At 66.3% G+C, this 57671-nt stretch carries 46 protein-coding genes (2 of these 46 only partly in view); 19 read left to right on the forward strand and 27 right to left on the reverse strand.

The genetic code is table 11. The annotated features are described in order from the left end of the window. From QRN34_RS12185 to QRN34_RS12225, 9 genes are all read right to left on the reverse strand, one after another. A protein-coding gene (locus tag QRN34_RS12185; protein ID WP_285404754.1) for a type IV pilin protein crosses the window boundary here: on the reverse strand, positions 1–382 show its 5' portion. The gene continues 53 nt to the left of window position 1, outside the view; only the first 382 of its 435 coding nucleotides appear in the window; the start codon lies at positions 380–382; its stop codon lies beyond the left edge, outside the window. Position 383: 1 nt separating this feature from the next. Continuing rightward, a complete protein-coding gene (locus tag QRN34_RS12190; protein WP_285404756.1) occupies positions 384–4289 on the reverse strand; it encodes a PilC/PilY family type IV pilus protein in 3906 nt (1301 codons plus the stop codon). An 8-nt stretch (positions 4290–4297) separates the two neighbouring features. Next, positions 4298–4882 (reverse strand): PilX N-terminal domain-containing pilus assembly protein, encoded by a 585-nt coding sequence (locus QRN34_RS12195; protein ID WP_036141499.1) that lies wholly within the window; start codon positions 4880–4882, stop codon positions 4298–4300. Further along, positions 4879–6171, reverse strand: coding sequence for a PilW family protein (locus tag QRN34_RS12200; protein WP_285404758.1), 1293 nt, complete (start codon positions 6169–6171; stop codon positions 4879–4881). Before QRN34_RS12200 ends, QRN34_RS12195 begins: the two co-directional genes overlap by 4 nt. Beyond that, positions 6168–6686 carry a type IV pilus modification protein PilV gene (gene pilV, locus QRN34_RS12205; protein ID WP_285404760.1) on the reverse strand — a complete coding sequence of 173 codons (519 nt, stop codon included), beginning with the start codon at positions 6684–6686 and terminating at the stop codon, positions 6168–6170. Before pilV ends, QRN34_RS12200 begins: the two co-directional genes overlap by 4 nt. 115 nt (positions 6687–6801) lie before the next feature. Continuing rightward, positions 6802–8673: a hypothetical protein gene (locus QRN34_RS12210; RefSeq protein WP_285404762.1), complete on the reverse strand. Its 1872-nt coding sequence runs from the start codon at positions 8671–8673 to the stop codon at positions 6802–6804. Between the two features lie 105 nt (positions 8674–8778). Beyond that, positions 8779–10569, reverse strand: a complete 1791-nt coding sequence (locus tag QRN34_RS12215; protein ID WP_285404764.1) for a peptide-N4-asparagine amidase — start codon at positions 10567–10569, stop codon at positions 8779–8781. Positions 10570–10836: 267 nt separating this feature from the next. After that, on the reverse strand, positions 10837–11676 hold the full coding sequence (locus tag QRN34_RS12220) for a tetratricopeptide repeat protein (protein ID WP_285404766.1): 840 nt from the start codon (positions 11674–11676) through the stop codon (positions 10837–10839). A gap of 118 nt (positions 11677–11794) precedes the next feature. Beyond that, positions 11795–12781, reverse strand: a complete 987-nt coding sequence (locus QRN34_RS12225) for a LysR family transcriptional regulator (RefSeq protein ID WP_285404767.1) — start codon at positions 12779–12781, stop codon at positions 11795–11797. A 102-nt stretch (positions 12782–12883) separates the two neighbouring features. Here QRN34_RS12225 and QRN34_RS12230 point away from each other — a divergent pair, with 102 nt between their 5' ends. From QRN34_RS12230 to QRN34_RS12250, 5 genes are all read left to right on the forward strand, one after another. Further along, on the forward strand, positions 12884–13987 hold the full coding sequence (locus QRN34_RS12230; RefSeq protein ID WP_285404769.1) for an alkene reductase: 1104 nt from the start codon (positions 12884–12886) through the stop codon (positions 13985–13987). Positions 13988–14032: 45 nt separating this feature from the next. After that, a complete protein-coding gene (locus tag QRN34_RS12235) occupies positions 14033–14416 on the forward strand; it encodes a nuclear transport factor 2 family protein (RefSeq protein WP_285404771.1) in 384 nt (127 codons plus the stop codon). Positions 14417–14467: 51 nt separating this feature from the next. Then, on the forward strand, positions 14468–14854 hold the full coding sequence (locus QRN34_RS12240; RefSeq protein WP_285404773.1) for a nuclear transport factor 2 family protein: 387 nt from the start codon (positions 14468–14470) through the stop codon (positions 14852–14854). 167 nt (positions 14855–15021) lie between these two features. Beyond that, positions 15022–15897 carry an alpha/beta hydrolase gene (locus QRN34_RS12245; protein ID WP_285404987.1) on the forward strand — a complete coding sequence of 292 codons (876 nt, stop codon included), beginning with the start codon at positions 15022–15024 and terminating at the stop codon, positions 15895–15897. 307 nt (positions 15898–16204) lie between these two features. After that, positions 16205–17839 (forward strand): Na/Pi cotransporter family protein, encoded by a 1635-nt coding sequence (locus QRN34_RS12250; RefSeq protein ID WP_285404775.1) that lies wholly within the window; start codon positions 16205–16207, stop codon positions 17837–17839. Here the strand turns inward: QRN34_RS12250 and QRN34_RS12255 are convergent. The 5 genes from QRN34_RS12255 to QRN34_RS12275 all read right to left on the reverse strand — a co-directional run bounded on the left by QRN34_RS12255 (position 17818) and on the right by QRN34_RS12275 (position 25183). Continuing rightward, positions 17818–19077, reverse strand: a complete 1260-nt coding sequence (locus tag QRN34_RS12255) for a histidine-type phosphatase (protein WP_285404777.1) — start codon at positions 19075–19077, stop codon at positions 17818–17820. The genes QRN34_RS12250 and QRN34_RS12255 overlap by 22 nt on opposite strands. A 14-nt stretch (positions 19078–19091) precedes the next feature. Beyond that, positions 19092–21692 (reverse strand): TonB-dependent receptor, encoded by a 2601-nt coding sequence (locus QRN34_RS12260; RefSeq protein WP_285404988.1) that lies wholly within the window; start codon positions 21690–21692, stop codon positions 19092–19094. Positions 21693–21898: 206 nt separating this feature from the next. Continuing rightward, positions 21899–23035: a phosphatidylinositol-specific phospholipase C1-like protein gene (locus QRN34_RS12265; protein WP_285404778.1), complete on the reverse strand. Its 1137-nt coding sequence runs from the start codon at positions 23033–23035 to the stop codon at positions 21899–21901. Positions 23036–23198: 163 nt separating this feature from the next. Beyond that, entirely contained in the window at positions 23199–23912 is a 714-nt protein-coding gene (locus tag QRN34_RS12270; protein ID WP_285404780.1) for a hypothetical protein, read from the reverse strand. After that, positions 23909–25183: an MFS transporter gene (locus QRN34_RS12275; protein ID WP_285404989.1), complete on the reverse strand. Its 1275-nt coding sequence runs from the start codon at positions 25181–25183 to the stop codon at positions 23909–23911. Before QRN34_RS12275 ends, QRN34_RS12270 begins: the two co-directional genes overlap by 4 nt. Before the next feature lie 342 nt (positions 25184–25525). Between QRN34_RS12275 and QRN34_RS12280 the strand changes: the two genes are divergently transcribed. Then, entirely contained in the window at positions 25526–25828 is a 303-nt protein-coding gene (locus tag QRN34_RS12280; RefSeq protein WP_285404781.1) for a hypothetical protein, read from the forward strand. Positions 25829–25839: 11 nt separating this feature from the next. Here QRN34_RS12280 and QRN34_RS12285 read toward each other — a convergent pair whose 3' ends face one another. Continuing rightward, positions 25840–27303, reverse strand: coding sequence for a neprosin family prolyl endopeptidase (locus tag QRN34_RS12285; RefSeq protein ID WP_285404783.1), 1464 nt, complete (start codon positions 27301–27303; stop codon positions 25840–25842). A gap of 454 nt (positions 27304–27757) precedes the next feature. On the opposite strand from QRN34_RS12285, the gene QRN34_RS12290 reads away from it, so the two are divergent. Both QRN34_RS12290 and QRN34_RS12295 read left to right on the forward strand, forming a co-directional pair. Beyond that, positions 27758–27928 (forward strand): hypothetical protein, encoded by a 171-nt coding sequence (locus QRN34_RS12290; protein WP_185754379.1) that lies wholly within the window; start codon positions 27758–27760, stop codon positions 27926–27928. A 92-nt stretch (positions 27929–28020) separates the two neighbouring features. Next, a complete protein-coding gene (locus QRN34_RS12295; RefSeq protein ID WP_285404786.1) occupies positions 28021–29598 on the forward strand; it encodes a hypothetical protein in 1578 nt (525 codons plus the stop codon). 16 nt (positions 29599–29614) lie between these two features. Here the strand turns inward: QRN34_RS12295 and QRN34_RS12300 are convergent, their stop codons facing one another. After that, positions 29615–30514: a LysR family transcriptional regulator gene (locus QRN34_RS12300; RefSeq protein ID WP_285404788.1), complete on the reverse strand. Its 900-nt coding sequence runs from the start codon at positions 30512–30514 to the stop codon at positions 29615–29617. A 104-nt stretch (positions 30515–30618) separates the two neighbouring features. On the opposite strand from QRN34_RS12300, the gene QRN34_RS12305 reads away from it, so the two are divergent. Further along, the gene (locus tag QRN34_RS12305) at positions 30619–31668 is read left to right on the forward strand and encodes an SDR family oxidoreductase (protein WP_285404789.1); all 1050 of its coding nucleotides are present in this window, start codon (positions 30619–30621) and stop codon (positions 31666–31668) included. Between the two features lie 496 nt (positions 31669–32164). Here the strand turns inward: QRN34_RS12305 and QRN34_RS12310 are convergent, their stop codons facing one another. Beyond that, complete coding sequence (locus QRN34_RS12310; protein ID WP_285404791.1) at positions 32165–33259, reverse strand: phosphotransferase; 1095 nt, start codon at positions 33257–33259, stop codon at positions 32165–32167. A gap of 14 nt (positions 33260–33273) precedes the next feature. Here QRN34_RS12310 and QRN34_RS12315 point away from each other — a divergent pair, with 14 nt between their 5' ends. After that, positions 33274–33963 carry a CmcI family methyltransferase gene (locus QRN34_RS12315; RefSeq protein ID WP_285404793.1) on the forward strand — a complete coding sequence of 230 codons (690 nt, stop codon included), beginning with the start codon at positions 33274–33276 and terminating at the stop codon, positions 33961–33963. Here QRN34_RS12315 and QRN34_RS12320 read toward each other — a convergent pair. Genes QRN34_RS12320 through QRN34_RS12345 form a run of 6 tightly spaced genes read right to left on the reverse strand, consistent with a single transcriptional unit; the run spans position 33920 to position 40521 of the window. Further along, a complete protein-coding gene (locus QRN34_RS12320; RefSeq protein ID WP_285404795.1) occupies positions 33920–35125 on the reverse strand; it encodes a nucleotide disphospho-sugar-binding domain-containing protein in 1206 nt (401 codons plus the stop codon). The two genes, QRN34_RS12315 and QRN34_RS12320, sit on opposite strands and share 44 nt — an antisense overlap. Further along, the gene (asnB, locus tag QRN34_RS12325; RefSeq protein ID WP_285404797.1) at positions 35122–36948 is read right to left on the reverse strand and encodes an asparagine synthase (glutamine-hydrolyzing); all 1827 of its coding nucleotides are present in this window, start codon (positions 36946–36948) and stop codon (positions 35122–35124) included. The genes QRN34_RS12320 and asnB overlap by 4 nt, the downstream gene beginning before the upstream one ends. Then, a complete protein-coding gene (locus QRN34_RS12330; protein WP_285404799.1) occupies positions 36900–37940 on the reverse strand; it encodes an asparagine synthetase B family protein in 1041 nt (346 codons plus the stop codon). Before QRN34_RS12330 ends, asnB begins: the two co-directional genes overlap by 49 nt. Beyond that, complete coding sequence (locus QRN34_RS12335) at positions 37937–38779, reverse strand: radical SAM protein (protein ID WP_285404801.1); 843 nt, start codon at positions 38777–38779, stop codon at positions 37937–37939. Before QRN34_RS12335 ends, QRN34_RS12330 begins: the two co-directional genes overlap by 4 nt. Continuing rightward, complete coding sequence (locus QRN34_RS12340) at positions 38779–39771, reverse strand: phosphotransferase (RefSeq protein ID WP_285404803.1); 993 nt, start codon at positions 39769–39771, stop codon at positions 38779–38781. Before QRN34_RS12340 ends, QRN34_RS12335 begins: the two co-directional genes overlap by 1 nt. Beyond that, on the reverse strand, positions 39772–40521 hold the full coding sequence (locus tag QRN34_RS12345; protein ID WP_285404804.1) for a hypothetical protein: 750 nt from the start codon (positions 40519–40521) through the stop codon (positions 39772–39774). A 91-nt stretch (positions 40522–40612) separates the two neighbouring features. Between QRN34_RS12345 and QRN34_RS12350 the strand changes: the two genes are divergently transcribed. Beyond that, a complete protein-coding gene (locus QRN34_RS12350; protein WP_285404806.1) occupies positions 40613–41263 on the forward strand; it encodes a DsbA family oxidoreductase in 651 nt (216 codons plus the stop codon). Here the strand turns inward: QRN34_RS12350 and QRN34_RS12355 are convergent, their stop codons facing one another. Together QRN34_RS12355 and QRN34_RS12360 are read right to left on the reverse strand one after the other, a co-directional pair. After that, positions 41264–42541, reverse strand: a complete 1278-nt coding sequence (locus tag QRN34_RS12355; RefSeq protein WP_285404807.1) for a glycosyltransferase — start codon at positions 42539–42541, stop codon at positions 41264–41266. A 12-nt stretch (positions 42542–42553) separates the two neighbouring features. Further along, on the reverse strand, positions 42554–46510 hold the full coding sequence (locus QRN34_RS12360; protein WP_285404808.1) for an amino acid adenylation domain-containing protein: 3957 nt from the start codon (positions 46508–46510) through the stop codon (positions 42554–42556). Between the two features lie 325 nt (positions 46511–46835). Here QRN34_RS12360 and QRN34_RS12365 point away from each other — a divergent pair, with 325 nt between their 5' ends. The 4 genes from QRN34_RS12365 to QRN34_RS12380 all read left to right on the forward strand — a co-directional run bounded on the left by QRN34_RS12365 (position 46836) and on the right by QRN34_RS12380 (position 50276). Continuing rightward, positions 46836–48416 carry an SDR family oxidoreductase gene (locus QRN34_RS12365; RefSeq protein ID WP_285404810.1) on the forward strand — a complete coding sequence of 527 codons (1581 nt, stop codon included), beginning with the start codon at positions 46836–46838 and terminating at the stop codon, positions 48414–48416. A 119-nt stretch (positions 48417–48535) separates the two neighbouring features. After that, positions 48536–48709 carry a hypothetical protein gene (locus QRN34_RS12370; RefSeq protein ID WP_185754377.1) on the forward strand — a complete coding sequence of 58 codons (174 nt, stop codon included), beginning with the start codon at positions 48536–48538 and terminating at the stop codon, positions 48707–48709. Between the two features lie 62 nt (positions 48710–48771). Then, on the forward strand, positions 48772–49869 hold the full coding sequence (locus QRN34_RS12375; protein WP_285404812.1) for a hypothetical protein: 1098 nt from the start codon (positions 48772–48774) through the stop codon (positions 49867–49869). A gap of 59 nt (positions 49870–49928) precedes the next feature. Further along, positions 49929–50276 (forward strand): zinc ribbon domain-containing protein YjdM, encoded by a 348-nt coding sequence (locus QRN34_RS12380; protein WP_285404814.1) that lies wholly within the window; start codon positions 49929–49931, stop codon positions 50274–50276. A gap of 4 nt (positions 50277–50280) precedes the next feature. On the opposite strand, the gene QRN34_RS12385 is transcribed toward QRN34_RS12380, so the two are convergent. Continuing rightward, on the reverse strand, positions 50281–52590 hold the full coding sequence (locus QRN34_RS12385) for a TonB-dependent receptor (RefSeq protein WP_285404816.1): 2310 nt from the start codon (positions 52588–52590) through the stop codon (positions 50281–50283). 302 nt (positions 52591–52892) lie between these two features. Between QRN34_RS12385 and QRN34_RS12390 the strand changes: the two genes are divergently transcribed. Both QRN34_RS12390 and QRN34_RS12395 read left to right on the forward strand, forming a co-directional pair. Next, complete coding sequence (locus QRN34_RS12390; RefSeq protein WP_285404818.1) at positions 52893–53342, forward strand: DUF4440 domain-containing protein; 450 nt, start codon at positions 52893–52895, stop codon at positions 53340–53342. Positions 53343–53344: 2 nt separating this feature from the next. Continuing rightward, positions 53345–53923, forward strand: a complete 579-nt coding sequence (locus QRN34_RS12395; protein WP_036141387.1) for a cupin domain-containing protein — start codon at positions 53345–53347, stop codon at positions 53921–53923. A 26-nt stretch (positions 53924–53949) separates the two neighbouring features. Here the strand turns inward: QRN34_RS12395 and QRN34_RS12400 are convergent, their stop codons facing one another. Continuing rightward, on the reverse strand, positions 53950–55173 hold the full coding sequence (locus QRN34_RS12400; RefSeq protein ID WP_285404821.1) for a PQQ-dependent sugar dehydrogenase: 1224 nt from the start codon (positions 55171–55173) through the stop codon (positions 53950–53952). Positions 55174–55291: 118 nt separating this feature from the next. On the opposite strand from QRN34_RS12400, the gene QRN34_RS12405 reads away from it, so the two are divergent. Both QRN34_RS12405 and QRN34_RS12410 read left to right on the forward strand, forming a co-directional pair. Beyond that, complete coding sequence (locus QRN34_RS12405; protein ID WP_285404823.1) at positions 55292–56377, forward strand: acyltransferase; 1086 nt, start codon at positions 55292–55294, stop codon at positions 56375–56377. 345 nt (positions 56378–56722) lie between these two features. Further along, on the forward strand, positions 56723–57671 hold the 5' portion of the coding sequence (locus tag QRN34_RS12410; RefSeq protein WP_285404825.1) for a hypothetical protein. Its footprint extends 131 nt past the window's final position; the window shows 949 of its 1080 coding nt (coding positions 1–949); the start codon lies at positions 56723–56725; its stop codon lies beyond the right edge, outside the window.

Consider the following 57671-nt stretch of genomic DNA (forward strand, 5'->3'; position numbering starts at 1 on the left):
TTGTCAGGGACAGCGCGCCGCAGACATCGCGCGCCTGCGCGCCTTGGGGAACGGGCGTGGCGGTAGCGGTATAAGCCTGGGCATCCAGCGATGCCACTGCCGTCACGGTGACCGATGCCGTGTAATAGCCCGCTTCGGAATTCGCCGTGGTGGATGCCGCATAACCGATCGTCGCCAGGTCCGCGTACGCGTTGTGCAGGGCGTAATAGCGCTCCTGCGCGTTGGCGATGCTCATCAGCAGCTTCTGCCCGTCGCTGCGTCGTGCCCGGTAGCCGTATTTGGTGTATGAGGGCACGGCGATGGCCGCGAGGATCGCCATCACGACCAGCACGATCATCAGTTCCAGCAGGGTGAAGCCGCGGCGATGTCGGAACGTGTGCATATCAGTTACCGCTGTTGAGTACGCGCCACGAGCGGCGACGCGCGGTGGGAATGCTGGTGCCTGCCGTCGCCCCGGACGCGGTGACCTGGCCGGGCAGGTACGAGGTGCCACCACTGAGGCTGGCCGCCGTGTACAAGGCACCGGAACTGGCGGCCCCGCTGACCTGCGCGCCGGCCAGCGTGTAGCCCTGGCCGAAAGTCACCGCGGTGCCGATCGACACGCCGAACGCGGCGCCACCGGTGGTGCCGTCCAGAGCGATGACCGAGCCCGAGCTCGATGTCGTGCAGGGGTCGCTGGCGGTGGGAATCAGTGTGCTGAAGGTCACCGTGTTATTGCTGGAATCCAGTGCCGGCGTGACCACGACGCGTTCACCGGCCACGCTGGACAGCGGCAGGTACCAGCCCGACTTGCCCGCGGGCACGGCGTTGCCGGTGACCCCGATCGCGCCGCTGGTCTTGTCCAGGGTCATCGACTGCATCACCAGGTTGCCCGCGGCGACGGTGATCGGTGTGCCGACCGTCGTGCCCGGCTCGCGCAGGCCGTAGAAAGCCTGCTGCGTCGTATCGGCGGTGTCGGCGGTGCTCAGGTAGCGCCCGGTACCGAACACCACCAGGAAATTCGACGAGGTGGGATCGGCCAGCAGGCGCGGCGACGTGGTTACCGATTGCGCGTTGGCCACGGCGGGTTTGAACAGCAGGCTGACGCCTTGTGACCCGGCGGTCGCGCCCAGCGTCGCCGCCGAGAGATCGATCCGCCAGATATTGCCGTCGAGGTCACCGGCGAAAGCCACGTCGGCTACCTGGTCACCGTCGTAATCGCCCACGGCGGGGGTGGTGAGTCCGTGGCTGGCGGTGCTGCCGCTGCCCGAGGGCGTGCGGATCTCCTTCAGCAGCGTGCCGGTCTGGGCGTCGAGGACGAACAGGGAGCTATAGGTGTTGCCGGCCGCCGCGGCCGTGCTGCCATCCGGAAAATAGCCGCCCGGCACCAGCACCACCCAACGACCCACCGACTTGTCGGTGTTGGTGAAGGCGACGCGCGTGATCACGGGTGTGCCGAACGTATATCCCAGGTTGGCCGGCGTGCCGACGGTGGAGATGCTGTCGCTGTTGAATTCCCAGAGGATTTTCGACGCCACGGCGCTGGTGGTGCCCAGTGTCGACGCCGAAGGATCGGTAATGTCCACGCCGAACACGCCGCGACCGCCGAAGCGCAGCGAACCGACCAGAAGGGTGTGCCAGCCCGCCGTGGATTTGCTCTGGGTGTCGGCACCGTTGAAGAACACGTCGCCGGTGACCGGGCTGCCGTCGACGGTGGGCGTGAAGGTGAAGTTGCTCAGCCGGCTCTGTGCGGGAAGGTTTGGGTAGACGCTGGCCGGAATGTACGCCCACAGTTCCCGGCCGGGCTGGGCGCCGCTGGTGCCGGCGATACGTGCATCGAAGGCATGCAGCATGCCGTCGTTCGCGCCGACATAGACGGCGGCGGGACGCGTCGCCCATCGGCTGAGGAAAGCCGAATAGCTGGTCGTTCCGTCGGCGGCCAATGCCTTGGCCTCGGGCGAGCCGGCAGGGAAGGTATCGCTATAGCCACTGTCGGGTGCGCCGACGTAGGCCGGCTGCGAGCCGAAGATCGCGCCCAGCAGCGTCGTGCGCGTGCGAAAGGTGCTGCCTTCCAGGGTGCGTACGCCGCTGAGCCAGTCCACGCGCCGCGAGCCCAGGCCGTCCGCCGTCGCTATCGATCCACTACCGTCGTAGGAGTCGAGTATGGCCTTCTGCGCCGTCGTCATCGTCGTATAGGCCAGGGCCTGCGCGGTGCCCGTGCCCGGACCCGTGGCGGTGACGATCAGCCGCGGATCGCTGCCGACGATACGCGCGGTCAGCAGGTCGCCCGCCGACCACAGCGTGTCGCCCACGGCGCCGTTCGAGCGGATGGCCCGGGCCAGCAACGAACCGCTCCAGTCGGTGGTGTTGTAGCCGGCGTAATAGGCGATCGCGTTGGTGGTCAGCACGTTGGTGCTCAGCGCCAGCGTGAGCGAGCTCGAACTGCTGGCGATGACCGAGGACAGGATCGTCGTGAGGCTGTTGACCAGCGAGGTGGGATCGGCCGCGCTGAAGTAGCCGCCGCGGCTGTTGATCGCCGCATGCCACGTGTCGTCGATGTTGGTCGCGCCGCCATTGGTATCCGGCGTCGGCCACTGCTTCGAGCCCTTGCGCAGCGCGAGGTAGTCGTCGGGATAGCTCAGGCTGCCCGAGATGCCCATGGTCACCATATACTGCGACATGTGCTGCCAGTTGGCCGGATCGTTGGCGGGATTGAAGTACACCTCGGTGTTGCTGCCCGGCGTGGTGGAGCTCACGGTGGTCGACGGCCCGGTGATGCCGGTGGTGAGGTCGGCATAATACGGGGGCACGTTGTTGCGCAGGTCCGGTCTCAGATCGTTCGCCCAGTAGGAGAACGCAATGTCGGCGAGCGAAGGGTCGGTGGTGCCCGTCTGGTTCCAGTACACCGTGGACGGCGTACCGGAGGTGGCATAGGTGGTGCCGTCCGGCAGGGTGAGCGATACGTTGTCGCTGGGCGTGGCCTTGGCCGGGCTGTCGCCGTTCCAGAAGCCGTCGGTCACCAGCATGTTGAAGTTCTTCCGGCAGGTCAGCTCGCCGGGGGTGCTGGTGCTGCCGTTCCAGTACGGGTCCTGCGCCGCGGGCGAGGTGGCCAGGCTCCGCTTGTAGAACTCGCCTGCCGTCTGCGTCGCGATGCGCGTGGGCGTGCCACCGCTGGCCGGGGCGCCGTACAGCCAGTTCATGAACTGGCTGCGCCAGCAGGTGTCGGTGGTGCTGGTGGCATTGCAACCGCTGGGAGCGTTGGTCAGCTCCAGGATCTTGCTGGACGAGGCGAGTGGACCATAGGACGCCCCGGTGTAGGCGCCTGAGGCGTTGTAGTTGCCAGCTGGCGACTGCGCCTGAAGAGTCTGCCAGGCCACGCGCACCGAGCCATCGGCCAGGCTGCCGAACACACGTCCCACTGCGGCGCGCGCGTTGAGGTTGCGCGTGCGGTAGTAGCTGTACCAGATGGCGAAGTTCTGCTTTATCGCCGCCGACTCATTGGCAACGAGGTGATAGGTGCAGCTGGATTCGAGGATGGGCGACGTGCAGACGTAATAAAAGCCGCCTGTATCCCCGGTCGTGGTCGCGAGGTTACAGTTGGTCAGACCGAGGAAGCTGGTGCATGTCGCGACAAGGACGCTACCGTCGCTGTTGATCACCGTACGCGTTCCGTTGAGCCCAGAGAATTGACCACACCCTAAGAACGAGCACGTGGTCACACTGACGGTCGGCCCGCGCACGGACACCGGAATGTCCAGCTGCTGGCAGCCGGTACGCCCGCCGGTGGTGTACCAGGTGATGGTCTCGTTGGCGTTGCGCGAGCAGGGCGAATTGCCAGCCAGCGTGTTGGCGAGAAAGCCCGCGTAGAAGGCCTTGCTCAGGTCGACGACCACGGGAGCGAGATACGTGCCGGTATTGGGCGACCAGCAGGTCTTCGTCAGCGTGTTGGCGCAGTAACCGTCGCGCCACGCGGCGGTGTAGCTGGGTGTGCCCAGGGGCACGCCGCTGGCATCCGGCGGAACGACGTAGGTCACGTTCGGATCGAAATAGATCGGGTTGCCCGTGGACGAGTAGTAGTACTTCCTGTCGTAGAAGCCGTCCATCGCATCGGGGATGGACGTGGCGTTCATCGAGCCGGAGTCGTCGAAGGTGACCACGATGTTGGGTGCGACCTTCGAGGTGACGCCCGGCGGCGTGCGGCTGACGGTGACCGTGGTCGCGGCGGCCACGCCCGCCAGCAGGCTGCATGCCGCGATCAGGCAGAGCGCGACGAGGCGCAGGCGGCGGGCGAAGTGCGGGCTTGCCGTCATGGGCATCGTCAACTCAGTGTGCACGCGAGGAGGTTGGGGGTGACGAACGTGGTCTCGACCACGCGCAGGGTGTTGGGACTGCCACCGCTGGCACGCGCGGTGATCCGGTAGAGATAGAACTTGGCGGTGGCCGACGCGGACGATCCGGCTTCCTTCGCCGTGCTGGTGCCGGTGTTCGGTGCCAGGTCCTGGCCCAGCAGCTCGACGATGTACCAGGGGTTGCGCGCCAGCACGGCGGTGGACAGCGCGGGATCGGTGCTCTTGGTCGTGTAGTCCACGGCCACGCCGGCACCCTTGTATTCGGTTGCGCCATCCACCAGCCACACCGACGACTGCCGGAACGCCGATACCTTGCCGCTGATCGTCGACGGGTTGCTGGAGTTGTAGCAGGCCACGCCGACGCCGTTGAAGATGTTCCACTCCACGCCGCGCAGGGCGTTCTCGGCCGACCACTCGGCCTGCTGCGCGTTGCGCATCGCCCCGGCCATGCGCTCCTGCAGCAGCGATCGGCCCGACGTGCTGATGGCCACGATGGTGAGCACCAGCAGGAACACCATGGCCAGCACCAGTACCGCGCCACGCTGCCGCCTCATGGGTTGTAGTTCCGTACGGAAATCACGGTGGAGAATTCGCGGCGCAGCACATGGTCGTCGAAGCCTTGCTGGCTGGGCATGACCGCACGGGCGGCGTTGCCCGGGGCGGCGGCGCCCGCCACGGCGGGGTCGCCGTAGTACTGATACTGCAGATCGGTCGGCTTCAGGGAATACAGCGGGATCTGCCCGGTCATGAGCAGGTGGATCTCGATGCTCTGCACCGATCGCCACATGCAGCCCGGGTCGCTACCGGCAATGCTCACCGTCGACGAGGCGCAGGTGGTGGCCCCGTCGATCTGCGCCGCGGTGCGGTAGCTGGTGTTGCCCGCGGCATCCATCACGCCGTAGAGGAAGTCGAGCCGCTCCACGCCCCTGACCACTTCGGCAGCTACGCCGTTGACCCGCTTCATCAGCGCACCGGTGGTGTTGCCGTTGTTGTCGCTCACCACCTGCAGGTAATAGGACACCGTGCGCACGTCGCGGTTGAAGTCGAACAGTTTCGGCGAGACACCGGAAGGCCGCATCACACTGGCAAGGTTGGTCGCCGGCGTGAACGTCTTGCCGGACAGCGTGGCCGAGAACACCTGGGCCGCGTTGCAGTCGGCCAGCATCATCAGGTCGCCGGCCACGTACGAGGTCAACGGCGGCTCGCCGGTCTGCGGCGTGACGGCGATGCTGGCCACCGCGTTGCCGCTCAGGGTCACGGTGCTGTTGATACCGTCCAGCGACCACCCGCGACTGCCGTCGAGGTAGCGCAGGGTGATGGCGGCGCTGCCCGGCACGCGATTGCCGATCGTCGTGCCCTGCGCGGGAAGCCCGGCCACGCTCGGATCGGCGGGCGTGCAGGCACTCACGGTGCAGTCGTAGCCGCGCAGCGCCAGGAAGGCGGGCAGGGTGAAGGCGGCAACCGGTGCCACGGGATAGGTGTTGCTGCCACTGGTGCTGCCCCACTTCGTGCCGTTGTCGGTAAGGGCGGCCTGCAGCGTGGCGCCGGAAACCAGCACCTGCGGTGCGCGCAGGTAGCGATCCAGCGACATCACGCCGTTGGACAGCGGCGAGGACTGTCCGCCGACGTTGGAACAGTACTGGGCGTTGGCCATGCGCAGGTCCGCGGTGAGCGACGCCACGGCGAACCGCCCCTCTTCCTGCAACTTGGCCAGCTGTGTCTGCACGACGCTGCTGGCGGAGGTGGCCAGCACCACGCTGACGATGCCGCCGGCCACGATGAGGCCCAGCGCCATCGCGATCATCAGTTCGACCAGTGAAAACCCTCGCGACACGCGCATCATGGCTGGAAGTTCCAGACGAACGTACGGGTGTCGACCCCTTGGTGGTCGCTGTCGCCGGCGCCGCGCTCGGTCCAGCTGATACGCATGACGCAGTTGCCCGCGTACGGTGGTCTTACCGCCAACTGGGCGGTGTCGGGTGTCGCGCCGTTGGTGCACGCGATGGACGCCGTGCCGTTGGGCAGGAACGCCCGCAACTGGCTGCTCCACAGGTACTGGTCACGCAGCGCCAGCTTGGCGGGCGTGCAGGCGGCAGCGGCCGTGCAGGCCTGGGTGCCGTCGATCGGATAGGAGGACGAGTTATAACCGCCGGCCCAGACACCCAGCGGATTGGCGCGCATGCGGTCGGCCATGCTCGTCGCGATGAACCCCGCCTGGGTGCGCTGGTACCCGACCTGGTTGGAGCGAAACGATACGATGAGCAGGCTGGACAAGCCGACGAGGCCGACCGTAAACACCAGTACCGCCATCAAGACTTCGATCAGAGAGACCCCTCTGACATGTCTCGCCAGAACCATAGACAACCTTGAAAAGCGTAAATGCCTTTCAGGTATAGGCCCTGTATACGGGGCGTTTTACGTAATTTCGGTAAGGCGTATGCGTTAACGGCAGTGATGCACTTTCAGTGAGCTATTACTCAAGACCGATCCAGCGATGCCGTTCCGCCATGTTCAGTGCCAGCGCGGGGCTGCGGCGTGCGACGCGCTCGCGCGTCTCGCGTTCGCGGCGAAGCGTGGGCCACGCTTCGAGGTAGGCCTGCAAGGCGGCGGGATCGCAGTCGTACTTCGCCAGGGCCTCCGGCGTGGCCGAGCGCAGCGCCACCGCGCCGTTGTAGCCACCGAAACCCTGCGTGGCGCAGATGGCGCCCCCGTTGGCGTTGCCTTCCGACGGCTGCGCGTGCAGCTGGAAATGTCCGGCGACATCGGCCAGGTCGGGGTCCAGGCGGCGCAGGGTAGGCACGCCCGGCGCCTTGCGACCGAGCACGAATTGCAGCGCCTGCGAGAGTGCCTTCAGCCCCGTCTCGCCCATGGTGTGGCCGTCACCGACCGCCTTGGGCGTGCCCACCACCAGGCGCGGCAGGTCGCCCTGCATGTCCTGCCGTTGCGCGGCACCGCGCAGCCCGGCCAGCGCCGTCGCCAGGTCGGTCTTCGAATTGGTGCGCGTCCCCGTGGCATGCGCGGCGAGGTACTGGAAATCGTGCACGCCATAGCCGTGGCCCACGAACGCCATGTCCAGGGCCTGCACCAGCGCGTTCTCGCCGCCGAAGCCCACGCCCGCGAAGTGCGCCTTGCCGCCGGCTTCGGCGCTCTGGCCCCAGCCGACGATGATCGAGGTGATATCCAGCTGCTGGTCCAGTGCGAAGGCCAGCGTGGTGACCAGCAAACCGGAGCCCCCATGGCCGACCACCGTGCCGTCGGCGTCCACATCGAACGGGGCGAGCGCGTCGTGGACGCTGCGCACGTTGCCGTCGTCGTGGGCGGCGTTCTTGGCGGCCAGCTTTTCGCCGGTCATCAGCGCGCCGCCCCCGAACGCTTCGAGGATACCGAACCGGGGTTGCAGGGCCGCATCGGCCGCGGTGAGAAGCACCATCTTCGGTTTCTGGAAGCCGGGATAGTCGAACAGCAGCTGCGGGGCGATGTCCGCCAGCGCGACCAGGCTGGACGCGCAGGCGCCCACGGCGGTCATCGGTGCCTGCGGCACGCGCATGAAACCGACCTCGTCCGAACGCAGCGACTCGCGCAGTTCGGGATTCTTCAGCACGCGGCTGATGCTGTAGGCCGGGGCGAGCATGGTGGAGACGAGGGCGGGGCCGTGCGAGCCGAGTGAATGGGCCAGCCGCACGGCGAAGGTGTCCTTGGGGAACCCTTCCTCCGGCAACGGCGCGTCCGGACGCAGCCATTGGCCAAGCGCCTCGTTACCACCGAAGGCCGTGGCCGAGGCGACGCGGAAACCGAAGGGTTCGGGGATCAGTTCCGACAGCGGACGCGGAAGGCCCGCCAGGGCGCCCAGAGCGCCATAGGCGAACAGCTGCGCCTGCAGCGAGGGGCTGAGCAGTGGATCGTCCTGGAACAGGCCGTGCATGTCCTTCAGCTTGGACGCGCGGATATCTTCGTAGCGCAGGCCGGCCAGGCGACGCAGCCCGACGGTTTCCAGGTCGTGCGGCAGCGGTGCGGCGATGTCGGTGACTACACGGGGTGCCAGCTCACGCACGTGCGGCACATGGCGGATGCCGCTGTTGGCGCGCAGCGTGTCGCCATGCAGCCGTTGCAGTTCGTCCAGGGTCACGGGATGCCCGGCTTGTTCGCCATGGGCCCAGCACATGCCGTCGGCGGCATGGGCCGCGTCCGGATCGAGCACCACCAGACCTGCGTCGAAAGCGGCCAGCGGCAGGAATTCATCGGAGTGGGCCACGAGGGCCTGGTAGGTTTCGGTGGAGCCGACGGCCGACAGGGTGCAGGCGGTGCCGACGGTCACGAGGACCTGGTTGCTTTTCAGTCTGGACATGCTCGGGCGGGTACCGATACGGGCTAGACCGACATTATAGGTCCCCTGGCCGGTGACGTGGCCGGCGCGCCACGGAGGACGGGCCGGCCACGCCGTCGGCGTGGATCAGAACAGGCCGGGATCTTCGGTGCGGGAGGTATCCGGCGAGCCGTCCGGGTGGGTGAACCACAGCAGCCGGTTGCGACCGCCGGCGCAGTCGCCGCCATCGGATGCCGCGCTGAGCACGCCCGCCGCGGTGACGATGTCACGTCCGAAGCAGCTGCCGAGGTTGTCCTTGAAGCGGAACACCTGGGTGCTGCGCTGGCCGCTGTGGCCGGTGACCGCGCCGTTGCTGAAGGCGAGGGTGTCGGCGGTATCGATGCTGTTGTCCACGTCGCTGCGATACAGCACCAGGCCACCCACCTTCTTCACGAACGACCGTGAATAACCCTGCGTGACCGAACTGGGCGCACCGGTGACGTTACCTGCGCCGTCGAAGTTCGTGCCGAAGCTGGCCAGCAACGGGTAATCGAAGTGGGCTTCCGTCGTCACGGCGATGCCGAGCGGCCCCTGCCGTGTCTTCGTCGTGCTGTCCACGCTGGTGAGCTGGTCGATGCCTTGCAGGTAATGCGACGGATCGATGGTGAACGACTGCGTGTTGTCGAACGCCACCGCCTGGTTCACTTCCGTGGTGATCCTGCCGTGCGAGGTATCCACGTAGCCAGCGGTGCGGAAACGGCGCAACGCATGCGTGGCGATGGAGCCGCCGATCACGCCCGCGTTATCGGTCAGCCGGTTGTCGACGGTGGCCGTGGCCGGCTGGCCCTGCAGCGTGTTGGCGGTGACGGCACCGGTCAGCACCTTGCGCCGATGGTCCTGGTACACGAACAGGTTGCCGGTCACCGCGAAGTTGCCGTTGGCCCCGGTGACCCCGATGGCCAGCGCATGCGGCTTGCCGTCGTTGAGCAAGGCGGCGAACGGCGTGAGGTCGACGCGGTAAGGCAGGAAATTCAGCGTCTGCACACCGGGCGTCGGTCGCCACAGGTACGGATCGATGCCGCCGGTGAAGATCCACGGATACACCGGCGCCACGCCGGCGGACTGCCCGTCGATCGACACCTGTACCTCGCGGTAGGCGCCGCCGCCGCAGCTTTGCGCTTCATTGGCCTGCGCATCGGGCACGCACGAGTACCAGAACTCGTCGCCACCCTGGCCCTGCGCGAACACGTCGAGGTAGGCACGCTCGATGTTCGTGGGCAGCGTAAGGGTGCGCGAGAGCAGGTCGGCGCCGGTGTTCAGCGCCACGGTGCCGCCGGCGGTACCGTCGGACAGCGGGAACACGGCATCGGGGGCGTCCAGCTTCGGCGCCAGGACGTTGGCGGGATAGAACACCAGCCGTGCCGAACCGCTGATGATGCCGGTGTAGGTGCCGTCGACGACGTTGCCCAGGATCGCCTGGCCCGTCTGCGGATTGCCCAGCAGGCTGGCGAAGTCGCTCACGTCGCGCTCGATGTGCCAGCTGGGCGCCACCGTGGCGGAGGGCTCCTGCGTGGTACCGAAGTAGACGTTGGCGCCGCCCAGCCACAGCGACGCGGTGCGGTCGAACTGACGACCCGCGGTGACCGAGAAATCCGCCTCCAGCACCACCTTCGACCACGACGTACCGCAGCCGGTCGGTGGCGCATAGCTGTAGGCATGGTCGGAGAAATCGCGGAAGGTGAAACCGCTGAAGAGCTGCACCGTGCACGCCTTGCCCGGTGGCCGGGGTACCGGCGGGTCGGCGATCGCGACGTTCGCGGAGCCGACATTGAATCCCGGCGACGTAGCCGATATGGCGCCCGACGCGCCGCAAGCGAACACACAACCGAACAACCCTGCCCACAGGCCGTGACGGCCCGCTCGATAGATGACAGACATCTCTCGCTACTCCCCGGTGTTTCGCCCCCTGCGGGCTAAACCTAGCACAGCGGTTGGCCGGAAAAGTGCCGTGGCGTGTCGGGTTCTACAGCGGGCGCAACACTGGCAGGGGGCGTGACACTGGTCTGTAGGAGCGCACGCATGTGCGCGACATCTTTTGCGTCGACGCATGGGGTTCACGCGCAGCGATGGGAGGCACGGCCTTAAAAGATGTCGCGCACGTGCGTGCGCTCCTACCCCCCGTCACCGGCACTCATGGACTCACCATCACCACTGGTTGTCGTCGCTTCCGCTGTCATCTGAACTGCCCTGGTCCCACGAGCTGTCGTTGTTGCCCATGTCGATGGGCTCGTCGCGCAGGTCGTCGTAGGCTTGCTGCGAGGATGAAGGCGCATTGTTGGCGCCGCCCACGAAGCCCGCGTCGCGGACGGATTCTTCACCGCGGTGGGAGCGGAACGCCTCGTCCAGCAGCGCGCCCGCAGCCAGTCCGCCCACGCCGGCGGCGACGGCGGCGCCGACACCCGACGAGGCCGGCGGGGGCGCGTAGTTGTTGCCATAACCGCCGTACGGCGGCGGAGGCGGCTGCTGCGGGGCGCCGTAAGGTGCGTTGGGATACGGCGGCGCGACGGCGCGACGGCGGCGGGACCACAGGAAGGCGATCAGCGCGATCACGCCGCCGATGACCAGCAGGCCGGTCAGGGGAAACGAACCCGCCCGGGGCGCAGCCTCCACCGGGGCCGGAGCCGCTTCAGTAGCCTGGCGCGAAGCGGCACGCGTAGCCGACGCGGGAGCCAGCGCCTGGTTCAACTTGCTCTGGAACTGCTGGAAGCGGGTCGGATCGGTGAAGCGGATGGACGGATCGAGCGAGGCCGCCTTGCCGGCTTCCGCCTTCGCATCGCCGATGTTGCCCTCGTGTGCGAGCACTTCGGCCAGCACGTAGTGTGCCTTGGCGCTCTGAGGATGCTCGGTGACCGCCTGGCGCAGCATTGCTTCGGCGCCGGTGTAATCGCCGCGGGCGATCAGCGCCTGGACATCCTTCGGCGAATCGGCGGCGGTTGCGGCAAGGGCGACGGAGAACAGCGCAAACGCGAGTAACGTCTTTTTCATGGATGTATCCGCAAGGCAGGATGGCGATTCGATTCGCCACACGAGCGAAAGTTCGGGCGGCTTGCCTGGAAGTGTATCGACGACCGTCGGCAACTTCTTGCGAGTGCGGCAGTGCCGTTCAGCCATGACCGGGTCGCATCGGTTTCGCTTTATGGGCATCGAGCATGAAATCGACAAAAGAGCGAAGCTTTCCTGGCATGTACTTGCGATGCGGATAGTAAAGATGAAACGCGTCGTCCATTCCGTTGTACTGCCTGAGGACCTGCCGCAGTTTCCCACTGGCCAACTCCTGTCTGGCAAATTCCTCGAAGACGTAACCGATGCCATGCCCCTGCACGGCGGCGTCCACTACCGACCTCATCTCGTCGAATAAAAGACGCCCTTGTACGTCGACTTGCACCATCTGACCCTCCGAATCGAACTTCCATTCAAACCATCGGCCTCCCACGGAATAACGTTGTCGAATGCAGTCGTGGTTGAGGAGATCGTCGAGGTTCTTCGGTTCCTTCCGATCTTTGAAATAGTCCGAAGCGGCCACCAGGATCCTTTTCTGCCGCGATCCCAATTGAACGGCAACCATGTCGTTCTGCACTTTCTTGCCCATGCGTATGCCGATGTCGAAACCGCCGCTGACGATATCGCCGAGCAGATTGTCCAGCGATATCTCGACATGGATCAAAGGGAACTTGGCAAGGAAGGCCTCCAGGTAGGGCTCGATCAACATACGGTAAGCCACGTATGACGAATTGACCCGCACCGTACCGGAGGGCTGATCGGTTGCCTGCAGAGCTTCCGACAAGGAGTCCCTGATCAGTGCAAGCGCGGGGGCCATTTTCGAATTCAGTGACGAACCCGCTTCGGTCAGGCTGACGCTGCGCGTCGTCCGGTTGAACAGCCGCACGTTCAATTGCGCTTCCAGGACTTTGATGGTGCGCGACACTGCCGTTGGCGTCACGCCCAGTTCCGCGGCGGCGCGGGCAAAGTTCAAATGCCGCGCCGCCGCCTCGAAGGTCAAAAGCCCCGGAAAATGCAAAGACGGAGAGGCGGCCATTGCGCCTGCGTCGCCGGCATGCTTTTGGCTCTTTATTGTGACATTTTTGTTCATACCATATGCCAGTTTCTGACTATTAAAGTCATTATAGCCGACCGCCATACTTCTGACCGAGGGTAAATCAAGCACGCAACACGGTTGTCGGAAGGAACAAAAATGAAACTCGATAATGCAGCCCACGATCTTTTTTCCCCTGTGACGATGGGAGCCCTGACGCTGGCGAACCGCATCGTCATGGCGCCGTTGACGCGCAGCCGGATGCAGCCCGATGGCGTACCCCATGACATGCATGCGAGCTACTACGCCCAGCGGGCCACCGCAGGCTTGATCATCAGTGAAGCCACCAATATTTCGGCCCAGGGGCGTGGCTATGCGTTGACGCCTGGTATCTGGACGGACGAACAGGTTGCCGGCTGGAGGACGGTCACGGATGCGGTGCACGCAGCCGGTGGATTGATCGTGTGCCAGCTATGGCATGTGGGTCGTTTCTCTCATGTGGACCTGCAGCCGGAAGGAGCGGCGCCGGTAGCGCCTTCGGCGATTCGTGCAGAAGGGCAAACCTACACCGAAAACGGCATGCTGGACGTCTCCACGCCGCGCGCACTGGAAACCTCTGAAATTCCCGGCATCATCCAGCAATACCGGCACGCCGCGGAATGCGCAAAACGCGCCGGTTTCGATGGCGTGGAAGTGCATTCGGCAAACAGTTATCTGCTCGATCAGTTCCTGCGCGATTCGACCAACCGGCGTACTGACGCCTACGGCGGCTCCATCGAGAATCGCAGCCGGCTTACGCTGGAAGTCACTGCGGCGGTGGTCGAGATCTGGGGCCATGACCGCGTCGGCATCCGTCTGTCCCCTGTCACGCCGGACGCAGGCAATACGCCTCTGGACAGCCAGGTCATGCAGACCTATGGCTATCTCATCGAGCAGCTGAATCGGTTCCAGCTGGCCTACATGCACTTTGTCGAGGGTGCCACGGCTACATCGCGTTCCGTGCCCGAAGGGATAGACCTGGACGCATTGCGCGCGATCTTCAAGGGCCCTTACATCGGCAACAACAACTACGACCTTGCCCTGGCCGTGAATCGCCGCAAGGAAGGCAAGGTGGATGCCGTCGCCTTCGGTCGTCCATTCATTGCCAATCCCGATCTGGTGCACCGCTTGAAGGTGGGCGCCGAACTGGCCGTGGCGCCCCGTTCAACCTATTACGGCAATGGCGCCACGGGTTACACCGACTGGCCTGTATTGGCGGACTGAGCCCCAGACTAGCCAACCCGCCCACAAGCCAACCAAGGAAAGACCATGAGCAAATCGACCTACGTGCAGGATTACCAGGCCATTTCCGAGGTGCTGAACAAGTACATCGAGGGATGCAGGCAGGCCAAGAGCAGCATCATGAAATCCGCGTTCAGTCCGCACGCGACGATGTATAGCGTCGGCCCCGATGGCAAGCTGGTCGGCGGCGCGATTTCGATGCTGTTCGACGGAGTCGATAAGGATTTTCGCCCGTCGCCTGATGCCACGGCCGCAATCACCCGTATCGAGATCGTAGGCACGGCGGCCAGCGCACGCATCGACGCCAACGACATGTCGGGCGTTTCGTTCACCGACTTCTTTCATCTGTTGAAAGTCGATGGCAAGTGGACGGTGGTCAGCAAGATCTTCCAGACGCATGCGGCTCCCTGACAGTCATCTGCACAGTCCATCAAAGACCCTACAACTTGTAAGGAAGACATCATGAGCAAGAACGTCAAGTCCGTACCGACCCGCGAATATGACGCCGTCATCGCGGTTGCCCAGAAATACGTCGATGGATTGCGCGTCGGCAGTGCGGAAGCCGTCGCTGAGGCGTTCCATAAGGATGCCGTCATGTACGGTTTCACGAATGGCGAGCTGCTGGGCGGCCCGATTGAAAACCTTTTCGATTTCGTCAGGAAAAACGGCAAGGCACCCGAGATAACCACTCGCCTTGATGCGCTGGCCATTACGCCGACCACCGCTGTCGTCCGCGTCGACATGGAAAAGGACGCCATCGGTGCTGATTACAACGATTACCTCACGCTAATCAAGATCGGCAGTGACTGGAAAGTGATCGCAAAGGTCTATCACCAATTTGAAGGCTGAGGCTTTCCTCTCAAGGCTCTTTTGGAACCATAAACATCATGAACGATCCCTCCCTTCCGGTGGTCAACCTGGAGCTCGGCAATGCCTCTGCGGCCGACCTGACAGGCGTCGAACCCACCGTCGCAGCATTCTTACGCTCCCTTGAAGGCGGGGAGACACTCGACAGCATGACGCCGACAGACGCCCGCGCCGCGCTGGCGGGTGCCCAGGCTGCTGCCCATGTTGTCCTGCCGGCTGCCGATGTCAGCAAGAAAACGATCCACGTCCATGGCAGCGACCTGACGCTTACCATCGTGCGCCCGGCCGGTAGCACGCAAAAAAAGCTGCCCGCGTTCATGTTCTTCCACGGCGGAGGCTGGGTGTTGGGCGACTTCCCGACCCATGAACGGCTGGTGCGTGACCTGGTCGCGGGCTCGGGCGCAGTGGCGGTCTTCGTCGACTATGCCCTGTCGCCTGAGGCTGATTACGGCGTCGCCATCGAGCAAGCCTACGCCGCGACGCAATGGGTGGCCGAGCATGGCCATGAGATCAACGTCGACGGCACACGCCTCGCGGTAGCTGGCAACAGTGCAGGTGGCAACCTGGCCGCCGTGGTGGCCTTGATGGCGAGCGCGAAGGGCACACCTGCGCTGCGTTCGCAGGTACTGCTGTGTCCCGTGACGGATGCCACCTTCGACACGCCGTCGTACAAGGCATTTGCCGACGGTTACTTCCTGACGAAGGATCTGATGGTATGGTTCTGGGACAGCTATACCACTGACAGCGAAACACGCAAGCAGCGCTATGCGTCGCCGCTGCGGGCGACGACCGAACAGCTGAAAAACCTGCCGCCGACGCTGATCCAGACCGCCGAGTTCGATGTCCTGCGAGATGAAGCAGAAGCTTATGCCCGCAAGCTCGACGTTGCGGGTGTGTCTGTGACATCGATACGCTACAACGGCATGATTCACGACTTCGGGCTGTCGAACAGTTTCAGCCATCTGCCGGCGCCCCGCAGCGCGATGGCGCAGGCATCGCAAGAACTCAAGACCCGCCTGGGCTGAGCCAGCCAGTGACGGTTGACGCGGGCCGCCCCAATCAACACAATGCCGACGCCGCGCGTCATCACGCGCGGCTCTCTTGCATACCCAAACCAAGGCCTATGGACGTTTATCCCAGTAGCGTCGTCGGTTTTCGCACCTTGCGGGCATCGGCGGCTCACCACAATCCGCATGCTCCCGGCGATCGCGCCCGGTCGGCTGGCGTTTTCCGCTACTAGGAAACCCGGCCCCTCCGTGCGGCCGCCGCGAGCGCCGTTACCAGGAGATGGGCTGTGAAGCTCCTTACTCGTGTTCCACGCCGGGGTATGCCATGAACGGCATGCTCGGCCTTCTCGATCTTTTCGGCTACGTGGCGCTGCTCCTGTGGGGCACGCACATGGTAACCAGCGGCGTGCTGCGCGGTTACGGCAGCGCGCTGCGCCGCTGGCTGGGTCGCTACCTGGCCTATCGCCCCGCGGCCTTCGCCTTCGGTGTGTGCATCACCGCGCTGCTGCAGAGCAGTACGGCAACCGGCCTGATGGCAACGTCCTTCGCCGCCAGCGGTTTCCTCGGCCTGGCCCCGGGCCTGGCCGTGATGCTCGGCGCCAACGTCGGTACGACGCTGATCGTGCAGGTGATGTCGTTCGACATCTCGGTGGTGGCACCCGTGCTGATCCTGCTGGGCTTCGTCATTCACCGGCGCACCGACGACGCGCGCTACGAGAACCTGGGCCGCGTGGCCATCGGGCTAGGCCTGATGCTGCTGTCGCTGCACCTGTTGGTGGGCGCGCTGGCGCCGGTGGAAAACGCCGCGTTCCTGCGGGCGATCGCGCAGAGCCTCGCCTCGGAGCCGGTGCTGGCCGTGCTGGTGGCGGCGCTGCTGACCTGGCTGTTCCACTCCAGCGTCGCCATGGTGTTGCTGGTCGCGTCGCTGGCCGGGACGGGCGTGGTCGATGCGACCGGTGCCCTGGCGCTGGTGCTCGGCGCCAACCTCGGCGGCACCCTGCCGGCCCTGCTGGAAGCGGACACACCGGTGGCCCGGCGCCTGCCGCTGGGCAACCTGATCGTGCGCGGGATCGGCTGCGTGGTCTGCCTGCCGCTGCTGCATCCGATCGCCCTTGCACTGGCTCCGCTGGGTGGTTCCCCGGCGCGCATGGCGGTGAACTTCCATACCGCGTTCAACCTCGCGCTGGCTGCGGTTTTCCTGCTGCCGGTGGAACGCATGGCGGGCCTGCTCGTGCGCCTGCTGCCGGACCCACCGCGTCCCGACGATCCCGGCGTGCCGCAGTTCCTGGACACCGGTGCGCTGGATTCGGCCAACGTGGCGCTGGCCAATGCCACGCGCGAAGCCATGCGCATGGCCGACATGGTCGAGGGCATGCTGAAGTGGGTGGTCGAGGTGTTCGGCAAGGACGATCGCGTGCGTGCCACCACCATCGGGCAGATGGACCCGTGGCTGGACCGCCTGGGCGTGGCCATTCGCGATTACCTGACCGACCTGGGCAGCGAGGCCCTTAACGAAGAGGACGCCCGCCGCAGCCAGGACATCCTGGCCTTCGTCATCAACGTGGAGCACATCGGCGATATCACCGCCAACAACCTGATGGAGTTCGCCGCCAAGAAGGCGCAGCGGGGACAGGACTTCAGCGCGGACGATATCCAGGACCTGGCGCTCATGCACGGCCAGCTGATGGAGAGCCTGCGCCTGGGCTTCGCCGTCTTCATGCATGGCGACCTGCGGGCGGCGCAGGGTCTGCTGGGACGGAAGGAGACGCTCTGGCGACTGGAGAACGATGCCGCCGACCGGCACCTGCGAGCGTTGCGCGAGCGCCGCGACGCCACTGCCGGTGGGGATGTGTACCTGCGCATCCTGCGCGACCTCAAGCGCATCCACTCGCACGTGGTCGCCTTCGCCTACCTCCCGCTGGAGCGGGCCGGCATGCTTCAGGATCGCCTGGTGCGCTGAAGGGCGGCCACCCGCCGCAGTGTGTCCAGCACCACGCCGATGTCGCACGGTGCCGGCGCACGCGGGCAGGCTGCGGGTACCAGCGGCAGGCTGGCCGGAGGATGCGCGATCGACAACGCCTGGCCCTCGCGCAACTGCGTCGGGGTCTGCGCGTGATAGGTCACGGTGACATAGCGATGGCGTGTGGCGGTCGAGCGCCATACCGCCAGCTCCAGCGCACCGCCCACGGGCGGGTCGTCCTCGGCATAGCCCGGCATCCGGAAGTGGATACCCAGCACGCCGGCAAGGGCGAGGATGTTGTTGTCGCTGCCGACGAACAGGCTGAGCCGTGGCGCATCGGGATGCTCCAGCCGCGTCACGATGCGCCCCGCGAGCACCGCGGCCACGCGGTCGGCCACGTAGGTCGGTCGCGCGTGCACGGCGAAGAGCAAGGCGTGCAGCTGGGACAAGGCGCGGAAGCCCGTTGCATCCACGCGCCCCCAACCCACGCTGGGCATCGGCATGCCTTCGAGGTAGGCCATGATGATGGCCTCGGCGGTGCCGGAGGTCTGCGCGATCGGGCCGTCCAGCGCGATGCCGCGACCGTCGTTTGCCAGTGCGAGCGAGCCCTTCCATGTCGCAGGATGGCAGACGGCCTGGTCGTCACCCGGCATGCATCCCATCACATGGGCGAAGACGTCCATGGCCTCGCGGTATCCGGCGGTGAGCACGTCAGGACCCCCGGTGGCCTGCCGTATCGCATCCAGCGCGGCGCGGCCTTCCCACGACACGGCGTCGGCCGCCACGGGGTTGAAGACCGGGTCGACGCTGCCTTCGGGCAGGTGGCCCACGACCAGCGGGCAGGCCGGCGCGAAACCGTCCGCGAAGGCCTGCGCGCTGGCGATCGTCCGCTGGTCCGTGTTCGCCCACAGGTCGACGCTGCCGGCGACGGGGCAACCCGTCGGCGGAAACAGGCCCTGCGCGGCCAGCCGCTCGCGGTCGAAGCGCGCCATCGCCACGACGCCCTCACGGCCGTGAGGGGTCAGGATCGATGGCGCGACCGGCCAGGCCGGCCACGGTTTGCCGTGCACTTCGTCTATCCGTATCTCGCCCGGCAGCGGCGAGCGTACGCCGTGCCGGTAGACCATGACGACCTGCTCGAGACGCAGGTCGTCGTGCGCCTGGCCGGGCAGGGCGACGAGCAGGGCGGCCAGCACCGCGATGGCACGGCCCGCCCGACGGTACGTACGTGGTGGCATGTGCTTATCCGGGCTCAGAAGGTGTAGCTGAGGTTGACCATGTAGATCCGCCCGGTCTGGACATACGCACCGTCGGCACCCGGATCGTACGCCAGATAGCGGCGCGACTTGCCGGAGGTTTCGTAGAACGTGGCATGGTCGAGCAGGTTCTTCACCGACACGCCGACACCCAGACCATAGGGCAGGTCGTAGTTGGCCGAGAGGTCCAGCGTCTTGACGGGCTGCAGGTAGTAGTCCAGCCCGTTACCGTTGAGGCCGATCAGCTGAAGACCCGTGTAGTTGTAGATCAGGTCCGCATGGAAACGGTCGTCGCGGTAGAACAGGTCGGCGTTGTACATGCGCTCGGGTGCACGCGGCAGCCAGGTTGTTCCGGGGTGATCCTCACGTCCGCTGTGCGCGGTGCTGTGCTGCACGGTCAGGTTGCCGCCCACGCCGAAGTGGCTCCACAGGCCGGGCAGGGTGACGAACTGCTTGCGCAGGGCCATCTCGATGCCGTAGATCTTCGCCGCGCCACCGTTCTCCGGCATGCTGACCGGCACGCCGCCCGTCAGCACCGTACCGGTGGGCACGTTGCCGCCCAGCGTGCTGTCGTTGCCGGTGGACGATTGCGAGGTGAAGATGAAATCGTTCAGGCGCTTGTAATACGCCGAGGCGGTGACCATGCCGCCGGTGGTGTCATAGAACTCCGCCGACAGGTCCAGGTTGTCGGCCGTGGTCGGGCGCAGGTCCGGGTTGGGCTTGGAGATGCCGACCACCTGGCCGCTGATGTCATCGATCGAATAGGTGGTCTGTCCCGAGATGAGGCCGAACGCCGGGCGGCTGAAGCTGCGTCGCAGCGAGGCGCGGTAGACGGTCAGCTCGTCGGGGCGGTAGTTCAGTGCGATACCCGGCAGGATCTCGCCATAGCGCTTGCTCTGGTCGACGAACGCGCCGGTCTTGTCGTCGCCATTGGAGCGCCACGATGTCGCGGAATAATCCGTCAGTTCGTAACGGACCCCGGGCGTGATCGTCAGGTCCTGCACGCGGAAGGTGGCCATGAGGTAGCCAGCCACGATGTTCTCCCGGCTCGAGGTGGTGTTGGCGTTGTAGTCGTTGGCCGTGTACACCCCGCTGCCCTTGGGATCGTCGAGGTACTTGTACGGTACCGCCTGGTCGAGCACCCAGCGTCGGTCGATGAGCTTGAACGGACCGGCGTAGCGCCCCCCGAACGGGTTCGTCACCAGGTCTCCGGGGAGAGCTGCGAGCGAGGGGCCGCCCGGTGCCGCGGATGAATAATTCGGGCCGCCGAAGAAAGGCCCGCCGTAGACGAAATTGTTATCGTCGTGGGTGAAGGGATGATCGTAGGCGTTGCGCCGGGAGGTGTCGCCCGAAAGGCCGAAGGCGACGTTTTCGATCGCGCGGTCGCTGAAGGTGTAGGTGCCATCGACATGCGCGTTGACGCGGTTGTCCCGGCTGCCCGCATCCCCGCCCTGGGTCTTCCAGAAGCTGTCGGTCGCCAGGTTGTAGACGTAGTTGCGCACGGCCGGCGAGTTGCCGGCCAGGTTGGGGAAGGTCGGGTTGCTCAGGTCGAAGGCGAACTGACCGTTGGCGCGCGGGCCATACAGGCTTGCCTCGACGTAGTCGGGCACATTGCGCGAGCCGACGCCGTAGGACGTGCCATAGCCCAGGGTAAGCGCATCGATCGTGCTGCTACCGCCCAGCTGCAGGGTAGCGGTCTTTTCCTTGATGTCGCGCGTGTCGAAGTAACCGCCACGCAGCACCTGCGTGCTGCCCTGGTTACGGGCAGACATCTGATTCTGCTGGCCCTGCACGTCGTACACGCCGTAGAGCGCACGGGCGAACAACGACGTGGTCTCGCCGTTCCAGTCCAGCGACACGTTGCCGCCGTAACGCTTGATCTGGTTGGTGTAGACGCTGTACTTGTACTGCGAGCTCTGCAGCGGACCGGCCGTCGACAGGTCGGGCGCCGAGGCGTTGGCTGTGTTCACCGGCGTGTACTGGGCGTTGGGCGCGACCGCTTCGGCGGCGTTGTCGTATTTGCCGTAGTAGCCGGCCGCGTACAGGCCCAGCTGCTTCGACGGCCCGAATTTGTGTGCGAACTCCTGCTGGAACACGCCGCCCTTGTCCGGCAGCCCGCGGTGGTCGGCCAGGTCGTTCAGTCGTCCCTGCACGGTGGTCTTCGCATAGGTGTCGCGGGCGAAGTCGAAGGCCGTCGGCGTGCGCATGTCGATCGTTCCGCCGATGGCATCGCCGGGCATGTCGCTGGTGGGGGTCTTGGATACCTTCACCGACTGGATGCCGAACGGGGCCAGCATGTCCAGCGAGATGGCGCGCGTCGAGGCATCGGTTTCCGGCAGCGCGAAGCCGTTGAGGGTGTAGGCGTTGTAACTGGAATCCAGGCCGCGGATCGTCACGTACTCGCTTTCGCCGGTGGCCGCCTGACCCAGGTGCATATCGCTGTAGGACGACAGGCCCGGCAGGTGCGACAGCACATCGGCGATGTTGGCTGACGGCACGGCCTCGATCTGCTGCTTGCTCATCACCGTGGTCACACCGGTGCCCAGGCGCTGTTCGTCGACGGTGCCGGCAGCGGCCACCTGGGCATCCACGTTCATGCCCTTCAAGGCCGTGACCTTCGTTTCGCTGGTGTCCGTGGTGCCGTCCACGTCGTTCGCCTGTGCCGGCGCGATGTGAAAGAGGGCGGTGACGATGGCCAGCGTGAGCAGGCAGGGAGAAAGGGACGCGCGCATGGAGACCTCAGGCAGGGAAGGTAAGGGGGCAAACGGAAGGGGGCAGGTAGGAAAAGGCGGGCAGGAACGCGCTAGCGATGTGTCAGGTCCATCCGCGCGCAGCTGTCGAGAAGGCGCAGCGGATTGCAGCGGGCCACCGCGTTGCCGGGGAACGCAACGACGTAGCCGGTGGATGCTGGCTCGTGGGCCGGGAAATCCGTGCTGAGCAGCTGTGCGCCGCTGGCGAGCATCGCATCGCGGCGACGCACGTCGTCGTGGGTTGCTTCGACCAGGTCGGCATCGGTGCGTGTCCGCACGAGGTAGCCCTGGCGGACGCGCGTTGCAATCTCGTCCGCCGGTCCGTCGTTCAGTTCGAGGAAGGCGGCATCGTCTTCCCCTGGCGTGGCGTTGGTGAACATGGCGCGGCCACGCAACGCAGGGTGGCCTTGCAGGTAAGCCTTGCCGACCGAATGCTGGTCGAGGAGGAAGATGACGTGGCCCCGTGCGGCGGCCAGCGTGGGCCATCCGTCGTGACGCACCGCTTCGTCCAGTGTGGCGTGCTGACCGCGTACGTCGTCCGGGGCGATGTAGGACGACCGGGGAAAGACGCGGCGGACTTCGGCGTCGAGCCGGTTCATCGCATCGGCGTCGAACGGCTCGGGCACCACGGGTACGAAGGGCACGGGCAACGGCAACGACTCTTCTTCCGTTTCCAGCAGGATGAACAGAGGAAGATGGCCGGGGTGCGCGAGCGACCAGGCACGCAGTTCGCGGAGGCAGGCCTGCAAGGGCTGGCAGGTGCTGCGTTGGTCGAGGTCCTGCACATGCATGACCTTGAACCCCGGCGCCGCCATGACCTGCGCATCGGCGAACGGCGCATCGGCAGGAAGCCCCGCCGCGGCCACGCGGCCGACGATACCCGGGTGGGCATAGCGTCCGCCGAGGCGGTCGCCATAGACATCCAGTTCCACCTGGCGCACGCCGTCGTCCAGTTGCTTCGACAAGGCGGGGTGAGCGTAGTCGAGCTTCGCGAACAGTGAAGGATCGAGTTGCTTCCAGACGGCAGCCTCGCCCGGGGCGAGGCCGGCATGGTAGCTGTTGTGGCTGCCGATGTACTGCACGTCGTTGACGCGGGTCGGCGCTTCCGCGCTCGCCGCGCAGGGGAGCAGGGCCAGCAGGACGCCGACGAGCGAAAGCATCCGCACGGGGTGGTGATACGGAACGTTCATGACGGAGCTGCCCCAGGGCCAAGGAGAGTCGCTGTCGGAACCTGTCGGCGGGGATCGACGGTTCGCAGCAGTCAGTCATGCACGTTATCGGCGCATTGTTACTCCAGCACGAAGGTATCGTGACAATGGACATCCATACGGCCGTGTATGCCGGCGGTGCATGTCAGAAATCACGACTGACCGTCGCTACCCACGGCGCCACACGATAATCGTGCAGCGGACGATGGAAGTTGCTGGCGATGCGCTGCACCGCTACATGCCAGGCCATCCGGTTCCAGTCGAGACCGACGTGACCATAGGCGAACCACCGCGGTCTCTGGTTGTTCGCATACCAGTGGCGAGGAGCAAGATATTGCGCCTCGCCCACCGCCGTATCCAGCGAAAGATACGCCGTCAGCGGCCAGTGGAACGCCGCATCGACTTCCGCATGCGGGCGCGGCGAGCCGTGTGCCAGCGACACGCTCCACAGGCTCAGGCTGAACACGTCGCGATAGATCGCTGTCGCACCCATTTGTGTCTGGTCGAGCGTGCGTGACATGCGATCGCTGGTGGGATAGCGGTAATGCGCGACGGCGGCCTGCATATCCCAACGTTCTGACAGCGTCCATGTCTTGCCGGCCTGGAGGATGGCTTCGAGTGCGTGGCGGGGGCGTCCGGCCTGGTAGCTGCCAGAGGCGCCGACGGACCATCCCGACGTGCTGACGCGCGTTTCGTTCGCCTGGATGACCGGGCCTCGCCCGGCCATGGCAACGCCGAGCCCGACCAGTTGGGAACTGACGCCGACCGTCCCGTGCCACGCATCGGCCGAGGCGCGGGTCGAGTCGAAAGCGAATGGCGTACAGGCGACGAGCAGGGCCGCGCGAACTCGTTTCTTCAAACCGTGAGGACCGCCGGGGCACGCACACGCCAGGCCAGAACAGCCGCGATACACAGCGCCACGCCCGCCAGCAGCAGTATGTGCCGTGGATCGTTGCCGAGAAGGCGATAGAAGACCCGCACGGTGAGCACCTGGATGAGCATCGGTACGACGATGAAGGTGTTGAATATCCCCATATAGACGCCTGCGCGCTCGCGGGGAATGGACGACGCCAGCATCGCGTAGGGGTTGCCCATCATGCTGGCCCAGGCGATGCCCAGGCCGATCATGGGCACGATAAGCAGCCACGGTGTGGTGATGCCGGGCACTGCCACGATACCCAGCCCGCCGAGCAGGAGCGACGCGGCATGCAGGCGTGCAGGGCCTACACGGCGAAGCAGTGGCAGCACGGCGAACGCCATGACGAAGGCGACGAAGTTATAGGCGCCGCCGATACGTCCGCTCAGCAGCGTGGCATCGGTGAAGTGCGGATCGTGCGCATTCGTGGTGCCGTACAACGTGCGTGCGAGGGACAGGGCGATGTACTGCCAATAGCAGAACATTGCATACCACTGGAACAGCATCATCGCGGCGAGTTGGCGCATGGTGGCGGGCATGTCGCGCACAGCGCTCCATACGTCCAGAGCGGCCGTACGCAGCGATAGCGACGTCGCCTCGTCGGGCACCACGGGTGACTCGCGTGTGGTGTAGACCGACCAGGCGATGGAGGCCACCGATACCACGCCGCCGATGATGAAGGCTGCTTCCACCGCGGCCGGCACGCCATGTGCGTTGGTCCGGTCCGCATGCATGCCGAGCATCACCAGCACGGAGGGCATCAGGTAGGCCAGCGTCTGCGACAGGCCAGTAAAGGCGCTCTGCACCATGAACCCGGCGGCGTGCTGCGCGGGTGGCAGCATGTCGTTGACGAAGGCGCGGTAGGGCTCCATCGTCACGTTAGCGGCCGCATCCAGTACCCAGAGCAGACCGGCGGCCATCCACAGGGTGCCGCTGCCGGGCAGGGCGAACAGGCAGGCGCTGCACAGGATCGCGCCAACCACGAAATACGGCGTACGGCGACCGAAACGTGACGTCGTGCGATCGCTGAGCGCACCGATCAGGGGCTGGATCAGCAGGCCTGTGACGGGACCGGCCAGCCACAGGAGCGGCAGGGAGGCGTCGTCGGCGCCAAGGTATTTGTAGATCGGGCTCATGAAGCCCTGCTGCAGGCCGAACCCGAACTGGATACCGAAGAAGCCGACATTCATGTTGAGGATCTGCCATAGCCGCATCGTCCGCGGGCCGGCGACAAGGGGGCGAAACGGGATGGCAGTACGCGCACGCATGGTGGAGACACCGAAAGGACAGGGTAGCGCCAGTGACGGTCCAGCGTGCGCTCGCTGTCGATGACAGGTTTGCGGCTGAGCGGGGCCGTCGTGCCGCGCGAAGGCTCGCTTAAAGAGCAATCGATTGCAATACGTGTCGCAGCAGCTATCCGACTGTGCGGAAGTCCGCAGCGGTAATGCCTATTTCCGGCGAGCAATCGCTGCCGAATGTCGCTAGCTTAGCGGCGCGGAGTCCCGCTTATTGCAGCAGGCCAGATCGTGATGAATCTTTCCCGATCACATCCCCCCATGCCGGAAACGTCGTCCGGCGCGGACGTATTTCCGTCCGCGCAGGTCACGGCGGACATCGACTCGATGCTGCATCTGCTGCGCATTCGTCGTGCGAACCTCGTCAGCCTGATGGAAGAACTGGGCCCCGACGGCCTGGAGCCCCGTATACGGAAATCGAAGCTGCTGGGCCTGTCGCGCGAGGCGCTGCAACGCGCGATCGGTGGTGGTGGCCTGACGGACGAGGAAGCGCGCGAGGTGGAGTGGGCGATGAACCGGCCCCGGGGCTGGCTGGACGCCGACCACCGGGGCGAGCCTGACTGAGTCTTCGTCGTTCAGTGGCAACCAGGCCCACCGAAGTAGAAACCTTCACCGGTGGTCATTTCCGGTGACGGCGCGATCGTGCTGGCCCCGGGCACGACGCCCCCGTAACGCTGTCCGGCAAACGCGATCGTGTAACACGCGGGATCGCTGACGACCACGCTCGACAGTTGCGTGACGGCGTGCGAAGCGAGGGCACTGTCGATATAGAAGTGGTTGGCCTGGAAGGCCGCCTTGCGATAGCCATTGGCCGCGAACACGCCGCTGCCCATGGGAGTGCTTGCGCCGCCACCATTGGCGTACGTCTCGCCGCCGGCGGTGAATGCGGTGTTGGTGCTTGTCGTGGCAAGGTCGCCCGAGTACAGCGCCGCCTTGTAATACCCCACCCAGGTGCCATCGACGTTGAGCCACCAGTTGCCGTCGGCATTGCGCTGGTAGGCCACCTTCACCACGCCCTGCGCACCGTTGGTGCTGCTGTAACGGCTGGAGGCGAAGGACACGCCGAACACATTCCCCGATGCCACCTGCACGAACTCGCCGCATTCCAGGTTGTGGCAGCCGGTGCTGACGTAGCCGTCCTGCGTCGAGTAGACGAACAGGATGGATTGGTTACCCCAGGTGCCGTAGCTGGGCCGACGTTGCCAGCCCACTTCCAGGGTCTGCGTCTGGTTGCTGCTGCTCGCCCCGTCGAGCCATATCTGGCTGATCGACATGTAGTCGTTCGAGGTGACAAAGGCCGGGTTCCAGATATTCAGGTCGGCACCGGCACCGGCGATTTCCGCGCCACCCATGCTGGCGAACATCGAGGCGTAGTGATGCGTCGACGAGGCATCGGCGGTGGCGAACCGCGACGCCTGTCGGTGTGCTTCCGACGTGGGGCTCCTGGCGAAGAACGCTTTCAGGCTGGGAAAGCGGGTGAGCTGGTCCAGGCCCACGCGTTCCAGCGGGATGCTGCCTGCCGGGCATGTCGACGCCGCCGTCGATGCCGTGCTCGGTGCATGCGTAGCGATCGGACTCGACGCCGGTGGTGCGGCGATACCGCTGCCATCGCGCAAGGCCGGCTGCTGCCCCGTGGGAATACAGTCGTAGAAGGTCCCCTGTTCAGCGAACGAACGGACCACGGTCACACCGTCGTAGCGGTTACGCAGGTAGTGGCGCATGTCATCGAAAGCGGACTCGGAAAGGCCGGCCGCATGGGAAACGTTGGCGTATCGGGCGTTGGAGACCTCGTCCAGGAAGGCGACGAATGCCGCAGGTGCCGCGGCGGCGACAATCGCGTCCTGGCGGGTGACGGACAGCGACGACGTCCGTGGCGACGTCAGTGGCGGCATCATCGTATCGACGAAGTCGGCGTGAACGGTGGCGACGGCGGATGAGGCACGTGCCGCGGCAGGCAAGCCGACGGCCAGCGCGAGGGCGAGCGCCGCGGTGAGATGGACGAACGGGAAGTTCACGCCGGAACTGTATCGGGAAGGCATGGTCAGGCATCCTTTGACGCATAGCGAAGGGACCGGCCGCCTGTCGTCAGGCCGGGTGGGGGTTCGTGGCGGTGATCGTGGGTACCCTGGGTGATGCCCCGCACGTCGGCTTCGACGTGTAAGGCGCGCCGAGCTTAGTGCCGCCATCCGGTAGGAAAGTGTGACCGGGATCTCGCATGGCGCGTGGATACACGGTGATCCGTATGCGTTTTCGTGCCGTGGAAAGCCGCGGGAAAGCCTTCGTTTGCGGTCATGCACGGATCGTCGTCGGATGTGCCGAACGCCCCGGGCGACGACGGTTTTTCCGTGCTTGCCTTGTCCGGCCGGAAAAGCACGTTTTCGGCAATGGATGCCGGTTTTCAGCAACCCGTAGGCAGGGGGCGGTTCGTCGGCGATACCCCGTGCTAGCTTCGTCGAGCCGCGCTACCGCGGCCTCACCCAGTGGAGCATTTTCATGGACCAGCGTGATCTCGCCATGCAAGACACAGGAATGATGAATCCGTTCGGGATACCGATGGACGGCCCGCTGCAACGTACGATGGCGGCGTTCAAGCACGAACCGAAGATCGACGACACCGGCGATATCGGTCGCATCGGATCGCGCGGTGGTGGCGACTGGGGCTGATCGCCAGCCGATGATCCGCGCGACAGCGCGGTATCGTGACCATCGGGCCGCTCCCTCCTGGGGAGCGGCTTTCTCATGAAGGGGGCCATGGTTTGATCAAGGCGGACATCGCACTGCACGACCTCTCGCTGTCGCCATCCTGGCACGATGGATCGGTGGTCGTCGGACCCAGCCGGATCACGCCCTACGCGCACCGCATGCTGGAATCCTGCCTGGTCGTCACGACGGATCGCTGGTTCCTCGTCGTGCGGGAACGACAGGCGGGCACCGATGGCCTTGCTGCGTTCGCCGGTGAGCCCTGCGCAACGAGGCACGTGGATGAGGACGCGTTCCATCACCTTTACCAGGCGTGCGTGCTCTGGCCGCTCGATTACGTGATGGTGGAGGTGGCACGTGTCGGCTGCCGCCTGCGGATACGGGCGGGCATGCTCGGATCGGCCCCCGTGTATGCACGGGCGACGAAGGACCGGATTACGGTGTCGTGGGATTCCGCCGACTTCGCCGCGCTCCCCATGGCCCTGGATACGGAAGTCGTCAGTCATCGTCTGGCGATGCATACCATGTATGCCGCGCGGCAGCCGTACAGCGGCGTCACGATGCTCACCGAGCGCGCGTCGCTTTACGTCGAGCCGGGCAGGGCCAACCTGCGGTATCCCGACCCGGTGGCACCCAGCGTCCCGCGCGAGGATCGGGAGGGGCAGGACGACCTGCCCGCCTTCGAGGCCGCCTTGCGCCGTAGCGCCGCGGCACGACCCGTCGGGGAGCATGCGACGGTGGAACTCAGTGGCGGGATGGATTCCGCGACCGTGGCCACGGTCCTGCGATCGCTGGGCCCGACCCTCGCCAGCCGGGGCATCCTGCTGGATGGCGAGGTACGCGACGCGCAGGTGCCGCGTCGCTCCCTCATCGTCGAGCGCCTTGGGCTGGCGGATGCTACCGTCGATATCGCCGCCTGGCCTCCCGATCTCGACATGGCGCCCATGGACGCGCAAGGGTTCTATCGCGAGTTCTATCTCGAAGCCTGCATGGCGCTGTGGTCGTCGGCGCGATCGGAAGGGCGCGATACCCTTTTCACCGGCGTCGGCGGCGACGAACTGTTTCCCGCGTACGCCGGCGAAGCGTCATCCGGCATGGCGACAGACCCGGGCTGGGTCGGCGAGGCCGCGATCTGTGCCGCAGGGTTGCTTACGCCGCGGGCGCTCGAATCGGCACGCAGCCTGCGCACGTTCGACGCGCCAGCGGGCCCCGTACCGATGACATCGCTGCTCGCCAACGCCTGTCGTGCGCCGGATATGTTGCGCCATGGCCAATGGCCCGTCGCACCGCTGGGGGATCCGCAGCTGGTGGCGTTCTGCCACCGGTTGCCACGGGCCAGCCGACGGGGCAGGGAGGTGATGCGACGCTACCTCGCCTCGCAATTGGGCGCTGACGTGTTTCCGCCGGGATACAGCAAGGAAACCTTCGCCCACGTCCTGCCGCCATTGATCGCCCGGCATGCCCCTTCGCTGACCGCGCAACTCGCCCAGTGCGCGCTGGCCGATATCGGGCTGGTCGAACCGCGAGCGGTCGTCGCGTTATTGGAAACCGTGGTGCGTACCCGATCCCATGGGGCGACCTCCGCCCTGGCGAACTTCCTCTGGCTGGAGCGCCTTGCGCGGCAGACGGCGTGAGACGTACCGGGTCCGGTCATGCGCCGGCACGACATGCGGCGTCGGCGGCCGCTTCGACGCGCGTCATGAAGGCCCTGACGATCGATGGCACGTGGCGGCGCGTCGGCAGCACCAGGTGCATGTCCAGCGGCGGATAGGCGAACCCGTCGAGCACGCGTACCAACGTGCCGCACGCCAGTTCGTCGCGCACGAGCGGCAGCTGCACGCCACCGATGCCGCGACCTGCGACCAGCGCGGCAATCAGCACGAAACTGTTGTTGGCCACGAAGCCCGGCGACACGGCGAGGGTGACCGGTCCGTCCGGTCCGGTGAGCATGAGCGGGTGGTCGACGCTGCCGCTGAAGCGGATGTGCGGGTGGAGCCGGAGCTGGTCCGGCGTACGCGGGGTACCGTGCCGGGCAAGGTAGTCGGGTGATGCCACGAGGGCGCGTTCGACCTGGCCGATGTGTCGTGCGACCAGCCCATTCGGCGGCAAGGGGCCCAGCCTGATCGCCAGGTCCACACCCTCCGCCACGACGTCGGCGATGCGGTCGTCGAGCGCCAGTTCCACCCGGACATCGGGATGTTCCGCCTGGAAGGCCATCAGTAACGGTGCCACCAGCTGCTGCCCGATGCCGCTCGGCGCCTGGATGCGCAAGCGACCGTGCAGCTGCTTCGGGTCGTCTTTCACGGCGGCGTCGGCGGCGGCCAGGGCATCGAGCACGACCGTCGCCTGTTCGAGGTAGCGCGACCCTGCGTCGGTAAGGGTCAGGCGCCGGGTGGTGCGATGAATGAGTCGCGCGCCCAGTTCGGCCTCCAGGGCGGCGACCTGCTGGCTTGCCGATGGCTGGCTGATACCCATGGCCCGGGCGGCCGCGGAGAAGCTGCCCCGCTCGGCGACGCGGACGAAGACCTGCATGGCGAGAAGGCGATCCATCGGTGTTCCATTGCAATGTCTTATAAGTGTAAGCCCGGATGGGCCACTAATCCTTGCCAGGTCCACTGAATACGCTGGCGGTTCCTTCCCGTGGAACCAAGCACATGCCTTCCCACACCGCCCTCATCGTCGGCGCCCATGGCGTCATCGGCAGCCAGCTGACACGCCATCTCGCCGCGCAACCGGAGTGGGCGATCCTCACCGCGTCACGGCGCGGCGGCGAGGCCAACAGCCCCCACCATGCCCTGGCCGTCGACCTGCTGGACCGCTCTGCCAGCCGGCTCGCACTACGCGAGGCGCGTGAGGTGACCCACGTCTTCTACAGTGCCTACCAGGACAGCCCGACCTGGCCGGGCCTGCTCGGACCGAACATGACGATGCTGGAAAACCTGCTCGACGGGTTGCTGCCGGTGGCGGACGGCCTGCGCCACGTATCGATCATGCAGGGCTACAAGGTCTACGGTGCCCACCTGGGGCCGTTCCGGACACCGGCGCGCGAGGACGATCCGCCGATCCTGCCGACGGAGTTCATGACCGCGCAGCAACGCCTGCTGGAACGCGTCGGCGCCGCCGGCGCATGGACCTGGTCGGCGTTGCGTCCGGCCGTGGTCGGCGGCGATGCGGTGGGCAGCCCGCTCAACCTCGCGCTGGCCATCGCCGTCTACGCGTCCGTGTCGAAGGCATTGGACGTGCCGTTGCGTTTCCCCGGCAATGCCCAGGCCTATACCCGCCTGATCGAATTCACCGACGCCGGCCTGCTGGCGAATGCGGCATGCTGGGCCGCCACCGACGCGCCGGGTAACCAGGCATGGAACATCGGTAACGGCGATGTGGTGCGCTGGTGCGATCTGTGGCCTCGCCTGGCCGCATGGTTCGGCATGGAGGCCGCGCCGCCGATGGCGATGTCGCTGGCCGAGGTGATGCCGGACAGGGCCGGCACCTGGGATGCGCTGCGGGAGCGGCATGGCCTGCCGCCGCTGCCCATGGATCACGTGGCGGCCTGGCCCTTCGCGGACTTCGTGTTCTCGTGGACATGGGACATGTTCGGCGACGGTTCGAAGGCGCGGCGTGCGGGCTTCGACGCCTACGAGGACACCGCCGCGATGTTCTTCCGCCTGTTCTCGCGGTTCCGGGAGCGTGGGATCATCCCCTGATGGCGGCACGGGAGGCGCGCTACCATGAGCGTATGACAGCGATCCGCCTGACCTTCGACGACGGCCCCGGCCCGTCGACCACCGCCTTGCTGGATGTGCTTCGCGACGCCGGTCGGCAGGCGACCTTCTTCGTCCTCGGTCGGCATGCGGCCGAGCGGTGCGACGTGCTCGTGCGCATGCTCGACGAGGGCCATGCGATAGGCAATCACACCTGGTCGCATGCACGCGATGGCGAACTGACCGACGCGTCACTGGCCGAGGAGATCGCGGCCACCGATGCATTGATTCACGGTGTCTACGCCGCGACAGGCAGGAAGCCGCCGGCCGTCGTTCCCCTGCGGTTGCCGTATGGGGCGCAGGACGGCGATACACGGTTGCGTGTGCTGGCACGACTGGGTCGAGAGCACGTCGGGTGGACGGCCCTGTTCGAAGACTGGCTACAGCCCGCGCCTTGCCCGGCGCAGCTTGCCGGCCGGCTGCGTGCGCATGTGGCGGATCAGTCGGCGGCCGGCGAGGATGCAGTCGTTTGCCTGCACGATGGGTCGCCCGTCGCCGAGGCGAGGGATGCCACGGTCGAAGCGGTGCGACGCTGGCTGGCGTCGCCGGCGGCACTGGCCGACGAGGCCTCAGCCAGCAGCGTTTGCCAGCCGCCAAGGAAACCCATGCCGGGGCCGGGTGTCCACAGGTCGCGTTGTGCGGCTTCCAGGTGGATCAGTACCTGATCGATACAGAACAGCGTGGCCAGAACATCACGGCGGGCGATCCATGTAGCCACATCGCCCCTGCTTCCGGACCACGCGTAGCTGCCCATCGATCGTTCCCAGGCGATCGCATCGAAGCGGAAGGCGTCCTCGCAGGTCGCGTCGCGGCTGAGTGCAAACGCCGCGAAGGCCGCTTCCAGCCACGCGGAACCTTGCCCCACCTCGTCGAAATCGACGATCCCGCGTAGCCGACCTCCGTCGAAGAGCAGGTTTCCCGCATGGACGTCGCCATGCAGCCACTGTATCCGCTGCGCGGCCCATGCCGATGTGGATGCCCGGGCCAGGCAGTCGCCTGCGTGCGTCAGCACATCGTCGTACTCGCGCCCCGGCACAAGGCCGTCCATGCAGGGCGGCATGCCGCGCGAGCGCACCCGTCGGTAGCGGGTGAGCAGCCATGCAACAGGGTTGCCGGTATCGATGTCGGCGCGTGCCAGCACCTCATGCAACGACGCCAGGGCACGCATGGCCTGCACGCAGGCGTCCGGCACGCCGGACGGCAAGCCGCTGGTTCCTTCGATGCGTTCGAAGACGTGCAGCCACTGACCTGCCGCCGTCGTGACATGGCCGGCGCCGTGCAGCGTGGGAACGGTGGTGGGCACGGCGATCGCGTGCAGGCCCTGGGCGACCAGCGCGAGCATCCGCGCTTCCCGATCCACCTGGGCCGCCGCTTTCCCCGCCCACGCCAGGCGCGCGACACAGGGCGGGGCGTCGCCGTGGACGAGGAACGACCTGTTAGTATGACCGCCCGTCAGAGGGACCAGACGCACCTCGCCCCATCCCCAGGCGCGTTGCAGCATCTGGCGCAATGCGCCCTCCGTCACGCCGTCCATGGAAGCCCCTTGCCATGTCCGAACGCATCGCCGCGCGCATGCGCGATCTCACCCTCGCCTGGCTGACCCGCGCGGGCGAAACCGATCACCTGTTCCAGACCCGCTGGCTGGGCGAGCGGTTCTTCCATCTTCCGGGCGACATGCTGGCCATCCAGGAACTGGTCTGGCGCATCAGGCCACGCTGCATCGTGCAGACCGGCGTCGCGGCCGGTGGCGGTGCGGTGTTCACCGCCTCGATGCTGGAACTGGTGGGCGAGGACGGTATCGTCGTGGCGATCGAGCCGCGGCTTCGCCCGGACGTACGCGAGCGTCTCGCGGCGCATCGCCTGGCCGAGCGGATACACCTGGTGGAAGGCCACCCGCTGGAGGACGCCACGGTGGCCGCGGTGAAGACGTTGGTCGGTGAGCGGTCGCCGGTCATGCTGGTGCTGGACCTCACGCACACCCACGAGCACGTACTGGGCGAATTGCGCACCTATGCGCCCTGGGTCACATCGGGCAGTTATGTCGTGGTGATGGATACGATCATGGAACACCTGCCGCCGGAGACCTTTGCCGGCAAGCCGTACGGCAGGGGCAACAACCCGGCGACGGCCACGCGGGCGTTCCTGGCGGAAGACCCGCGCTTCGTCGTGGATCACGAGATCGAGGACCGGGTGATCATGACCCTGTCGCCCGACGGGTTTCTTCGGCGAGCCGACTGATCAGGCGCGCCGCCTCGTCGGCACCGGAGCGGCGATAGCCGTGCGCGACCCTTGCAGCGTTCTCCCGTAGCCCGGGCAAGCCGAGCATCGCTTCGATGGTCTGTGCGGTCTGTCCGACCGACGCATGGCGCAGGTCGAGATGCCGTCCCACCGCCGCCTGTTCGATGAAGTGCACCTGGTGGAACTGGTCGTTGCACAGCGGGGAGACGATCATCGGCACGCCGAAGGACAACGCTTCCATGACCGAATTGGCGCCCCCGTGGGTGATGAAAAGGGAGGCGCGTTCCAGCATCGCCAGCTGGGGCGCGTAGCGCACGGCCCGCACGTTGCCGGGCAACGGTGGCAAGACATCCGTGTCGATCAGGTCGCCCACGGACAGCAGCAGTTGCAGCGGCCGGTCGCGCACGGCGTCGATCACCGTCGCGAACATCCCTGGCTGGTAGTAGATCTGGCTGCCCAGCGACATATAGACCAGCGGCAGGCTGCTATCGAGGCTGTCGCCGTCGAACGCGGGCTCGTCGCCGCGTGCGCCCGGCGGAAGCGACGGGCCCACCAGCGTGACACCCGCCGGTGCAACGCCGACGAAGTGCTCCGTCGCGAAGGCCAGCGTCAGCCACGGCGAGAGCACGTCGCAGCCGCGGAACCGGGGCGCCATGCCGTGCGCGGCGAACAACGCCGCGCGCCGTGGTGCCAGCGACGCCACGGTACGCAGCAGCTCGGAATCCAGCGACGCCGGAAGCACGGGGTTGAGCGAGTTGGACATCGCGACCCATGGCAGGCCCTCCGCCCCGGCGGCGATCGCGGCGGCGTAGAGCAACGGATCGATGACGACGACGTCCGGGCGCCATGCCCGGATGCTGTCGCGGATGCGCGCCACCTCGGCCTCCACGCCATCGAGCAACAACGAGGTCACCCATGCCCTCAGCCAGGCCGGATCGCGTACCTGCCGGGCGAAGCCGGCGCCACGTCGCCAATCGGCCGGGCGGGGCGATTCGATGGGTCCGAAACAGGCGAAGCCGCCCGCACGCGCCAGCTGTGGACGAATGTCGCCCGGCGCGTGGAACGCCACGGCGTGGCCGCCGTGTTTCAGCGCCAGCGCGGGCCCGATGCAGGGATTGACGTGGCCGCGCTCGGGCACCACGCAGAACAGGATGCGACTCATGCGATGTCCACGTCGTGCAGGGTCGCCCAGTGCGACAGCGAGGCGGCGCGGAACATCACGGCGCGCTCGTGTTCGTCCAGCGGCCGGGCATCCGCACAGCGGCGCAACAGGCGCGGCACGTCCATGACGGCGGCGACCGGCTCGCCGTGGGTGGCCAGCGTGTCGCGCGCGTGCCGCCGGATCGCTTCGCCCGTGCCCTGGTCTTTCGGCAGCGCGGACTTGCGCCGACAACGGATGGCTTCGGGCACCAGGCCGCGCGCCGCCTCGCGCAGCAGCGCCTTTTCCACGCCGTGGCGCAGCGCGTCGTCGGGCGAGACCGATGCGGCGACCGCCAGCAGGTCCGTATCGCCAAACGGCACGCGGGCTTCCAGGCCATGGGCCATGCCGTGGATATCGCCGTTGTGCAGCAGCCGCTGCAGCCAGCGGTGCCGGACCAGCCACTGCGTGGCGCGCAGGCCATCCCCCGGTGTCGACCACGCATGGCCGGCGTCCACGGCCAGCTGGCGATACAGCCCGGCGAAATGGACCAGCGGTGCGTCCAGCAGGCCCGGGCGCAGGTACGGATCGCCGGTGAGCCGCTGCAACACGTGAAGCGGATCGGCGACGGCGTGCGGATCGAGCAGGAAGTGGTAGCCCAGGTGCGTTTCGTCGGCCGCATCCCCGACCATCACCGCCTTCACCCGGCGGCTGGCGGCGCGGGCCAGGTGGTGCTGTGCCACCTCCTGCTCCCAGGCGGGCAGGGCGTCGTTCTGGGTGGCTACATCACGCACGCTGTCGGCGAAGGTGGCGCGCAGGGGTACGACGTCCGTGCGTGGCAGGCCCAGATGCGTCGATGCCAGTTCCGCGTAGGGCTGGTCGTCCGAACCGACGATCAACGAGGCCGCGTAGTCGTACGTGGCATGCCCCTCGAAGGCGAGGGTAAAGCTTTGCGGTGTCGCGCCTGCCTGCTTCGCCAACGCACCGATGAGCGTGGAATCCAGCCCGCCGCTGAGGAACAGGCCCACCGGCGCGTCGGCGACCAGGGTACGCCGCACCGCCTGGTCGAGGTGGAGGCGCAGCGTATGCGCGGTGTCGGCCCACGAGGCCCCCGTGCGCGGCGGGTCGCGTTCGTCGCACCAGGGCCGGGTGCGCATGCCGTCTGCAGTCAGGTGCAGCACGTGGCCCGGCGCGAGGTAGGCCATGCCGTCGAACATCGGTCGCGCCACGCCGCTGAAGAACGGCGCCACCAGGTATTCGGTCACTGCTTCCCGATGGGCTCGTGGACGGGTACGCATGGCGGGCAGGAGCGCCTTGGCTTCCGATGCGAAGACGAACTCGTCGTGGTCCTGCATGAAGACGAACGGCTTGATGCCCAGGCGATCGCGCGCGGCGAATGCCCGCCGTTGCCACGTGTCCCAGACCAGGAAGGCGAACATGCCGTTGAAGCGCGGCACGCACGCTTCGCCCCAGGTGGCGTAGGCAGCCAGCACCACTTCGCTGTCGCTGGACGAGCGGAACGACCAGTGCGCCGCCAGCTCGCGGCGCAGGGCGTCATGGTTGTAGACCTCGCCGTTGTAGACGAGCACGTAGCGACCATCCGGGCTCGCCATGGGCTGGGCGCCATGTGGCGCATCCAGCAGGGCGAGCCGGGTATGGCCAAGCACGGCATGCTCGTCGTGCCAAAGGCCTTCGCCATCCGGTCCGCGGTGACGCTGGCGGTCACGCACGGCCAGCACGCGCGCGATCTGCCCCCGCGCGCCGCCATCGAAACGGATCAGCCCCGCCAGGCCGCACATCAGGCGGTAACGCCCAGGTCGCGCAGCAGCAGGAGCAGCGTGGCCCACTGCACCCGTTCCGCATCCGTCGCCAGTGTCGGTAACGGCAGGCCGAGCACGGAGGCCAGCGCGAGGATGGGTGCCGCTGGCAGCAGGTGCCCGAGGTCCATCGGCGGTGCCAGTCGTGCACGCTTGGGGCCCTCGGTCAGGGCGCGCGATACACCGTGATGCCGGGCGAGACGCCGGATGCAGCGCTTGTCCGGATCGGCGGGCGACGAGCACAGGTGCGCCACCACGGGCGTAGCGAGGAACGGCGCGGACAGTTGCACGCCGGCCGCCTCGAACAGGGTCCGGCACAAAGGCAGGTAGTCGGCGGAGCGATCACGCCTCAGCACCTGGTCCACGCCGTCGCCGGTGATGGCCCGCACGATGCCGTCGCGCGCCATGGCCCGGGCCAGTAGCAGCTTCGCCACCGGATGCAGGTTGTACAGCGGTTCCTCCAGATGACGCATGGCCTCGGGCAGGGCGTCGACGAAGGCCTGCGCACCGGCCTCGACCACGATCACCTCGACGCCCCTGCGGCGTGCGGTGTCGCAGGCCGCCTCGCGCTCGTCGTAGCCGGGCAGGCCGGTGGCGAGGACGTAGACCGGCAGGTGACGGATGCCGTGGGCATGCAGCAGGCCCAGGATCAGGGCGGAGTCCAGGCCGCCACTGAGTGCGACGGCGGTAGGGCGCCCATCGGCCAGGACGTCGCGCAGGGCGTCGAGCAGCAGCGTTTCCAGGTCGCCCGCGGTGCGGCGTAGCGGGCGCTCGATCACTGCCAGCCCCTCGCTCGCCTCGACGAGGGCGTGGCCGGGAGGCACGGCCCGGACGTCGGCCAGGATCGTGCGATCGGCATACCGTGCGCCGGTGAGATAACCGCCGATCGCCTGGCTGTCCAGCGGCCCCGTTGGCAGCTGCGCTTGGCGCAACAGCTCGCGGATGCCGCCGCCGAACGTCGCGCTGCGGGAATGGTAGACGACCTGCCTGATCCCGAAAGGATCGCGCTCGCGAAGGATCATGCGAAGCGCGCCCTTGCGGCGTCGAGTTCGGCCCGCCCCATCATGCGGTGCGGCTCCATGACGGCACTGCCGCCGTGGCAGTGGAAGCATGCGCGCAGCGGCGCCTCGCGCGACAGGTACGCGTGGATCTCGTCGGCGAGCGAGGGGCCATCGTGCAGCGGCAGGCCATCCTGCGTGAAGTCGTCGTGCCCGCGGTGAAGGGTGTGGAAATGCGCGGGGCGGGTACAGGTGTAGAAGATGCCGTCGCGCAGCAGGTGGCACCGTTCCCGCAGCCAGCAGTCGTGGTAGATCGCCTGCGTTTCCGCGACATCGGTGGAGGCGGGGTCGCGCGTCATCCGGACGAACTGCGCCTGCGGCTTCCAATTGAGGCGCACGTCGAAGCGCGCGGCCATGGCTTCCACGTGCCGTATGCGTTCGTCTGACAGGCGGGGCCGCGGATACAGCGAGATGGTCAGGGCGTCCACACCGGCCCAGAACGCGTCCGCCATCCTGTCCAGCAGCAACCCGTTGGTGGTGACCGAGATCGTGGGCGCGATGCCGGTGCCGCGCACCGCTTGCAGGATATCGACGAGCGCGGGATGCAGGGTCGGCTCGCCGCCCACCAGCTTGAACACACGGGGTTGCAGCACGCGCGCGGCGCGGCGCAGGTCGGCGCAGAGCGTCTCCGGATCGGCTGTCCACGCCGGCAGCAAGGGCGACAGCGAACAACACTCCACGCAGGTCAGGTTGCAGTGGTCGACGATGTGCGCCTCGAGCGACCGTGTGCGGATGCGTCCGTCCACGATGGGGTAATGCCGCTCCATGGGAGGCGGAAACACGTGTTGCCGTTCGCTGGACATCAGTGCGATCCCTCTATGGTGTCGACGAAGAACGCGCCGAGGCGCTCGCGCCCGCGCGCCAGCAGCGTCACCATCTCCATCGCACCCAGCAGCCGCTGGTCGAAGCCCGGCAGGCCGTCCAGCCAGCCCTGCAACACCCAGTGCTTGGTGGCGTGCATCAGGCAGGCCACGTCCACCGCCCAGCGCATGTGCCCGGCGCGCAGCGGACGGCGTTCCCGATAGGCATGGACGAAGGCCCGCGCCAGCGCAGGAGCCTGCAGCGGAAGATGGTTGAGACAGCGCACCACCTCGAATTCGCGCGGTGCGCCGATGGATGCCTCCCAGTCGATGACGAGCGGCGGCAGCACGTCGCCGAACAGGTAATTGAACTGGTTGTAGTCGTTGTGGATGGGCCGCTGGGTATCGTCGGTGGGGAAGCCTTCGATGGCCCCGGGATAACACGCCGCCAGCATCTCGCGGCACAGGGCCAGATAGCGCGCCACCCAGGCGGCGTCGATCCGGGGATGGGAAGGAAGCGGGCGCTCCGCCAGCTCCAGCTTCGCGCGCTCCACCGCGGGATCGATATGGGCCAATCGCGCGGAGAGCGTCTGCGGAGCCTGCCCCGGCATCGCGTCCAGGCGCGCGTGCAGGGCGCCCAGGCCACGGCCCAGCGCGGCCCACTCGTGCGCGGCGTAGGTGTCGTAAGCACGGTAATGGCCCGTCTCCCACTGCGTGACCAGAACACAACCACCGTCCGGCTGCCCGGCCCATGCTGCACCGTCACGGGTGGGTACAAGGGTCTGGACACGGATGTCCGGGCTCGCCGGGCCCTCGCCGAGAAAGGCCAGGACGCAGGCTTCCCATTCGCCGCGTGCCCGATCGGCGGCCGCGAACGTCTTCACCGCGACCTCGCCGATGTCGCTCCGCCAGCGCGCCACGCGTGTGGTGACCGGCTGGCCGTCGCCGCGCAGGCGCAGGTCGTAGGCGGCGGGAAGGGTGGGCAACGACGTCACTCAGATCGCCTCGCCCGGGCCGTAACGGTAGGGATGGCCGGTGAGGAAGCGGTTGTGGCCCACGTAGCGCAGGTTGTACATCGCGGGGCGGAACAGCATGCGCGGCTCGTTGTTCGCGATGCCCAGCAGGGGGTAGAGCGCGCGATCGACGAAGAACGCGTTGTTGCCCATGTCGTCGCAACACACCAGCTCGTAACCCCGCGTGGCGCCCAGGGCCACCAGCGATGCCAGGCTGGCTCCGTAGTGAGTCGATCCATCCCAGTGGTGTTCGGGGTCGTAGGCCATCACCCAGCGCTCCGGCGGTGGGTAATACGGGTTGTACTCGACGACCACCAGGCGTGCGCGATGGCGCTGCATGCCTTGCCATACCCAGTAATCGTTGCCGTCGATATCCAGCGAGAGCAGGTCGAACACCGCCGGCACGCCGGCGGCGTCGAGCAGGTCGTCCACCGTATCGGGCTGGACGCGCTCGCCGACCAGGCGCACGTTGCCCGCGTCGCCGTAGGTCTCCTTCAGGCGCCCGAAGCGGTATGCCGAGCCTTCCACGAGGGTGCCCAGCCAGCCCTGCTCGCGTAGCAACAGCGCCGTGTTGCTGTTGCGCAGGCCGTCGCTCGCGCCGATATCGACGCAGTAACGACTGGCTGGCGCGACACGGTCCAGGATGCCTGTGAGGATGGCTTCCTCGGTGCCCTGCGCGTAGAGGCTGGGAGCCAGACGCGACAGGTCGAGTGGTGGAATCCCTGCGGACATGGCCTGCCGACGGCTGCGTGACGTGGCCGGCATGATATCGAAGATAACGGCGCGGCGTGTACGATCGTGTCATCGACGAACAGGTGACGACATGTCAAAACCCATGAAGATCGACTTCGTATCGGATATCGCGTGCCCCTGGTGCGCCATCGGCCTGGGTGGGCTGGAGCGCGCGCTGGAGCGGCTGGCCGGCGAGGTCGACGCACAGATCACCTTCCATCCCTTCGAGCTCAACCCGCAGATGCCGCCCGGCGGGGAAAACACGCTGGAACACATCGTCGCCAAGTACGGCATGTCGGTGGACGACGTACGGATGAACCGGGAACGCATCACGGCGCGCGCCGCCGACGTTGGGTTCGCCATGAACACCTCCGACGACAGCCGCATCTACAACACCTTCGATGCGCATCGCCTGCTCGCCTGGGCCGCAGAACAGGGCATGCAGCACGCGTTGAAGCGGCGGCTGCTCGCAGTGAACTTCACCGAACAGGCCGATCCGGGCAACCGCGACGTGCTGGTCGCGGCAGCGGCGGAGGTCGGGCTGGATGCCGCGGCGGCGCGGGAAGTGCTCGACACGGGGCGCTACGCCGAGGACGTGCGTCGCGACGAAGCGTTGTGGCAGAGCCGTGGCATTACCGGTGTGCCGGCCGTGGTGGTGAATGACCGTTACCTCATCTCCGGCGGGCAGCCGCCGGAGGAATTCGAGCGACAGCTGCGCAAGATCGCGCAGGAGTCGCCCTGACTAACCGACCGCGTGGGCCGGCAGCAGCTGCCATCGGTGAAGCTGGTCGATGGTTCGCGCCACGCTGTCTTCCGCCCGGATGGCCTGCCCGAGCGTCGTGGCCGCCGTTTGCATGGTGGGCTGTTGCGCCGTGCGGAGGGCGTGCGCAAGGTCGTCGCCGGTGAACCGGCGCCGGTCTAGCGGGGGCGGCGCCACGCCCAGGCCGTGCAATCGCCTGGCCCAGAACGGCTGGTCGCCGAAGAAGGGAATCACCACCGACGGAATGCCCGCGCGCGCGGCCGCCGCCGACGTGCCCGCCCCGCCATGGTGAACCGCCGCAGACATCAGCGGCAGCAGTCGGTCGTGCGGCGCATGGTCCAGTACGAAGACCCGTTCGCGGTCGATGTCCTCCGGTGGCGACAGGCCGCCCCAGCCGGTCACGAGGACGGCGCGTTGCCCACTCTTGCGCAGGCCGTCCAGCAGCGTGTCGGTGAATTCGCGGGATCGCGCACCGACCATGCTGCCGAAACCGATGTAGACCGGACGCGGCCCCGCATCGAGGAACGCCTGCAACGCGGACGGCGGTGCCCAGGACGGATCGTCATGAAACCAGTAGCCGACCACCTGGCTGCGATCTTCCCAGTCGTCCGGACGGGGCAGCACCTGCTCGCTGAAGCCGTAGAGCACCTTGTCGTGCCCATGCACGCCGTCCTGCGGCGGCCCACGCCAGGGAAAGCGGGGCAGACCGAGCGCCGGGCGCACCACGCCGTTCACCGCGGGGCACATGACCCGCCACACCAGCAGGCGCAGCAGGCGGTAAAGGGCCAGGTTGACGCCGCCGGGCAGGGATAACCCGTTCCCCCCCAACGTCAGCGGCGGCAGCCGCCGCGAGGGTGCAAGCGGTTGCAACTGCACCGCCACGAAAGGCAGGTCGTGCGCCTCGGCCAGGGACCGTGCGAGCAGGGTGGCACTGCCCGAGCCGATCAGCAGCGTGGCCGAGCGACAAGCCTCCCGGCCCTGCGCGATCCAGTCACGGGCCCACTGGGCGTAGCGGGCGCGAAAGATCCTGGCCACCGTGACAAGCCGATCGGGACGCGCGGACAGGGTGGGGTCGCTCGCCAGTGTCGCCTTGAAGTCGCCGGTGAGCGGCGCGAACGCCAGCCCGGCCGCGAGGATCATCGGCGCAAAAGACTCGCTGGTCACGATGCGCACGGCGTGGCCCGCGCGCTGCAGGCCGACACCGAGCCCCACGTACGGCTGGATGTCGCCCCGCGTTCCCAGGGTGAACAGAACGATCACCGGACCGCCTCCTCAGGTGGTGGCGGTGACGCGCGCCGGGGAAAAGCGCGCTTCGCCCAGCCGATGGCGCAGGTGCCGCGCGATCTCCATGGCGGGGGCGGGCTCCAGCATCGCCTGGTGGTGGCAGTCGACGTCATGGACATCGAAGCTGCCGCCGACCCACGGCTGCCAGGCGTCCGGATGCTGATGAAACACCTCGGACGACGCGATCGCGGTCTTGCGTGTCGCATGGAAGAAGATGACGTCGGTATCCACGCGGGCCGGTCGATAGCGGCGGGCCATGGCCAAATGCTGGCGGGTGAGGGCGATGACACGGGCGATGAGGTCCGGATCGCGCTGGCTCAGGGCTCGCACCACCGGCAGGTTGAAGACGTCGTAGGAATCGCATAGCAGCGTGGCCAGCGCATCCATCGACACCGGTGCATCCTCGCCCGCGAACTCGTGCAGACCGAGGAAATGCAGCACGGCGCGTACCTCGTCGGCGTCGTCCACGGGCAGGTCGGATGCGGTGAAGGGATAGGCATCCAGCATCGCCAGGAACTCGACGGACTCGCCTTCCGCTTGCAGGCGCGCCGTCATGGCATGCCCGATCAGTCCGCCCATGGACCAGCCCAGCAGCCGATACGGACCCTCCGGCTGCACCTGCCGGATCTGCGCGACGTAATCGTCGGCCACGTCCTCGATCGTGTCGTGCGTGGCGGCAGCGACCAGTGCGCGGGACTGCAGGCCGAACACCGGCTGGTGGGCATCCAGGTGGCGTAGCAGCCCACCGTAGCTCCAGCTGATTCCCACGGCGGGATGGATGCAGAACAGGGGCCGGACGTCCCCGCCGGCACGCAACCGGAGCAGGGGCGCCAGCGGGCTGGCGTCGTGATGTTCGGCGCGCTCCAGGACACGGGCGAGCCCGGCGATCGTGGATGCGTCGAAGAGACTGGCCAGCGACAGTTCGGTTCCCAACTGGGACGAGCAGCGCGCGACCATCTCCGCCGCGGCGAGCGAGTCGCCGCCCAGGGCGAAGAAGTTGTCGTGGATACCGATCCGCTCCACGCCGAGGATGTCGCGCCACAGGCCGGCCAACTGCTCTTCCGTGGGGGTGCGCGGCGCCTCGTAGGTGGCCTGGCGCAGCAGCGTCGGCGCCGGCAGTGCCGCGCGGTCGAGCTTGCCGCTGGCCGTCAACGGCATGCTGTCCAGGCGGAGGATATAGGCGGGCAAGACCGGTTCGGGCAGGTGGCGCGCCAGTCCCATGCGCAACCGGGCCTCGTCGAAGGGGCGATCCGCGGACGGCACGACATAAGCCACCAGCACGGTCTTGCCGGACTCGTCCGGACGCGCGACCACCGCGGCCATGTGCACACCCGGCAGGGCCAGCAGGCGGTGCTCGATCTCGCCCGGCTCGATCCGGTAGCCGTTGATCTTGACCTGCTGGTCGACACGACCGACGAATTCGAGCTGGCCGTCGTGACGCCAGCGCACCAGGTCGCCGGTGCGGTACATCCGTCTTTCCGTTGCCGCGAAGGGATCGGCGACGAACCGCTCGGCGGTGAGCGGGGCGCGGCGCAGGTAACCCGCCGCCACGCCGGCACCGGCGATGTACAGCTCGCCGGTGGCACCGGGTACCACCGGCTGGCGCTGGCGGTCGAGGACATACACCTGGGTGTTGCTGATGGGACGACCGATCGGCGGCGGCGAGATATCGCCGGCATCCAGGTCGGCCACCGTGGACCAGATCGTGGTTTCCGTGGGGCCGTAGAGCTGGGTGACCCTGCGCGCGCGCTGCAAGAGTCGGGCGGCAAGGTCCTCGGTCAGGGCCTCGCCGCCGACCAGTGCGTGCACGGTGTCGAGCCGCAACGCCGCGTGGGCCAGCAGGATCCGCCACAACGACGGGGTGGCCTGCACCAGGGTGACGCCTTCCTCGTCGATCAGCCGTGCCACGGCGGCCGGCTGCCGGAGCGTGGCCGTATCGGCCACCACCACCTGCGCACCCACCACCAGCGGCAGGTAGAACTCCAATCCGGCGATATCGAAGGTCACCCCCGTGAGTGCGACGAAGCACTCACGCTGTTCCGGCGCCAGCGCATGGACCATCGCCTGCAGGAAATGCGACAGGTTCGAGTGGGTCACCTGCACGCCCTTCGGCTTGCCGGTCGAGCCGGAGGTGTAAAGCACGTAGGCGATGCCGCTGGCCTGGCACCGGTCGGGATGCCGCGATACCGGCAGGGGTTCGTCCTCGACGTGGACGAGCAGCATGCCGCCATGCGGCAGCCGCTCGCCGATGTCCCGCGTGGTCACCAGGGCCAGCGGCTTCGCATCGTTGAGCATGTCGTTCACGCGCTCGACCGGTCCCTCCGGATCGAGCAACAGGTAAGTCGCTCCCGCACGCATGACGGCCAGCAGCAGCACCAGCAGGCGTTCGTCCCTTGGTAGCGCCAGTGCCACGATGTCGCCCGGCTCGATGCCGTCGTCGATGAGCTGCTGGGCATACGCGGCGCTGCGGTCGTGCCACTGGCGATAGGTCAGTTGTCTTCGTTCCGAGCGTATGGCCACGGCATCCGGCGTGCGCGCCGACCACGCCGCCAGCAGCTGCGGCAGGGGGCGCGCATCGACAGGGCATGTCGTCGCATTCCAGTCGTGCATCAGTCGCCGACGCTCGGTGGGCTCGAGCAGGTCGATCGCGGCGAGCGGCTGCGAAGGTGTGTCGAGCACCGCATCGATCATCCGGACCAGTCGATGCCGGTGCTCGTCCAGCTCGGCCATGTCGTACAGCGCGGGACTGGCGTCGAAATCGAAACGAAGGTCGGCGCCGTTGCCCCGGTCATAAACGAACACGGTCAGATCCTCGGCGGACCCGTTCGATGCGTTGTGCGCCTTGGCCGATCCACCGGCGAAATCCAGTGCGTAATCGAAGGGCTCGATATTGATGCCCAGCCGGGCCAGGTGTTGGCCCTGGCCGACCAGACCCAGGTCGCGCCGCACGTCCTCGTAGCGGTACTGCTGGTGACGCAGCGCGCTGCGCACCGTGGTGGCCACCTGGGCGAAGAGCTGGCCCGCCGTCATCTCGGGCGACAGCGCCAGGCGGATGGTGACCGCATTGGCCACCATGCCGGGCGTGCGCCGCCACACATCGCCCATCCGGCTGGACACCGGCATGCCGAACACCAGATCTTCGGCGCCGGTCAGTCGGTAGTAGTAGGCGGCGACCAGGGCGATCAGCACCTGGGGCAGGCTGGTCGCATGCTGCTGACCCAGCAGGCGCAGGCGATCCACCGTGGCGCTGGACAGATGGCCCACACTCCGGAGCAAGCCGCCCGCACTGCCTTGCGGTCGCCTGCGGGCGAGGGTCACGGCATCGGGCAGTCCTGCCAGTTGCGCCGTCCAGTAGTCGCGGTCGCGTCCGAAGCGGGACGACGATCGGTATGCGGCCTCCGCATCGACCAGTTCCGCCAGCGCACCGAAGTGGCAGGGACCCGGAGCCTCATTCCGCACGAACGCCGTGTATAGCTCCGCCACGCGCTGCGCTACCTTGCCGCCGCTGTAGCCGTCGTACACGGCATGGTGGGCACGCTGGTACCAGTAGAAGCGATCGCCGTCGAGAAGGAAAATCGCGCTGACCCACAACGGATCGCGTGCAAGGTCGACGGGCTGGCTCAGCTCGTCGAGCATCCACGCCTCAGCCGCCGTGCGTGGGTCGGTCACGCCGCGAAGATCGATGCATGGAAACGTACCGTTATAGACATCGCGAACGAACTGGAACGGACGTCCATTGTCTTCGTCGATACCCACGCGCAGCGTCTGTGCTTCGTCGGTCACCTGGAGCAGCGCTCGTCTGAAATGCTCCAGGTGCAGCGTGCCATCGATCTCCACGAACTCCGCGATATTCATGGTGGAGCCGGGTGCACCGACCTTGTGTCCCACCCACAGTCCCCGTTGTGCCGTGGTCAGCGGCAGCTTGCCTTGTCGTTCGGTATGCATGGTGTTCCCCGCGTTAACGACAGGCAGGACGATATCCGCCGATCTCGTTTGGCCGTCTGAAAGAAAAAAGATTTCTTAAGTAGTGTTGAGAGTGAATATGACACTGCGTGGTCGGACGCTGTGTCGCGCATCACAGTCACGGCATGCCGCCATGCAGACGGCGAATCGGGTAGTCGTGGCGTATAAGCGTTTTCCGGCGTGCTGCCGAAACGGCTTGATCGCGCGGTTACCACCCTGGGTGGCATTACAGGCAAAATAGCGGGTTGGACGCGCTCCACGGCTGTGTGGCGCATCGCTCCGGTTTTCCTCTTTCTCTTTACGGATCATGCTTTTGGACACTACCGCCCCCCTGGCCGACGTCACCGCCGATACCGCGCTGCTGGAGCGTCTGCGTGCGGCGACGCAGCTGCTCGAGTCCGTCGCGGCCGACAGGCTGCTGCTTGACGGTTTGCCAGCCGACGATCGTCAACGCCTGTACCAGGCGGTGGCGCAGGTCTATCACCCCGACCCGGGTGAGCGCCGCATCAAGCTGAAAGTTGCCCAAAAAGCGCGTCATGCCGAAAAGATCAAGGCCGAGGACGATGTGCTCAACCAGACCGGCATCCGTGCGCTGCGGCGCAAGCCGGTGTTCACCACGCCCAACGTCTTCGCACCCGAAGGGTTCGAGGCCAACGATATCGGGCCTGACGCCGATGCCGCGCAACCGCGCGAGTCGATCGAGCCGAAGCATTGCTATGTGTGCAAGCAGAAATACTCGGCCATCCATTTCTTCTACGACCAGTTGTGCCCCACGTGCGCGGCATTCAACTACGCCAAGCGCACCGAGCTGGTGGACCTTCGCGGTCGCGTGGCGCTGCTGACCGGCGGTCGCGTGAAAATCGGCTACCAGGCCGGCCTGAAGTTGCTGCGTGCCGGCGCCGAGCTGATCGTCACCACGCGCTTCCCGAGGGATTCCGCGGCGCGTTACGCCGAAGAGCCGGATTTCGGCGAATGGGGCCACCGCCTCCAGGTCTACGGGCTGGACCTGCGGCACACGCCCAGTGTGGAAGCGTTCTGCCAGGAACTGGTCGCCACGCGGCCACGCCTGGATTTCATCATCAACAATGCGTGCCAGACCGTGCGTCGTCCGCCGGACTTCTATGCGCACATGATGGAGGGTGAGACGGCCGCCCTGCACGACATGCCCGAGCACATGCGCAAGCTGGTCGGCCATTACGAGGGCCTGCGCGGCTCACACATCCTGCCCGATGCCGCCGCCTCGTCCGGCGGGCTCGCCGGCCAGCGGGCACCGTTGCCGGGACTGACCCGGGCCGCCGAGCTCTCGCAGCTACCGCTGCTGCCTGAGGAACTGCTGGCGCAGAGCCACCTGTTCCCGGAGGGCCGGCTGGACCAGGACCTGCAGCAGGTGGACCTGCGCGAGCGCAACTCATGGCGCCTGCTGATGGCCGAGGTGCCGTCGGTGGAACTGCTGGAGGTGCAGCTGGTCAACGCCATCGCGCCGTTCATCATCAACGCGCGGCTGAAGCCGCTGATGCTGCGCACGCCCGAGCGCGACAAGCACATCGTCAACGTCTCGGCGATGGAGGGGCAGTTCTATCGCAACTTCAAGACCACCCGCCATCCGCACACCAACATGGCCAAGGCGGCGCTCAACATGATGACGCGTACCTCGGCTACGGATTACCAGAACGACGGTATCCACATGAACAGCGTCGACACCGGCTGGGTGACCGATGAAGATCCGGCCGACCTGGCGGCGAAGAAGGTGCGGGAAGAACGGTTCCACCCGCCGCTGGACATCGTCGACGGGGCCGCGCGTATCGTCGATCCGATCATCAGCGGGATCAACACGGGCGAGCATGTATGGGGGCAGTTCCTCAAGGACTATCGGCCGACGGACTGGTAAGCGCGCAGGGGACGTCGCCTGGGACCACCATGCATTTTCGGCAGGCTTTCACGCATGGCTTCGGGGGATCGCTTAGGGTGAATCGCGGCCCTTCCGCCGCTCCCAGGAGACGTTTTGCCATGACATGCCATGCCTCGTCGTCCCACGATCTTTCCGCTCCCCGCGCCTTCGCCCGCCTTCGTGCCACGGAAGTCACCCCCACGCTGAAGGAAGAGAACCGCGGCAACGTATTCCTCACCGTCTATACCGATCCGGATCGACCCGAGCCGGAAGTCGGCATCATCGGCGGCTGATTCACCTGTCCGCACCTTGCGCCCCGCCTTTCGCGGGGCGCATTCGTTTAGGGAGAGACAGCATGACCGGGACACGTCCGCTCATCCTCGCGCCGCACAGCGATCCGCACGCCAGCGCGCTGGCGTGGGCGATCGAGCAGCAGGGTGTGGAGCCGCTGTGGTTCGCGGCCCTGCCCACGGCGCCTGGTTCGCATTACCGCTTCCACATCGACGCGGACGGCGAGTCGATGGATGCGCCGTTCGACCTGGCCGGCGGCATCACGGCCGTGTGGAACCGACGGTTCCAGGAGCCGAAGCCGCATTGCGCGGAGGCGGACCGCACTTTCGCCGCCTGGGAATGGAAAATGTTCCAGCGCAGCGTGTTCAGCCTGGACAGCACGTTTGCGCGCCCCCTCTGGGTCAACCCGATGGACGCGGCGCGCCACGCGGAGAACAAGCTGGTGCAGCTAAGCGTGTGCCGGCGCCTGGGCATTCCCTTCCCCGACACCGTGGTGACCACCGACGCGGCCGAGGTACACGCCATGCGCGCGCGCTGGGGCCGGATCGTCTTCAAGAGTTTCCTGGTCCACCAGTGGGAAGAGCGAGACAGCGGGAAGATGCACGCGGTCGGCGTCACCTTGCTGGACGGCGACAGCGACCTGCCGGCGGAGGCGATCGCCGTGTGCCCGGGTATCTACCAGCGCTATATCGAGAAGACCTGCGACGTGCGCGTCACCGTGATCGGCGACCGTATGTTCGCGCTGGCCATCCGCAAGGACCAGGGCGGCGGCTTCGTGGACTGGCGCACGCATGCGGGCGATCCCGAGCTGCGCGCGGAGGGTATCGTGTTGCCCGAGGCGCTGGAGGCGCGACTGCGGGCGTTCATGCGGGAGCTGGGGCTCGTTTTCGGTTGCATCGACCTGGTGATGGACGCCGAGGGCGGCTTCCATTTCCTTGAAGTGAACCAGGCGGGGCAGTTCCTCTTCGTCGAGGACATGCTGCCGGGTTGCCCGATCCTGCGGGCCATGACGGCGATGCTGGTCACCGGGCGGGTGGACTATGCGCTGGATGACGTCGGCGATGTTTCGATGAAGGGCTTCTGGGCGTCGGATCGGTTCGACCGGTTGCGCGAGGCGGTCGATGAGGCGCCGCCGGAGCGGGTGTTGTTTACGGTGGAGTAGGTTGGCAGCGCTGACCCGTATAATGGCGGGCTCGACCTTTTTTGTAAGCGAGCCGCCTCGTGCCAAACTCCGATATCCCCGCATGCCCGGTCTGCGGCATGGAAAACACCTACCCCGATGGCGAGATGTACATCTGCCCGGACTGCGCTCATGAGTGGCCGCAGCAGTCGGCTGCTGCCGACGAAGGCGTAGCTGTCGTGCGCGACGTCCACGGCAACGTGCTCAACGAAGGCGACTCCGTCGTCGTCATCAAGGACCTGAAAGTCAAGGGATCCTCCATCCCGTTGAAGCAGGGTACCGTGATACGCAACATCCATCTGGTGGACGGCGATGCGGAGCACATCGAAGGGAGCTCGGACAAGATCAAGGGGCTGGTGCTCAAGGTGTGCTTCTTGAAGAAAGCCTGATCGCTCAATACTGGTACTGCATCGTCACGCCGATGGTGCGCGGCTGGTTCAACGCCACGCGGCGCGTCGTCGGCAGGTCGGCCGAGATGGCCACCGGCAGGTCGGTCTCGCCGCGCTTGTCGAACAGGTTGGTGGCGTACAGCGAGATATCGAAACCGTTGCGGCCTTCCATACCCACGCGGATGTTGGTGGTGGCAAAGCCCTTGCGACGGTAGAACGGGCTTTCGCGGTCGTACAGGAAGTTGGAGTCGCCCACGTAGCTGATGTCAGCACGCATGAAGCCGTCGTACTGCGCGTTGACCCGGTGGCGATACTCGCCGGCCAGCGAGCCGGTGAAGCGGGGCACATTGACCAGGCGGTCGCCGTCCTTCGCCGAGGTGCCGGGCACATCGTTCTTCAGGTAGGCATCGTTGTAGCTGAAGCCGGCGCTCAGGGTCACGGCATTGACGGGCAGGAATTTCAGTTCCAGTTCCGCGCCCTGGCTGACCGCGCTACCAAAGTTGGCGGTGATGTTGTAGCCACAGCCGAGCACGATCTGCTGCTGCACGTGCTTCCAGTCGATGTGATACACGGACGCGTCGACCAGCAATTTGCGGTCGAGCAAGGCGCTCTTGAAGCCCAGTTCGTAGTTCCAGAGGGTGTCCGGGTTGTACTTGTTCAGCTGCGACTGGCTGAGGCCCAGCCCCGAGACCTCCGAACCGCACAGCGTGGCCGGGGCAGGGTTGTTCGGGCCGCCGGGCCGATACCCTTCGGAGGCGGTGGCGTAGACCATGTCGTCGGGCGTGACCTGGTACTGCAGCGTGAACTTGGGCGTGCTGCCGTAATCCTTCGATTTGCTCTGTACCGCGCTCGGGCCACCGTTGAGCAGGCCGTCGCCGGTCTGCGAGAAGCCCTGCTTGACCTCGAACGCGCGGATGCCCGCGCTGGCCTTCAGCTTGTCGGTAATGTTCCAGGACAACTCGCCGAACACCGCATACTCGTCGAGGGTGGCGTTGCGCCCGCCCTGGTAGATGGTGGAGTAGGCCGGGAACGGGGTGCCGAAGGTCTGGTTGAAGCCACCCGGGTAGGGAATGGACGAGTTCAGCGGCGCGCGCACGTCGTGGTAGAACGCACCCAAAATGGCCTGCACCGGGCCGTCGAACTTGCTGGTGGCGCGGACTTCCTCTGTGAACTCCTTGTTCTTGTAGCTGCCGTACATGGTGGTCGGGTAGACGCTGGGCAGGCCGAAGAAGTAGTTGATCACCTTGGAACTGTCGTCACGGATGCTGATGTCGCGGGTGAAGTACGAGCTGGACGACATCAGTTCGAAAGCGTCGAACTGCTTGTGGATGGCGATGTTGGAGATCGTCGACTTCTGGATGTTGGTCTCGTTGACGTCACGCACCTGGTACGGGTTGTCGAGCGACGCGGGAATCTTGTCGTAGGTGAACGGAGAACCCAGTCGGGAATACTGGTAGATGACGCTGGGCGTGATCGTCAGCGAATCGTCCGGCTTGATCAGCATGGCCACGCGGGCCCCATACGTCTTGTACGTATTGACGTTGTCCTTCTTCCCGCCATCCGGGTCCGCCGCCAGGTAGTTGGCGGGCGAGATCGGGTAGCGATCGATATAACCGTCGTCGTCGCGGTAGTAGGCGGACACGCGCAGCGCGACGGTGTCCTTGATCAGCGGCACGTTGAGCACGCCATTGACGTTGGCATTGGGGCCGCCATGGTACGTGCCCGAAACGTCCGTCCGGATGCGCGCCTCGACGAAGTCCAGGTCGGGTTGGTTGGTCACGTACTTGACCGTGCCACCCATCGAACTGGAGCCGTAGATCGTGCCCTGGGGCCCGCGCAGCACCTCCACCCGCTCGATATCGAACACCGAGGGATCGATGACGCCACGCGTGGACAGCAGCGCGGCATTGCTCGACGCGGCGATGGGCACGTCGTCGAGGTAATAGCCCACCGTGGCGGCGGAGCCCGCGCTCGAGGAAATGCCGCGGATGATCAGGTTGTTGGAACCCGGGCCCGAGGAGGCGACCGTGAGCGACGGCGCGATACGCGCCAGGTCGACGAGGCTGGTCACGCCCTGGCGTTCGAGCTGCTCGCCGGTCAGCGCGGTCATGCTGATAGGCACCTTCTGGATGTCCTGCTCGCGCTTGGCGGCGGTGACCGTGATGCCCTCGAGGCTCTGCGGGGTGTCGGACGCCTGGGTCTTCTTCTTGCCGTTGGCCGGATCGGTGGCGTCCTGCGCGGCGGCCGCGCCCGTGGCCAGCGCCACGGAGAGCAGGGCGGTGTAGAGCAGCGTGCGCTTGAGATCTTGGTTCATGGAAGCCCCTGCCGATCGGCTGGATGGAAGACGGTCTTGAGAAACAGGCATACCCTTCGCGCACGCGCGCCGCCATGGCGAGCGTGTTCTCGAGCAAGTGTGCGTTGCGCCCCCTGGCGCCGGACGTATAGCCGTCTGAACCGCTTTTTTGCGGCAGTGCAGCGAGCCCTGTTTCGATCAGATCAAAAAGTTTTGATGGAGTCAAGCTTTTACGTTAGTCTGCCAACGGACCGACCGCTGCCATCCGGCCATGCTTGCCGGTGTCGGCGGAAGGGCGACTTCCCACATGTTCCAGGGGTGCCATGAAAACCTTGTCCGTTCTTTTCTGCGCCCTGGGCGCCGTGGTGACGACTGCCTCCATGGCGGCTGAAGCCCCAGCCGAACCGGTCGCCCAGGCCATCAAGCAGACACTCGATGCCAGTGCCGCCTCATGGTCCGCCGGCGACCTGAAGACCTTCATGGAGTGCTACGAGCGCGCGCCAGGCACGCGCTACGTGGGTTCGAGCGGTATCGTCGAAGGGTACGAGGCGATCGAGGCGATGTACGCGTCACGCTTCCGGACACCCGGTGCCGGCCTGGGCAAGTTGACCGTGGACATCGTCGACGTCAAGCCCCTGGGCACCCAATACGCCTTCGTCATCGGGCGTTACCACCTCAAGCCGGATACCGGTGGCGAGGTCTCGGGCTTCACTTCGCTGCTGTTCCACAAGGTCGGCACGCGCTGGCTGATCAGCAGCGACCACAGCTCCTAATCATGGCGGGCGCGCAGGGGACGCCGGACAAAGCCGATGGCCTGAGCATAGGCTCCGCGATCCGGGATCGACGACGTGGCCTGGGCCTGACCCTGCAAGCCCTGGCCAACCGCTCCGGGCTATCCGTTCCTTTCCTGTCGCAGGTGGAGCGGAACCTCGCCCATCCCTCGCTGCTCTCGCTTGAGGCCATCGCTCATGCCCTGGAGGTGGACGTCGATTACTTCGTCGGGGTACCCACACCAGGGCAGATCGTATGTCGCGCCGATGAGCACGACCGGATCGACCTCGAGTCGCCCGTGGTCTACGAACGCCTGAGCGGGCGACATGCCGAGCGCAAGATGGAAGCGTTACGCCTGACCGTGCCGGCAGGGCTCGTGGCGCCGACGATCCACAGGGAAGGGGAGGGGTTCTGGTACCTCCTCAGTGGTTCGCTCGAAATGACGGTGGGCAGGAAGACGTTCGTGCTGCACGCGGGGGACAGCGCCCACTTCGACCAGCGGCATCCTTACAGCATGCGCAATGCAGGCAAGGACGAGGTTCGGATGATCTGGGTAGGAACGCCGGCCATCTTCAGGGACTGACCGGCGCCCTCACGAATCCCCGAAGCTTATTTCGGGGCAAGCCGGTACAGGCCGCCGGGCTGCGCGTCTTCCAGCAGCCAGAGCGAGCCGTCCGGCGCTTCCTCGACATCGCGGATGCGCTTGCCGATGCTCCAGCGCTGGACCGCGGTGGCGCCGCCCTTGTTGTCGACGGTGACGCGAATGAGTCCGCTGCTGACCAGGCCGCTGATCAGCGCGCTGCCCTTCCAGTCCGGGAACAGGTCGCCCTTGTAGAACATGATGTTGCCCGGCGCGATCACCGGCTTCCAGTAGATGACCGGCTTGACGAGATCCGGGCGCGTATCCGGGCTGGGAATAGGCACGCCGTTGTAGTTGGCGCCATAGGACACCAGCGGCCAGCCGTAATTCTTGCCACGCTGGATCAGGTTCAGCTCGTCACCGCCGAAGGGGCCGTGCTCGAGCTCCCAGAGCCGACCATCGGGAGCGAAGGCGAGGCCGTAGGGTGTGCGATGGCCGGTGCTCCAGGTCTCGGCCGGCGTGAGGTTGGCACCCGGGAACGTATAGGTACTGACGACCGGCGCCGTCTTGGCGGCTTCGGTGTCGGCCGGCGGATCGATCAGGGGAATGGTCCGGGCGCCGACCTTGCCTGCCCACGGATTGCCCGGGGCGGGTTTGCCGTCCAGCGTAAGGCGGAGGATCTTGCCTTCGGGCTGGTCGGGATCCTGTGCCGGGGTGAAACGCTGCCGGTCGCCCACGGTGAGGAACAGGTACTTGCCGTCCGGTGAAAACGCGATCTGGGCGCCGGGCTGCCCACCCTTGCCGGTGGGCATCTGCTGCCACAGCACCTGGAAGCCTTCCAGTCGCGGCTGGTCGTTATCCACGACCAGGCGGCCTCGCCCCATCACCAGGCCGCCGCCGTAATCACCGGGGGCGACATAGGTGAGGTAGACGTAGTGGTCGCTGGCGTAATGCGGCGAAAGGAACACGCCCAGCATGCCGTTCTGGCCTTCGACATAGCTGGGCGGCACACCCTTGATCTCGGTCTTGGCACCTTGTGGGGTCACCAGGTCGACCCGGCCGACCTTTTCGGTGACCAGCATCCGGCCATCGGGCAGGAAGGCGATGCGCCAGGGCAGGTCGAAGCTGGCTACCTTGGTGACGGTGAAGGGGAGTTCGGGATCGGGCTTCTGGTCGCCTGCATTGGTCTGTGCATGGGCGGCGGCGCCGGTGAGCAAGGCGCCGAGCAGGAGCGCGTTCTTCAGGTTCTTCATGGGCTTGTTTCCTCGCAGCCGGCGTCTTCGCCTGGCCTGGATGACTGCAAGGGCCAGTCTGCCATCCGTCGATCTACAATGCATCATTTCCAGATGAAGACGGACAGGACGATTGCCGATGACGATCCCGCATGCCTCGGTAACTGCCGCGCTGCCTTCGACCAAACAGCATTTCCCGGCACTCGACGGCCTGCGCGGCGTCGCGGCCATCGCCGTGGTGATTTTTCACTTCATGGAAATGGTGAACGGCGACTACAGCCATATCTTCATCGGACACGGATGGCTGGCCGTCGACTTCTTCTTCTGTCTATCCGGGTTCGTGGTCGGTTATGCCTACGACGACCGCATCGGATCGATGGGGGTCTGGGGCTTCTTCAAGATCCGCTTGATACGCCTGCATCCGATGGTCGTGTTCGGCTCGCTGCTGGGCCTCATCACGCTGTGCGCGAATCCGCTTCGCGTGGATCAGCTGCCCTACGATCCCGCTTCGCTTGGGCTCATGCTGCTTACGTCGATCTTCCTGATCCCCTATCCGACGATGCCGGAGGCCGGGTTCAGTCTCTTCGGACTGAATTCGCCCGCCTGGTCGCTGTTCTCGGAATACATGGCGAACGTTGCTTATGCGCTCGTGCTGTGTCGGCTGGGGCGCCGTTCGCTGAGCATGGCCACGGCTGCCGCAGCGATCGTCCTGTGCCTCGTGGGCTACCGGGAAGGTAATCTGTGGGGCGGCTTCAACGGCGACACGTTCTGGGTCGGCGCTGCAAGGGTGACGTTCTCCTTTCTCGCCGGTCTGCTGATATACCGCCGGAAATGGCTGCTGCGGACGCGTCTTGGATTTCCAGGCCTGGCGTTGCTTCTGATCCTGCCCCTCGTGATGCCGTATGCCGACGGCGGGTGGATCTGCGAAGTCGCTGTGATCGTCCTCTATTTTCCGCTCATCGTGATGCTGGGCGCGGGATCCGTGCTCGACCGATTGTCGGTGAGATTCTGCAAAATCGCCGGGGATATCTCGTATCCGCTGTACATGACCCACTATTCCGTCATGTATATCTTCGGCGATTACTATCGGTCGACCAAGCTGGACGCCGGGGCACTGACGCTGGTGATCGCCGTAAGCACGGTTGCCCTGATCGCTTTCGCTTACGTGGTCATGAGGTACTTCGATCTTCCGTTGAGGCGATACCTGATGAACAGGAGCCGGTGAGCGGGGGAGAGCAACAAGTTCGAAGCTTTTTCGGCACGCGCAAGTTGCCAAAAAACCGACGCGAAACGCCAGGTCGCGACGGCTAGGCATTATTCCGCGGCGTGGATCGCCAATTCAGCCGGCAGCACTTTCAAAAGTGCTGAATACGTTCGTGACATCATATTTTTACGCCTAAAACGGAACATTTTTCGTTTTTAGGCGCGTGGCGCGACGTCAATATTTCGTGGTTACATCCCGGCGCACAAGGAGGTGTACTTCAGGGCCGCATGTTATGTCGGAAACAACGGGGGGTCCGGATCATCCGGCTTTCACCGCTAAACCAACGCGTTTCCACGGGAGAACAACGTGCCAGTGAACAACCTTTCCGTTGCTGTTCGACGTATTAAGCTCGCCGTCGTCGCCAGCCTTGCCTGTGCAGCCTGCGTACCCGCCGCCTTCGCGGCACCTCTCGGCGACGACACGGCGCAAGCGCCATCGATGGTGCTTCCGCAAGCCGTACAGAGCTGGCACGAAGACATCACGCGTATGTCGACGCCCTCCAATGGTTGTTTCCAGGCCACCTTCCCCAGCATGACCTGGGAGAAGACGTCCTGTTCGCAGGTGAGTCCATCCGCTCACCCGATGCCGCGCCGTTCCCAGGCTGTAGGGGCGTTTGCGCCGGCCTCGGGTGCGGCAACCACCGGTAACGGCAACGACTACGCGATCGCCACATCCAACCTGATCAGGAGCGCCACCGGAACCTTTCCGTCGGTTACCGGGGTGACCTCCGAGAGCAGCGTCGGGGTAGCGGCGTTCGGCAATGGCGGCATTCTCGGACCCAACGAGTACACGCTCCAGGTCAACACGAATGCCGATCAGGCCACGTCGGCCTGCCAGAATCATTCGGGCTGCAGGAACTGGCAGCAATTCGTCTATGGCACCGACTACAGCACGCCGGGCCAGGCCCAGGCCTTCATCCAGTACTGGCTGATCGGCTACGGCAACACCTGTCCGAGCGGGTGGTTCGGCGGCGGCAGTGGCTCCTGCTACAAGAACAGCGCCGGCGTGACCGCACCGAACGTTCCCGCGACGCAGCTGGCCAAACTCAAGCTGACGGGAACCGCCACCGTCGGTGGCAACGATACGCTGGTCTTCACCAACGGTACCAAGGCGTACTCGCTCAGTGCTAGCGACAGCGTGCTGGGTATCGCCAGCGTGTGGGATCGGGCCGACTTCAACGTCAGCGGCGATGCGGGCGGAGCGGAAGCGGACTTTAACGCTGGCTCGTCGATCACGGTCAAGATCTCCGCCGTCG

It is taken from the genome of Luteibacter sp. ME-Dv--P-043b (assembly GCF_030209605.1).
Classification (GTDB): Bacteria; Pseudomonadota; Gammaproteobacteria; order Xanthomonadales; family Rhodanobacteraceae; genus Luteibacter.

Coding starts and splice junctions, on each gene's coding strand:
- QRN34_RS12280 (WP_285404781.1), top strand. CDS start 25,526: ATGCCGGAAACGTCGTCCGGCGCGGACGTATTTCCGTCCGCGCAGGTC.
- QRN34_RS12210 (WP_285404762.1), bottom strand. CDS start 8,673: ATGTCCAGACTGAAAAGCAACCAGGTCCTCGTGACCGTCGGCACCGCC.
- QRN34_RS12350 (WP_285404806.1), top strand. CDS start 40,613: ATGTCAAAACCCATGAAGATCGACTTCGTATCGGATATCGCGTGCCCC.
- QRN34_RS12195 (WP_036141499.1), bottom strand. CDS start 4,882: ATGAGGCGGCAGCGTGGCGCGGTACTGGTGCTGGCCATGGTGTTCCTG.
- QRN34_RS12405 (WP_285404823.1), top strand. CDS start 55,292: ATGACGATCCCGCATGCCTCGGTAACTGCCGCGCTGCCTTCGACCAAA.
- QRN34_RS12225 (WP_285404767.1), bottom strand. CDS start 12,781: ATGAACAAAAATGTCACAATAAAGAGCCAAAAGCATGCCGGCGACGCA.
- QRN34_RS12250 (WP_285404775.1), top strand. CDS start 16,205: ATGAACGGCATGCTCGGCCTTCTCGATCTTTTCGGCTACGTGGCGCTG.
- QRN34_RS12260 (WP_285404988.1), bottom strand. CDS start 21,692: ATGAACGTGGATGCCCAGGTGGCCGCTGCCGGCACCGTCGACGAACAG.
- QRN34_RS12245 (WP_285404987.1), top strand. CDS start 15,022: ATGACGCCGACAGACGCCCGCGCCGCGCTGGCGGGTGCCCAGGCTGCT.
- QRN34_RS12285 (WP_285404783.1), bottom strand. CDS start 27,303: ATGCCTTCCCGATACAGTTCCGGCGTGAACTTCCCGTTCGTCCATCTC.
- QRN34_RS12335 (WP_285404801.1), bottom strand. CDS start 38,779: ATGTCCAGCGAACGGCAACACGTGTTTCCGCCTCCCATGGAGCGGCAT.
- QRN34_RS12300 (WP_285404788.1), bottom strand. CDS start 30,514: ATGGATCGCCTTCTCGCCATGCAGGTCTTCGTCCGCGTCGCCGAGCGG.
- QRN34_RS12370 (WP_185754377.1), top strand. CDS start 48,536: ATGACATGCCATGCCTCGTCGTCCCACGATCTTTCCGCTCCCCGCGCC.
- QRN34_RS12275 (WP_285404989.1), bottom strand. CDS start 25,183: ATGCGGCTATGGCAGATCCTCAACATGAATGTCGGCTTCTTCGGTATC.
- QRN34_RS12265 (WP_285404778.1), bottom strand. CDS start 23,035: ATGAACGTTCCGTATCACCACCCCGTGCGGATGCTTTCGCTCGTCGGC.
- QRN34_RS12310 (WP_285404791.1), bottom strand. CDS start 33,259: ATGGACGGCGTGACGGAGGGCGCATTGCGCCAGATGCTGCAACGCGCC.
- QRN34_RS12290 (WP_185754379.1), top strand. CDS start 27,758: ATGGACCAGCGTGATCTCGCCATGCAAGACACAGGAATGATGAATCCG.
- QRN34_RS12190 (WP_285404756.1), bottom strand. CDS start 4,289: ATGACGGCAAGCCCGCACTTCGCCCGCCGCCTGCGCCTCGTCGCGCTC.
- QRN34_RS12395 (WP_036141387.1), top strand. CDS start 53,345: ATGGCGGGCGCGCAGGGGACGCCGGACAAAGCCGATGGCCTGAGCATA.
- QRN34_RS12345 (WP_285404804.1), bottom strand. CDS start 40,521: ATGTCCGCAGGGATTCCACCACTCGACCTGTCGCGTCTGGCTCCCAGC.
- QRN34_RS12360 (WP_285404808.1), bottom strand. CDS start 46,510: ATGCATACCGAACGACAAGGCAAGCTGCCGCTGACCACGGCACAACGG.
- QRN34_RS12390 (WP_285404818.1), top strand. CDS start 52,893: ATGAAAACCTTGTCCGTTCTTTTCTGCGCCCTGGGCGCCGTGGTGACG.
- QRN34_RS12215 (WP_285404764.1), bottom strand. CDS start 10,569: ATGTCTGTCATCTATCGAGCGGGCCGTCACGGCCTGTGGGCAGGGTTG.
- QRN34_RS12240 (WP_285404773.1), top strand. CDS start 14,468: ATGAGCAAGAACGTCAAGTCCGTACCGACCCGCGAATATGACGCCGTC.
- QRN34_RS12315 (WP_285404793.1), top strand. CDS start 33,274: ATGTCCGAACGCATCGCCGCGCGCATGCGCGATCTCACCCTCGCCTGG.
- QRN34_RS12365 (WP_285404810.1), top strand. CDS start 46,836: ATGCTTTTGGACACTACCGCCCCCCTGGCCGACGTCACCGCCGATACC.
- QRN34_RS12385 (WP_285404816.1), bottom strand. CDS start 52,590: ATGAACCAAGATCTCAAGCGCACGCTGCTCTACACCGCCCTGCTCTCC.
- QRN34_RS12305 (WP_285404789.1), top strand. CDS start 30,619: ATGCCTTCCCACACCGCCCTCATCGTCGGCGCCCATGGCGTCATCGGC.
- QRN34_RS12375 (WP_285404812.1), top strand. CDS start 48,772: ATGACCGGGACACGTCCGCTCATCCTCGCGCCGCACAGCGATCCGCAC.
- QRN34_RS12230 (WP_285404769.1), top strand. CDS start 12,884: ATGAAACTCGATAATGCAGCCCACGATCTTTTTTCCCCTGTGACGATG.
- QRN34_RS12220 (WP_285404766.1), bottom strand. CDS start 11,676: ATGAAAAAGACGTTACTCGCGTTTGCGCTGTTCTCCGTCGCCCTTGCC.
- pilV (WP_285404760.1), bottom strand. CDS start 6,686: ATGGTTCTGGCGAGACATGTCAGAGGGGTCTCTCTGATCGAAGTCTTG.
- QRN34_RS12200 (WP_285404758.1), bottom strand. CDS start 6,171: ATGATGCGCGTGTCGCGAGGGTTTTCACTGGTCGAACTGATGATCGCG.
- QRN34_RS12400 (WP_285404821.1), bottom strand. CDS start 55,173: ATGAAGAACCTGAAGAACGCGCTCCTGCTCGGCGCCTTGCTCACCGGC.
- QRN34_RS12330 (WP_285404799.1), bottom strand. CDS start 37,940: ATGATCCTTCGCGAGCGCGATCCTTTCGGGATCAGGCAGGTCGTCTAC.
- QRN34_RS12255 (WP_285404777.1), bottom strand. CDS start 19,077: ATGCCACCACGTACGTACCGTCGGGCGGGCCGTGCCATCGCGGTGCTG.
- QRN34_RS12235 (WP_285404771.1), top strand. CDS start 14,033: ATGAGCAAATCGACCTACGTGCAGGATTACCAGGCCATTTCCGAGGTG.
- QRN34_RS12320 (WP_285404795.1), bottom strand. CDS start 35,125: ATGAGTCGCATCCTGTTCTGCGTGGTGCCCGAGCGCGGCCACGTCAAT.